Source organism: Pseudoalteromonas sp. CH_XMU1449-3, from assembly GCF_037027245.1.
Taxonomy (GTDB): Bacteria; Pseudomonadota; Gammaproteobacteria; order Enterobacterales; family Alteromonadaceae; genus Pseudoalteromonas; species Pseudoalteromonas shioyasakiensis.
This window is the reverse complement of the sequence record NZ_JAYMDY010000017.1, coordinates 1-57,671: the sequence shown is the minus strand read 5'-3', so window position 1 is coordinate 57,671 and position 57,671 is coordinate 1. Positions and strand designations below refer to the sequence as shown.

General features: G+C 41.3%; 41 protein-coding genes, 1 tRNA gene and 2 pseudogenes (1 of these 44 running past the window's edge). 17 read left to right on the top strand and 27 right to left on the bottom strand.

Annotated elements, in window-relative coordinates:
• From WA256_RS17450 to WA256_RS17425, 7 genes are all read left to right on the top strand, one after another.
• Window positions 1-2,537 carry the 3' portion of a hybrid sensor histidine kinase/response regulator transcription factor gene (locus tag WA256_RS17450; RefSeq protein ID WP_335992730.1) on the top strand. 1,390 nt of this gene lie to the left of the window's left edge, so 2,537 of the gene's 3,927 nt are visible here — the last part of the coding sequence; its start codon lies beyond the left edge, outside the window; it ends in the stop codon at window positions 2,535-2,537.
• Window positions 2,538-2,691: 154 nt separating this feature from the next.
• Window positions 2,692-2,859: a zinc-ribbon domain-containing protein gene (locus WA256_RS21075; protein WP_350338350.1), complete on the top strand. Its 168-nt coding sequence runs from the start codon at window positions 2,692-2,694 to the stop codon at window positions 2,857-2,859.
• A 14-nt stretch (window positions 2,860-2,873) separates the two neighbouring features.
• Window positions 2,874-4,394: a tetratricopeptide repeat protein gene (locus tag WA256_RS17445; protein WP_335992729.1), complete on the top strand. Its 1,521-nt coding sequence runs from the start codon at window positions 2,874-2,876 to the stop codon at window positions 4,392-4,394.
• 582 nt (window positions 4,395-4,976) lie between these two features.
• Window positions 4,977-5,321 (top strand): hypothetical protein, encoded by a 345-nt coding sequence (locus WA256_RS17440; protein WP_335992728.1) that lies wholly within the window; start codon window positions 4,977-4,979, stop codon window positions 5,319-5,321.
• Between the two features lie 191 nt (window positions 5,322-5,512).
• Window positions 5,513-8,419, top strand: a complete 2,907-nt coding sequence (locus WA256_RS17435) for a collagenase (RefSeq protein WP_335992727.1) — start codon at window positions 5,513-5,515, stop codon at window positions 8,417-8,419.
• 119 nt (window positions 8,420-8,538) lie between these two features.
• Complete coding sequence (locus WA256_RS17430) at window positions 8,539-8,976, top strand: DUF6641 family protein (protein ID WP_335992726.1); 438 nt, start codon at window positions 8,539-8,541, stop codon at window positions 8,974-8,976.
• Window positions 8,977-8,978: 2 nt separating this feature from the next.
• The gene (locus WA256_RS17425; protein ID WP_335992725.1) at window positions 8,979-9,407 is read left to right on the top strand and encodes a JAB domain-containing protein; all 429 of its coding nucleotides are present in this window, start codon (window positions 8,979-8,981) and stop codon (window positions 9,405-9,407) included.
• Window positions 9,408-9,630: 223 nt separating this feature from the next.
• Here WA256_RS17425 and WA256_RS17420 read toward each other — a convergent pair.
• Window positions 9,631-9,707, bottom strand: a tRNA-Ile gene (locus WA256_RS17420).
• A gap of 365 nt (window positions 9,708-10,072) precedes the next feature.
• On the opposite strand from WA256_RS17420, the gene hemN reads away from it, so the two are divergent.
• Window positions 10,073-11,446: an oxygen-independent coproporphyrinogen III oxidase gene (gene hemN / locus WA256_RS17415; RefSeq protein ID WP_063529036.1), complete on the top strand. Its 1,374-nt coding sequence runs from the start codon at window positions 10,073-10,075 to the stop codon at window positions 11,444-11,446.
• A gap of 62 nt (window positions 11,447-11,508) precedes the next feature.
• Here hemN and WA256_RS17410 read toward each other — a convergent pair whose 3' ends face one another.
• From WA256_RS17410 to WA256_RS17400, 3 genes are all read right to left on the bottom strand, one after another.
• A complete protein-coding gene (locus tag WA256_RS17410) occupies window positions 11,509-12,024 on the bottom strand; it encodes a DUF2489 domain-containing protein (protein ID WP_054561152.1) in 516 nt (171 codons plus the stop codon).
• The gene (gene yihI / locus WA256_RS17405) at window positions 12,021-12,620 is read right to left on the bottom strand and encodes a Der GTPase-activating protein YihI (protein ID WP_063529037.1); all 600 of its coding nucleotides are present in this window, start codon (window positions 12,618-12,620) and stop codon (window positions 12,021-12,023) included. Before yihI ends, WA256_RS17410 begins: the two co-directional genes overlap by 4 nt.
• Window positions 12,621-13,371: 751 nt before the next feature.
• Window positions 13,372-14,004, bottom strand: coding sequence for a c-type cytochrome (locus WA256_RS17400; protein WP_054561153.1), 633 nt, complete (start codon window positions 14,002-14,004; stop codon window positions 13,372-13,374).
• A gap of 283 nt (window positions 14,005-14,287) precedes the next feature.
• On the opposite strand from WA256_RS17400, the gene yihA reads away from it, so the two are divergent.
• Window positions 14,288-14,935 carry a ribosome biogenesis GTP-binding protein YihA/YsxC gene (yihA, locus tag WA256_RS17395; protein ID WP_054561154.1) on the top strand — a complete coding sequence of 216 codons (648 nt, stop codon included), beginning with the start codon at window positions 14,288-14,290 and terminating at the stop codon, window positions 14,933-14,935.
• 4 nt (window positions 14,936-14,939) lie between these two features.
• Here yihA and WA256_RS17390 read toward each other — a convergent pair whose 3' ends face one another.
• Window positions 14,940-15,458 carry a DUF1285 domain-containing protein gene (locus tag WA256_RS17390; protein WP_335992724.1) on the bottom strand — a complete coding sequence of 173 codons (519 nt, stop codon included), beginning with the start codon at window positions 15,456-15,458 and terminating at the stop codon, window positions 14,940-14,942.
• Window positions 15,458-16,045, bottom strand: a complete 588-nt coding sequence (locus tag WA256_RS17385) for a YceI family protein (protein WP_335992723.1) — start codon at window positions 16,043-16,045, stop codon at window positions 15,458-15,460. The genes WA256_RS17390 and WA256_RS17385 overlap by 1 nt, the downstream gene beginning before the upstream one ends.
• A 424-nt stretch (window positions 16,046-16,469) precedes the next feature.
• On the opposite strand from WA256_RS17385, the gene WA256_RS17380 reads away from it, so the two are divergent.
• Complete coding sequence (locus WA256_RS17380) at window positions 16,470-17,390, top strand: lipase family alpha/beta hydrolase (RefSeq protein WP_130166163.1); 921 nt, start codon at window positions 16,470-16,472, stop codon at window positions 17,388-17,390.
• Between the two features lie 161 nt (window positions 17,391-17,551).
• On the opposite strand, the gene polA is transcribed toward WA256_RS17380, so the two are convergent.
• Window positions 17,552-20,287 carry a DNA polymerase I gene (gene polA, locus WA256_RS17375; RefSeq protein ID WP_062566574.1) on the bottom strand — a complete coding sequence of 912 codons (2,736 nt, stop codon included), beginning with the start codon at window positions 20,285-20,287 and terminating at the stop codon, window positions 17,552-17,554.
• Between the two features lie 511 nt (window positions 20,288-20,798).
• Between polA and elbB the strand changes: the two genes are divergently transcribed.
• The 3 genes from elbB (at window position 20,799) to WA256_RS17360 (ending at window position 24,790) form a co-directional block, all read left to right on the top strand.
• Window positions 20,799-21,449, top strand: coding sequence for an isoprenoid biosynthesis glyoxalase ElbB (gene elbB, locus WA256_RS17370; protein WP_130166161.1), 651 nt, complete (start codon window positions 20,799-20,801; stop codon window positions 21,447-21,449).
• Between the two features lie 182 nt (window positions 21,450-21,631).
• Window positions 21,632-22,024: a c-type cytochrome gene (locus WA256_RS17365; protein ID WP_054554118.1), complete on the top strand. Its 393-nt coding sequence runs from the start codon at window positions 21,632-21,634 to the stop codon at window positions 22,022-22,024.
• Window positions 22,025-22,225: 201 nt separating this feature from the next.
• The gene (locus WA256_RS17360; RefSeq protein ID WP_063527901.1) at window positions 22,226-24,790 is read left to right on the top strand and encodes a bifunctional diguanylate cyclase/phosphodiesterase; all 2,565 of its coding nucleotides are present in this window, start codon (window positions 22,226-22,228) and stop codon (window positions 24,788-24,790) included.
• Here the strand turns inward: WA256_RS17360 and rep are convergent.
• Window positions 24,780-26,792 carry a DNA helicase Rep gene (gene rep, locus WA256_RS17355; protein ID WP_335992722.1) on the bottom strand — a complete coding sequence of 671 codons (2,013 nt, stop codon included), beginning with the start codon at window positions 26,790-26,792 and terminating at the stop codon, window positions 24,780-24,782. The two genes, WA256_RS17360 and rep, sit on opposite strands and share 11 nt — an antisense overlap.
• A 111-nt stretch (window positions 26,793-26,903) precedes the next feature.
• On the opposite strand from rep, the gene ubiK reads away from it, so the two are divergent.
• Window positions 26,904-27,167 carry a ubiquinone biosynthesis accessory factor UbiK gene (ubiK, locus tag WA256_RS17350; RefSeq protein WP_054561163.1) on the top strand — a complete coding sequence of 88 codons (264 nt, stop codon included), beginning with the start codon at window positions 26,904-26,906 and terminating at the stop codon, window positions 27,165-27,167.
• 51 nt (window positions 27,168-27,218) lie between these two features.
• Here the strand turns inward: ubiK and can are convergent, their stop codons facing one another.
• The 7 genes from can to ilvG form a co-directional block, all read right to left on the bottom strand.
• Window positions 27,219-27,881: a carbonate dehydratase gene (gene can, locus WA256_RS17345; RefSeq protein WP_054561164.1), complete on the bottom strand. Its 663-nt coding sequence runs from the start codon at window positions 27,879-27,881 to the stop codon at window positions 27,219-27,221.
• A gap of 18 nt (window positions 27,882-27,899) precedes the next feature.
• Entirely contained in the window at window positions 27,900-29,078 is a 1,179-nt protein-coding gene (locus WA256_RS17340; protein WP_130166158.1) for a methyltransferase, read from the bottom strand.
• Window positions 29,079-29,127: 49 nt separating this feature from the next.
• Entirely contained in the window at window positions 29,128-30,123 is a 996-nt protein-coding gene (locus WA256_RS17335) for an ABC transporter substrate-binding protein (protein ID WP_335992752.1), read from the bottom strand.
• A 140-nt stretch (window positions 30,124-30,263) separates the two neighbouring features.
• Window positions 30,264-31,814 carry a threonine ammonia-lyase, biosynthetic gene (ilvA, locus tag WA256_RS17330; protein ID WP_054561166.1) on the bottom strand — a complete coding sequence of 517 codons (1,551 nt, stop codon included), beginning with the start codon at window positions 31,812-31,814 and terminating at the stop codon, window positions 30,264-30,266.
• A gap of 2 nt (window positions 31,815-31,816) precedes the next feature.
• Window positions 31,817-33,673 (bottom strand): dihydroxy-acid dehydratase, encoded by a 1,857-nt coding sequence (gene ilvD, locus WA256_RS17325; RefSeq protein ID WP_063530350.1) that lies wholly within the window; start codon window positions 33,671-33,673, stop codon window positions 31,817-31,819.
• A 104-nt stretch (window positions 33,674-33,777) separates the two neighbouring features.
• A complete protein-coding gene (gene ilvM, locus WA256_RS17320) occupies window positions 33,778-34,023 on the bottom strand; it encodes an acetolactate synthase 2 small subunit (protein ID WP_054554110.1) in 246 nt (81 codons plus the stop codon).
• The gene (ilvG, locus tag WA256_RS17315; protein ID WP_058585968.1) at window positions 34,020-35,669 is read right to left on the bottom strand and encodes an acetolactate synthase 2 catalytic subunit; all 1,650 of its coding nucleotides are present in this window, start codon (window positions 35,667-35,669) and stop codon (window positions 34,020-34,022) included. Before ilvG ends, ilvM begins: the two co-directional genes overlap by 4 nt.
• A 535-nt stretch (window positions 35,670-36,204) precedes the next feature.
• Between ilvG and WA256_RS17310 the strand changes: the two genes are divergently transcribed.
• Window positions 36,205-37,083: a TraB/GumN family protein gene (locus WA256_RS17310; protein ID WP_062566582.1), complete on the top strand. Its 879-nt coding sequence runs from the start codon at window positions 36,205-36,207 to the stop codon at window positions 37,081-37,083.
• Window positions 37,084-37,108: 25 nt separating this feature from the next.
• Here WA256_RS17310 and modF read toward each other — a convergent pair whose 3' ends face one another.
• Window positions 37,109-38,566, bottom strand: a complete 1,458-nt coding sequence (gene modF / locus WA256_RS17305; RefSeq protein ID WP_442961447.1) for a molybdate ABC transporter ATP-binding protein ModF — start codon at window positions 38,564-38,566, stop codon at window positions 37,109-37,111.
• Window positions 38,567-38,695: 129 nt separating this feature from the next.
• On the opposite strand from modF, the gene WA256_RS17300 reads away from it, so the two are divergent.
• Window positions 38,696-39,319 carry a hypothetical protein gene (locus tag WA256_RS17300; RefSeq protein ID WP_062566584.1) on the top strand — a complete coding sequence of 208 codons (624 nt, stop codon included), beginning with the start codon at window positions 38,696-38,698 and terminating at the stop codon, window positions 39,317-39,319.
• 13 nt (window positions 39,320-39,332) lie between these two features.
• On the opposite strand, the gene WA256_RS17295 is transcribed toward WA256_RS17300, so the two are convergent.
• The 5 genes from WA256_RS17295 to WA256_RS17275 form a co-directional block, all read right to left on the bottom strand.
• Entirely contained in the window at window positions 39,333-41,084 is a 1,752-nt protein-coding gene (locus WA256_RS17295; RefSeq protein WP_335992720.1) for a response regulator, read from the bottom strand.
• Window positions 41,085-41,176: 92 nt separating this feature from the next.
• Window positions 41,177-43,513 (bottom strand): fatty acid cis/trans isomerase, encoded by a 2,337-nt coding sequence (locus tag WA256_RS17290; protein ID WP_335992719.1) that lies wholly within the window; start codon window positions 43,511-43,513, stop codon window positions 41,177-41,179.
• Complete coding sequence (locus WA256_RS17285) at window positions 43,510-43,890, bottom strand: hypothetical protein (protein WP_055198464.1); 381 nt, start codon at window positions 43,888-43,890, stop codon at window positions 43,510-43,512. The genes WA256_RS17290 and WA256_RS17285 overlap by 4 nt, the downstream gene beginning before the upstream one ends.
• 138 nt (window positions 43,891-44,028) lie before the next feature.
• Window positions 44,029-44,694, bottom strand: a complete 666-nt coding sequence (locus tag WA256_RS17280; protein ID WP_335992718.1) for an SDR family oxidoreductase — start codon at window positions 44,692-44,694, stop codon at window positions 44,029-44,031.
• A 115-nt stretch (window positions 44,695-44,809) separates the two neighbouring features.
• The gene (locus tag WA256_RS17275) at window positions 44,810-45,604 is read right to left on the bottom strand and encodes a VOC family protein (protein WP_335992717.1); all 795 of its coding nucleotides are present in this window, start codon (window positions 45,602-45,604) and stop codon (window positions 44,810-44,812) included.
• A gap of 231 nt (window positions 45,605-45,835) precedes the next feature.
• On the opposite strand from WA256_RS17275, the gene WA256_RS17270 reads away from it, so the two are divergent.
• Complete coding sequence (locus WA256_RS17270; RefSeq protein ID WP_442961449.1) at window positions 45,836-47,902, top strand: TonB-dependent receptor; 2,067 nt, start codon at window positions 45,836-45,838, stop codon at window positions 47,900-47,902.
• Window positions 47,903-47,967: 65 nt separating this feature from the next.
• On the opposite strand, the gene WA256_RS17265 is transcribed toward WA256_RS17270, so the two are convergent.
• The 6 genes and pseudogenes from WA256_RS17265 to tuf all read right to left on the bottom strand — a co-directional run.
• Entirely contained in the window at window positions 47,968-48,684 is a 717-nt protein-coding gene (locus WA256_RS17265; RefSeq protein WP_252949353.1) for a hypothetical protein, read from the bottom strand.
• A 74-nt stretch (window positions 48,685-48,758) separates the two neighbouring features.
• Window positions 48,759-50,555 (bottom strand): alkaline phosphatase, encoded by a 1,797-nt coding sequence (locus WA256_RS17260; protein WP_062566591.1) that lies wholly within the window; start codon window positions 50,553-50,555, stop codon window positions 48,759-48,761.
• Window positions 50,556-50,566: 11 nt separating this feature from the next.
• Window positions 50,567-52,156 (bottom strand): alkaline phosphatase, encoded by a 1,590-nt coding sequence (locus WA256_RS17255; RefSeq protein ID WP_335992715.1) that lies wholly within the window; start codon window positions 52,154-52,156, stop codon window positions 50,567-50,569.
• A gap of 301 nt (window positions 52,157-52,457) precedes the next feature.
• Entirely contained in the window at window positions 52,458-56,102 is a 3,645-nt protein-coding gene (locus tag WA256_RS17250; protein ID WP_062566593.1) for an Ig-like domain-containing protein, read from the bottom strand.
• Window positions 56,103-57,279: 1,177 nt separating this feature from the next.
• Window positions 57,280-57,366 (bottom strand): annotated as a pseudogene (locus WA256_RS17245) (elongation factor Tu); the annotation flags it as partial.
• A gap of 121 nt (window positions 57,367-57,487) precedes the next feature.
• Window positions 57,488-57,671: pseudogene (gene tuf, locus WA256_RS17240) on the bottom strand (elongation factor Tu); the annotation flags it as partial.

Here is a 57,671-nt window from a genome sequence, read left to right as displayed (position 1 = left end):
GTGGTGGATTAACAACGCTGGTGGATGAATATCAGGGTTATTTTAAACAAGTGGGTGTTAGTGGCAGTGCACGGGGTATCAAAGCAAACTCCAATATTTATGCACTTGCAGAATACCAGAGTAACCAACTTTGGATTGGTACGATGGACGGAGTAAATCGTTATGATATTGAAAGTGATGTAATTCACCACTACCCACTACAATTAAACGATAACCAACCCCAAGTTACTGTGTACTATCTGTATGTCGATGGTGCAGAGCTATACCTTGGCACCAGCAGCGGAGTTTATCAATATCAACCATCTTCAGATACGTTTAAGCACTATCCGTTACCGCTAAAAAGTCACTACATACAGGCTATAACAAAGGAGTCGCAAAACATCTTTTGGTTATCGACGTTTAATGGTCTGTATCGTTGGAATAAATCAACGAATCAACTAAAAGCATTCTTTAAACGCGATGGGTTACAAAGTAGTGAGTTTAATACCAAAGGTGTTGCAACAGGCGTCGATGGAAGCCTTTATTTTTCAGGTGTTGATGGTGTTTCAAAAATTATTCCCGAGCGATTAAAACAAGGTGATTCTGCCGCTAGTTTGAGATGGATTTCACCCGATAGCAAAGCATTAGTTAGCGCTCCCCTTAGTTTAGAGTTCATGGCGTCAACAGACACGGTTGCACTTGAGTACTTCGTTGATGATTTCTTTCAACCCGAACAACGCCAATTTAGGTATCGTTTAAATGAAGGTAAGTGGATTAATAATGGTAATGCTAGCAGTATTCAACTCAGTGGTTTAGCAAAAGGCTTGTATCGCATTGAACTCCAATATTCACACGATGGAATAGAATGGAATAATGCACAAAGTGACGTAAACATCTTGGTAAGCCCACCTTATTATCAGTCAGATATTGCACTAACCTTATATTTCTTACTATTGATATTCACAGGTTATGGTTATTATCGGTATCGAACAAGCTTTCTATTAAGGCAAAAAGCGCAACTTCAGAAAACAGTAGATGAAAAAACGGCTGAGTTAGCTTCTACGTTGGATCAAAAAAATCAGCTGTTTGCCAATATATCTCACGAGCTTAGAACTCCTATTACTTTAATTAATGCACCAATTGAACAATTAGCTCAACAACCTAATTTAACTGAGCAGCAGCAAAAGCTTATTCATTTGGCTAAGAATAATGGCAAGCGATTATTTGGCTTGGTTGAGCGGATATTGCACCTTAGTAAAGTTGAACAAAAAGAAAAGCAAGTTGAGCCTATTAATATTGATGACTTACTTATACGTTATGTGATTGCCTTTGAGCCTTTAATGCAGCAAAAAAAGATTGAATTACATCAACACCTTAATAGCAATGCAATCATAGAAGCAGATAAAGAAGATCTGGTTTCGATACTTGAAAATCTACTTTCTAACGCACTGAAATACACAAGTGCTGAAGGTTGGGTAAAACTCGATTCAACGTTGGTCGATGGTAAATATCAGCTCGTTATTGAGAATCAACACTCAGGATTAGCAAATGAGCAAACAAAAAAAATATTCGATCGATTCGAACGATTAGGTCAACCCGATTCTGAACAAGGGTTTGGTTTGGGTTTATCGCTGGTACGAGATATATGTAGCCAAAACGGTTGGAAGATAACCTGCTCAAGTAAAACAGGTTCAGTCGCTTTTAGTTTAACCATTAATGATTTTTGTATAGAAAGCAACCAAGAGTCTCCAGCTCAAAGGCAAATAATAGAGCTTGGTGCTGGTAAAGCAACATCTAGCAATCAAGAACAACAATCACTGCTGATTGTCGAAGACAATGATGAACTACGAGGTTTCTTGGTCGATTTACTATCAAGCGATTATAAAACATTCAATGCAGCTAATGGTTCAAAAGGGTTAGAGCTCGCCATTGAACACATTCCAGATTTGATAATCTCAGATGTCATGATGCCAGAAATGGATGGTTTCTCGTTAGTTAAAGCCCTTGCTGAGCATGATAATACCAGTCATATTCCTGCCATTTTATTAACAGCCAAAGCGGATGAAGAAAGCGAATTAAAAGGGCTCGAATTGGGGGCGGTGGACTACATAGCAAAACCTTTTGAAGCTCGGCAATTGCTCCTAAAAGTTAAAAATACACTGGAGCGCCAAAAGCTAAGATTTAAAACTCAGCAAAATCTAGATGACCCTATTGAAAGCATTGTTAGCGAACGCGATCAAAAATTCATTGAGCGTTTAAATCAGCTAGTCGAGAAGAACTATGCTGACAGTGAGTTCTGTGTTGAAAAGCTAGTTGATTCGTTTGCCATGAGTGAAAGGCAGTTACAACGAAAGCTAAAGGCACTATTCAACCAAACGCCAGCCGAGTACATTCGAAATTACCGATTGCTAAAAGCAAAGGAATTGTTAATTGAAGGCAAATCTATTTCGCTGACTTCTGATTTAGTTGGCTTTAATTCTTCCAGTTATTTTAGCCGAAGTTTTAAAACGGCTTTCGGGCAGTCGCCAAAAGAGTTTATAACTCAGTCACCTAAGTAAAATACATAGCTGATATTGTAAAAAAGTCGGCTATGTACACCTATCTGTCGGATTCGTTCACCTCCAATTGATTGAATTTACTTACCTTTATTGTTGTTTCCTTTTCACTAGAGTGAAGGGAGGCTTAATTAAAAATACAATCAAAGGATATGTAATGAGTTTAGGTTATTGCCCCGAATGTAATGCTGAAATTTCTTCCAGAGCAACACGATGCCCTAAGTGTGGTTATGCAGGAGAGCCAAATATTTTATCCAGATTATTTACTATTGCCGCTTTTTGCCTTGGTGCATACGGAATAGTTAATTGGTTAATGTTGCAATAGAAGGAATAAAGAAAATGTCAAAGACTTTAAAAATTGTGTTAGGCGTAATATTTACTTTTACTGCAATCATTTACTTAGTAAACATTGGGGCTAAATCTTTTGAGGATGCAAATTCAATAGGTAGATTAATCAGCCACCTAGTTATTGGTGTTTTAGTTGGTGGCTTGATTGTATTGGGCTTACTACAAGCAGAGTCACAACAGCATATAGCAGCTAACAGGTGGGTGACTTTAAAACTTAATGATCATTTTAATGCGATATTTATTACAGGTATCGTTTCAATACTGGCTGTAGTCATTTCAAAGTCAGCGCATGAAGTAACAAAGTCCTCTTGGTATTTAGCAAACGAAATATCAAACAGTGGAGTAGCAATATGTGATGAATATGAATCATCGGCTCAAGTCGAAAAATCTAATGATAAATTAATAAAGTTAGCTAGAGCGCATCTTTCTAGCCAAGAGATATTTCTAATGGCTTGTGAAAATGCGCTATACGAGAACGAATTTAACGAAATATATTCCTTAAAAAGAGCTTTAACCGATATCGAGCTAGGAAATATAAAAAGGGGTTTTGCTGTTATAGTGCGACTCACAGAACAAACCAATCAAGAAAAACTCCTTAAAAAGTTAGTTTCTTATAATTACTTAACTGAAGCGGAAGAAGTAGCTGAGCTTTTTGACGATGCAAAGATAAAAGCGAGCATGCTTAATTTAGTCGCAGAAAAATACTTTAAGAATAGTGATTATGTTCAAGCTGAGCGGCTATTTTCATCGTTACGATCTGATAATTATTACTATGGTTTTCGTGGCCTACGAAGGGTTTATGACAAGGTTGGTAAACCTGAAAAGTCTGTGAAGCTCTATCTTCAATTATTAGAAATGGAAGAGAATTCAAATTTAGATGCGTCTAATACATCAGCTTGGTTGGCTTACTATTATGACAATGGTTTAGGGGTTGCTCAAAATTTAGAACTTGCCAGAAGTTACTATGAAAATGGAGTTTCGAGTTTATCTGAAAGTGGAAAAATGCGATTAGCTGAAATGTACTATGACGGGATCGGTGGTTCGGTAAACAAAGAGAAAGCATTTGAACTCGGCTATCAGACAGATGAAATGAAACTCGCTTCCAAAATAAAGAAGTTTAAAAAAAGAAACGTTGAAAGTTTAGATAAACCTAACAGTGATTACTACGAATATAGTGAAGATAAAAAGTTAAGAGTGCTTTATGAGCTTTTCAAACGTAACACTGGCGCATTAAACCTATGCTCAAATGTAAATTACGAACGTATTGGAATAATGAAAGAAATAACATCTGATCCCTACCAAAATGGTGGTAATTGGACAACTTACGTATCTGCCATTAGTTATGATTGTTATTCACCGCAACTCGGCGATCAAGACATGGACTGGATTTTTACAGCAACCTGTGACTCAAGAAGTAATACCTGTACATGTATACAAGGTAAGGGAGTGGAATACGCAACTAGCGTAATTGAAAATGCTCGTTCTTGTACTCGAGAAAATATAACTCTTTAAAACTTATGGTTAATTTTTATTATATAGTTTTAATTTCTTTTTCTTTGTTATTAGGTTGTAGTTCTCAGCCAATACCTCAAAGCAAATGTGGTTTATCTAGAGACCTTTATTCATCAGTAAGCCGATACCATCGTGGTCCCATAAATGGTGGTTACGATGAAAACCATGACGGAAAAGTCGATCATATCGAAGCATTCTCTAGCTGGGACTTTTCTCAGCTAGAACGTGTTTTACATTCAGGTGTTGAGCATAAAGAGTACTTTTGGGTAAACATTGATACATGCTATCAATTTCACGTAACGGCTAGCGATTTTTATGAAAACAAAACGATGCCTGTACTGTATCAAACTTGCCGTGACTTTTCCTATGCGGTTTATTCTCCCAATAAAGAATTAATTGGCAAAGATACTGGAACGGGATGCCGGCACTTCACTAATCAGAAATGGGAAATTATGTAATTTGTCGGATGTGTGAACTCTCTTGTCGGCTCCGTACAAATGCTCCAAGTGATTTCATTTAATACTTCAATGAAATAAAATATCGGCTAAATACAGCTATAAGCAATTGATTCATTGGAGTAACATGAAAACAACAACTACAGCAGGTGGAAGGTCTAAATTTAATTATACAGGCTCATTAGCAGATGAATTTAAGCTGATGTTTCCATCAAAGCCAATATTAATAAAATCAGAAATTATCAATAGTTTGCTTTCAGCTTTTAAGGGGCAAAGTGTCCTAGGTGGGTTTCACGCGACTAAATCACCTGAAGGGAGTGTTGGTCACTATATTTCAACCTATCAATCCAACACTATGAAAAGTAGCCTAAGCCCAGTATATGGAAGCCATATTATTGGCATTTTAAGAGATTTAGAGTTAGTTAGCGTAAGCAAAGAAAAATACAGTATTGTTGTTAAATTTTCGGACTAACGAGCAGCTTAAATTCCCGCTTGAAATTCTACTCAACGGCACTCCAGCCATGTAATTCGTCGGTAATGTACAAGTAATTGTCGGTAGAGTGAACACTTAAAGTCATTTTATTTCATATGGTTAAGCCTATGTTTTCTTTCTTGCCAACTGGTTAGAAGCTAACTGGGTATTAACCTTAAAAGGAAATAAAAATGATAAGATGTACGCACTCATTATCAGCTATTGCAATAGCACTAACCTCTGTATTATCGCTCAATGCTAACGCTACAGGTGTGCATGGTTACTTTCACGGCAATGAAGGTATTGCACACATAAAAAATGAGCTTTCCGTTCCACTCCTTCCTGCACCATTCACATCAAGAGCACCACAAAAGCTAGCTTTCGCGAAAGCGCAATTAAAAACAATTTTGATGAACTCTGCATCAAGTGATCAAATTATTCCTGAAACTTGTGAGCCAAGTGAATTTGCTTCTTACTCGGGTAATGATTTTGTTGAATACGTATCTAATGCATATTTAAAACATGAAGTGTCTGCTGGTTACGATTGTTTTCGTTCAATAGCGGTTACCTTTGATGAAGCGGCTACAGTTTTCAGTACGGAAAATGTCAACAATGTGGCTAATGCTATTGTTTCGGAATTGTCAGAAGAGTCATATGTACCTGAGCGTATTTTCGGTAAGGTGTTCTTTTTGCGTGTTATGTATTTATATGCAGCCAACAACGACCTAATTCTTTCGACTGACGACTCAAACATCAAAGCAGCCTTCGATGATGTATTTGCTAACTTTGACGGTAATACAGCAGACCGTACTCACCAACTGGTTATCGCTGAAACAATAAATCTTGCTGGTGGCTATTATGGCTACTTAAAATTTAAGGGCTTAAATGGTGGTGATGAAAGAGCTGCTAAGTGGATCGATTTACTTCCAATTATGAAAAGCCGGTTAGACCTCATTCGACCACTTTTCACCGCTCCTAATGAACAAGATGAATATGGTATATATCATGCAGCAAATACCATAATTAACGAGTTCAATCGCATGACTCGTTATTACATCGGAGAAGCAACATATGATGATGTCGAAATGCCAAGTATATTGGCGCAATACATTTACAACATAAATGTAGATGACCCAGTACCTTCTAACGCAATACACGCACTACTTGCTATGGCAGAGATTGGTATTACTAATGAGATTGTTGCAGCCGTTCAAGAAGTACTGGATGCAACGGGTAAGTTTAGTCAGCCACATGTCGCATTATTGCGTTCAATATCAAATTCTGGCTTGGATTGCACAGTGTTTGAGCGTGACTCCCTTCTGTGCGTTACGGATGAATTAATAGAAGAAATGCGAGACTTTGCGTTACCGTCAGAGTTTACTTTTGGTGATATTACCTTCAAGACCAAATTGTCTGAAGAACGTGCTCGCCACATATATAACTCCCTGCAAGCCACTCGTTCATTGTTTTTCCGTAATACTGGCATCACTGACGCGATACAAGATGATCCCAATGAAAAATCCACTTTTGTGATTTATGGCTCGCCAGAAGATTATCAAACCTTCCAAGGTTACTTATATGGCTTAGATAGCAACAATGGTGGTATCTACATTGAACAAGACGGTACTTTATATACCTTTGATCGACCTGATACTGAAATGTTTGTTCTTGAGGAACTAGCCCGCCATGAATACGTACATTATTTAATCTCACGCTATTTAGTTAAAGGTATGTGGGGTGAGACTCAAATGTATGAAAATGATCGCTTCGTGTGGTTTGATGAAGGAATGGCAAATTACTTAGCTGGTGCAAAACAATATGGTGGAACTGATCCTCTTGCAACAATGATCGAAATGAAAATCTGGCACAGTGAACGTTCTATTTCTGAGATTACAGCCACTTCATACAGCGACGATTGGATGTACCCATACAGTGCATTGTTGTTCAATTATTTGGATGAAACTGGAAGTGAATCAATAGTTGATATGGCTTCGGCTGTTGCGGCAGATGATGTTTTTGAATTTGATTCAATAGTTGCTTCATTGAGTAATTTAGACAGTGGTTTTCAAACATACGTTAGTGGGTTAACAGCTGATGGATGGCAAGCTCCTTGGTATGAATACAAAACAGATGCATTATTGGAGGCTGATGGTGTAGTTGATATTCAAACTGTATTAACTGCATCAATGGGAGCTACAACCAGTTGCTCGGAATTAGACGCGTCTAATTTTAAATGCACATTTATTATTGAAGCTAATGGTGCCAAAGCCAAGCAAATCAGCATTGTTAATTCTGTGCTAGATACAGGCATTGAAGGTGCTTTATCTAATGGTTTGAATAACTTTGAAACTATGACTTGTCACCCGACTAAATTTAATATTGAAAACGTTGATGCTGAATGTATTGGGTTATTGCGTCCAGATAATATTGACTATGATGATGGTGTAACTGACACCGACGGTGATGGTTATCCTGATGAACAAGATGCATTTCCTAATGATCCTACCGAATGGGCAGATACTGATGGTGACGGTCATGGGGACAATAGCGATGCATTTCCGAGTGATCCGACAGAGTGGGTAGATTCAGATTCTGACGGCACTGGCGATAATGCCGATGCATTCCCTAATGATGCAAGTGAAACCACAGATACCGATGGTGATGGCTACGGTGACAATAGCGATGTATTTCCGAATGATCCAACAGAGTGGATAGATTCAGATTCTGACGGCACAGGAGATAATGCTGATGCGTTCCCGAATGATGCAAGTGAAACCACAGATACTGATGGTGATGGCTACGGGGACAATTCAGATGTATTTCCAAATGATTCAACTGAATGGTTAGATACTGATGGTGACGGCACAGGAGATAATGCTGATGCATTCCCGAATGATGCAAGTGAAACCACAGATACCGATGGTGATGGCTACGGTGATAATTCTGACGCTTACCCAAATGATGCCTCAAAGTGGCAGAAAGAAACAACTCAACCTGTTGCAGATACACCGAAAAGCAGCAGTGGTGGTAGCTTTGGCTTTATTTCCGCACTTCTTATGATTGGTATGGCGATCTTAAGAAGAAATAAACATTCTTAGTTTCCATTAGTTAAATACCTATGCCAGCAATATGCTGGCATTTTTTTAAATTTCCCGTTGCTAATATTTGGAAAATGACTGGATGGTTATAGGGTCTTAAATAACCAACAGGTGAAGTAATGAGTCAATCAACACTAGCAAAATTGAAATGTACTGCCCGTCCGACTATTCCAGCTATCGAGCCTATTCAAGTTAAACGCGAAAAACTGATTGCCCGATTAAACGAACAACGTGCTATGGCTGCTTGCTTATTGGAAAATGAGGTGTATACCGCTTATAAAGAGGTTTGGATAACCGATGGTATTACCGGAGAGAAGAAACGAGTAAAGCAACCTAAGAAGCTAAGACAGTGGTTCTATCAAGTGAATGATACTTGGTTCTTTGAAATAAAGTATGGCAACAAGTCATTGGAATTACAAAAAGGCAAAGTTGCGATTGAAGTGGGTAAGCAAGAAAATTTACTGACAACAATCGACACCTTAATTCACGCTGTTGAAATAGGAGAGTTAGATGTTCAGCTAAAAGCCGTTACTGGACCAAGAAAAGCAAAGGTCTAAGTGTGGCTATATTACGTGAAATAAGCTGTGTCTATACCTTTAGGGAAGTAGATGATGACATTTTGAATGTAACACTTGATAGTCCAGAGAAGGTTTATCAAGTGTTTAAGCATTTGAAACATGAAACCAAAGAGCGTTTTATCGTGGTGAACTTGAACAGCCAGCATCAAATTATCCATTATGAAGTTATAGCGATTGGCACGGTAAATCAGATATCACTTCGTCCGGCTGAAGTATTGAGAACAGCCATTTTAATTAACGCACCAGCTATTATTCTAATTCATAACCATCCATCAGGTGATCCAAAACCAAGTCAGCAAGATTTTCATTTTACCGAACAAATTAAACAAGCCGCAAAGATGTTCAGTATCGATGTGCTTGACCATGTTGTTATTGGATATGAGCGTTTTGATAGAGCTGTCAGAGATTAAGCCCTGTTAAAATCAGGGTTTCAACCAAATTCATAGTTACCAAAAAATTACACGAATTTCGTTACTAGGGGCGATCCCCAATCAAACGTGGCTACTTTTTAAAATGAAATTTAGGGAAAATAGAGGTGGTCCTAGTTGACCTTGGTCGGGATTGGCGACTAATCTGGTAAAACAGAAAATAGTGAGAAGTTATTCACCATCTAGCCCACGTATTTAGTGGAGATGGTGGCCCCACCCTGACTTGAACAGGGGACCTGCCGATTATGAGTCGGATGCTCTAACCAACTGAGCTATGGGGCCACATTTTTAAAGCTTGGACTTGCTTTTCTACTCTTACCACTTAAGCCCGCTCATTATGAGTCGTGTGCTCTAACCAACTGAGCTAAGGGGCCATTGTATTAGCGAAAGCTAAATTTTTTGATGCGTTTAGCAGGTTTAACTGACTAAAGCGGGATGCAGTATAAAAAGTTTTTGTAACCTTGTCACTAGCAAAACCCTTTATTTTAACAATCACTAAATCAACTGCTCAAATAGTAAACTCTTTGTTTTTACAACGACCTTAAAGCATGCCGATTAGTTTCTAGCCTCCGACATTGTTCTAGATCAAATAGCTAAATCACTAAACTCGTTAAAATAGCCGCTCAATCAATTGCGGAGTGCTGACTGTGATAAATTTACCAAGCTGGGATCAATCTCTGATCAACAAGTACAATATTTCTGGGCCTCGATATACATCTTACCCAACAGCATTGTCTTTAGCTGATGGTTATAACCAACAAGATATGATTAACGCGATTGCGGCGTCGAAAAGCCGTTCTTTATCTTTGTATATCCATATCCCTTTTTGCAGTCAGCTTTGTTATTACTGTGGTTGTAATAAGGTGATCACTCGTCATCAATCTAAAGCCGATTTATACCTAGATAATTTAGCGCTTGAAATTGCTGAGCAAGCAACGCTTTTTGCCGATTATAACGTTGAACAACTGCATTTAGGGGGTGGTACGCCAACATTCTTATCGGCAGAGCAAATGAGCCGCTTAATGGCATTGGTTGAGCAGCATTTTAATTTTGCTGATGATGCCGAGCGCGGTATTGAGATTGACCCTCGTTCTTTAGCTGATGGCATGCTAGTACACCTACGTCAGCTTGGCTTCAATCGTGTCTCATTTGGTATTCAAGACTTTAATGATGATGTGCAACTGGCAGTTAATCGCCCGCAAAGCGTGCAATCTGTAAAAGGTTTAATTAGTGAGGCTCGTGAACTTGGCTTTAAATCTATTAATGCCGATATGATTTACGGTTTGCCACTGCAAACACCTGAGAGCTTTAAAGAGACGATTGCACAGCTGATTGAGCTAAACCCTGATCGCGTGTCGGTATTTAACTATGCTCACTTACCAGATAGATTCGCTGCACAGCGTAAAATTAAAGACGCTGACTTACCGTCTGCGGGCGATAAGCTCACTATGTTCAAAAATACCCTTGAGCAGATGTTAGCGGCGGGTTATCAGTTTATTGGTATGGACCACTTTGCCCGTAAAGACAATGAACTAGCAATTGCACAAAACGCAGGTCAATTACACCGTAATTTCCAAGGTTACACAACGCATGGCCAATGTGACTTATTAGGTTTGGGTGTGTCATCGATTTCGCAAATAGGCAATGCCATTTTACAAAACGAAAAAGAGTTGAAGCACTATTACAAAGCTGTGCAAGAAGGCTATGGCAGTGCAATCTGTAAAGGTGTTGCTTTAACTGATGACGATACGTTACGTGCCGCAGTGATCAAACAATTGATCTGCCAGTTTGAGCTGGATATTCCAGCAATCGAAAAACAGTTTAATATTAACTTTGCCAGCTACTTCTGCGAGGCACTACAGGCACTCGACCCATTACTAGCTGATGGCTTGGTGTCTGTTAGCCAAGATAAGATCACAGTAACAGCTCGCGGTAATTTATTTATTCGTATTATTTGTATGTGCTTTGATGCGCACCTACAACAACAAATCAAGCAAACTCGTTTCTCACGAGTTATCTAGCCCAACAAAAAGCAGAGCCTAGGCTCTGCTTTTTATTTTGTTTAATTCAAAGATACGTCAACTTAATTAAATACTACGTTTTCGCTGCCTGGAGCGGCTTTAAACTCTTCAATTATACGTGCGCAATCCGCTTTGATTTCATCGCTATGCTGCTCTTCAGCACGCCAGCGAGCGGTGTCCATTTTAAAAATCTCTTTTTTAGAGTATTTCTTACGGGCATCGTGCGTTGGCATATCTTTTACAACTTCGTACATTTTAAATATGCCTGGGTAACGCTCACTTAGCTCAAACTCTTCTGCAAAGCTGTATTGAGAGATCAGCACCCAAATACGTAAGCAGCCTTCTGAGAACTCACATTGCTCTTCATTCATTGCACGGGCAATTAAATGAATGCTATCGGCTAGCTTTGCATTACGCTTTGCTTTTGATGCCGCAAGCTTTTGCTCATGCTCAGCTTGCTTCTTGGCGATAAGCTTATTTTGCTCTTTTAGTTTATACAGAAGTTGCCCTGCATAAAACGCAAGCCCTGCGATAATTGCCGCACCAATTACAATGGCAATAATCAAGGTTGTGCTCATCGCTCATCCTCATCTTCGTCATCAAACCATTCATTGGCTAAGTCATCAGATAAGTACTTATCGAAGTCAGATTCACCTTCATCGTATGAATCATCTTCAAAGTCATCTTCGTACTCGTCTTCATCTTCAATGCCTAATAACTCACACAGTGCTTGGTGGCGAGCAATACGGCTATTGAAGTACTTAGCATCTTTACCTGTTAATAACTCACCGCGCTCATGACGCTCAACCAGCTTAAGTAGACGCTCGTCATTCTCTAGTGCTTCTAACTCTTGCTCTGGCGTTAGTTCAGGCTCAGCCACTTTCTTAAGCTCAACCATAGGTTTTAAGTTGCGCTTCATTTCAACTTTCGGCTCAGCCTTAGGCGCAACTAAAGAAACCGGCTTTTTACTACCAACACGCTTATCTTTCGGTTGATTGTTTGCAGCAGTGTTTTCTGCATTTTGTGCATCAGGTGCATTTCGAGACCCAGGTTTAGCACCTTTGGTCTTTTTAACTCGCTGCTCTTTTAACGCGCGCATCTCTCTAAGCTTTTCTTTGCTTAGACGTACAGGACCATTCGATGGAATTTTACGCGACTTTTTCTTTCTACTCATATCTTGATCATCTCACTTAAGAGGTTGTGCACAACGCCTTTGTGGCATTGTAATGCTGGCATAACCAGAAGAATTCGATGTGCGGATGTGGTTGGTCAACTTGACGAACTGCGCACTTTTCATACTTTTAGTACAAACGGTGGCTATTGTAACAGGACAAATAAAAAGGCGGTAGAGAAAACATCTCTACCGCCTACTAATCTGAGCGCCAATTATCTGGACACTTCTCCCTTCGACTTTTTAGTCTTTATTATTTTTATTATTATTGTTTATCCATTTTGTTATTGTTTTAACCTTCCGTGTAGCATTCCATTTTGTTTTTATTATTAAACTTCCATGAGCTTTTATTATTCTCGGTCAATCCTGACGCTTTTTTGTTATTTCCTTTAGGACACCTAACCAGTGTCAACCCCTAAAGACTTGCCTCAGTCACTTTCCTTATTACATTGTCCATGTTGTTTTTGCTGTCTCAGCGACAGTGGTTAATTTACTCATTAATAATTTTGTTACAACTGATTTATATAATTTTTCTTACAGATAAGATATTGCAACAAGCTCAACTTATTTAATAACAAAGAGTTATGTATAAAATTGAAATAAAAATAAGATTTAGCTTACAGCTCGATATGGACAATGTCTCACAAAGGCGTAGGAGATTTCGACATGGTTTAAATACAAAAAAAGCAGCTTGCGCTGCTTTTTTCACACTAATCACATATTACTGCGGAGTATTACTACCCGCAATCAGACTTTAGTGTAAGCCACCTAAGTATTTTGAAAGTACTTCGATGTCTTTGTCTGTTAGCTTTTTAGCGATGTCTTGCATCATACCGTTTAAGTCGTTATTACGCGTACCATCACGGAATTTTTCAAGTTGTGACTTGATGTATTCTGGATGTTGGAACGAAACTTTCGGGAATTTAGCTAGTGATGTACCGTTACCACGAGGACCGTGACACGCAGCACATGCAGGAATACCACGCTCTGCATCACCGGCTTTATAAAGCTGCTGACCTACTTCTACTACATCTTTAGGTGTTGTACCTTCAGACATATTTAAAGAAGAGAAGTAAGCTGCTAGGTCTTTCATGTCTTGATCGCTAAGCGGCATAGCCATACCACTCATTACTGGATCCATACGACCTTCTTTGCCGCCAGATGTCATACCTAATTTAAACTCTTGTAATTGTTTATAGATATAATCTGCGTGTTGGCCTGCAATTTTAGGGTAGATATTAACCGGTGCATTACCGTCTGGGCCGTGACAAGCCGCACACGTTGCCGATTTCTCTTTACCTGCGTTTACATCGCCATCAAATGCTGTTGCGTTGCTTGCTGACAACGTACCAAGCAATATAGTTAAAGATAGTGCTATTTTTTTCATGGTGAATTCTCTGTTTCCGACCCTGTATCATCTACAATATGGATGTTGTGATTTCTATATTCTACACGATAATAAATTCTCTGGCACGTTTTCTGCCCACATTAAGCTCATAATTTATAGGGATTTGACTTAGATTAAGTTTATACCTAGTAATTTTCCTAATTTAAAGCCAATTTAGCACGCTTAAATACGCTTTTGAATGCTGCTTTAATAGTATAAAATACGTGCCTTAAGTGGAAATTAGCCACTGTTTGTTATTTTTTATAAAAGACTAGGAGAGCCTGTGCTCAAATCTCGTATCAAATACAATACTGCGTCCTTTGTTACCAGCGCACCTGATATCTCACGCTTACCTGCTGATACGGGGATTGAAGTCGCGTTTGCTGGTCGCTCTAATGCGGGTAAATCAAGTGCTTTAAACACGTTAACAGATCAAAAGTTAGCGCGTACTTCTAAAACACCCGGTCGTACTCAGCTGATCAATACCTTTGAACTTGATGCCGATAAACGCCTTATCGACTTACCGGGCTATGGTTTTGCTAAAGTTCCTATCGAAATGAAGAAGAAATGGCAAAAATCGCTAGGTGAATACTTACAAAAACGTCAAAGCTTAAAAGGTATCGTTGTTTTGATGGATATTCGCCACCCGTTAAAAGATTTAGACCGTGACTTAATCGACTGGGCCGTGGGCAGCGAAATTCCAGTGCTGGCACTATTAACTAAAGCCGACAAGCTAAAACAGGGCGCGCGTAAAGCTCAAGTTTTACAAGTTCGTCGTGAGTTAAGTAGTTTAGATGGTGATATTACAGTACATGCCTTCTCTTCACTAAAAGGCACAGGCTTACCTGAAGTTGCTAAAAAGCTTGATGAGTGGTTCTTAGGGCCCATTGAAGCGCAAGCACCTGAGTCTGACGAACAACCAGAAGCTTAATCGCTTAGGCCAAGTAATAACGCTTGGCTAATGATTCTATATAGTAGCCCTGCTCGTCTGAGCAGGCTATTTCGGCCCACTGATAATAAACATTTCTCGATACCCTCGCAGCCAAGCCATGTGCTAATTGAAGATAAGGCACACTGACGCCTTCAAATTCTCTCAGTAATAGTGGTTGCTTTGCTGATACCAACCAAGCGCGCTGTAAATTATCAACACAACAAAGCGCACGGCCTTGCTCTGTATCTTCAAAACGCCAATCAACAATAATAAAAGGCACATCTTCGACCGTGATAGCCATTTTCTCGACGGGTGTTTTTAAAAAATAACTATCTGCTTCTTTGCAAAGCACAGAGGCAAAGAGTTTAACCATTGCCTCGCGCTTTATTTCACTGCCAGCATAAAACCACCGCCCTTGCGCATCAATCAATATAGGCACTTGCCCACAGTTTTGTGGCTGCCATTGATCAAAAGGTTTATCGGGTGCCTGAAGAGCGGCTTCTAAGTCAGCAAGTGATTGCATTATTTTTCTTTATCTAGCATCAAAGAAAATGTCACAGGAACAGCTGTCGCAATAGATGGTAAACCCGCAAGTTTTTGTAACTCACTAATACCTTCTGTTACTTTGAAATCACTTGCATTAATAATCACCGGCGTAAACGATGAAACAGTAACATCGCCTTTCGGTGACATATTGGCAAGTACATCAATTGTTAGCTCTTTCTTGTTGCCATGGAAGTCTAATTCAGCTTTCAAACCTTTAAGCACATGTTGTCCTGGCTTTAGCGTTAACAGCGCTTTGCTTAAATCAGCAGTTAACACTGCATTAGGGAATTTAGCTGTCTCAAATAACAACTTGGTCATGCGCTCATTGCGGATAGGGATCAGAGTTTCAACCGATGTCAGATCGATCATCAACTTAAATTGACCTTGCTCGTTAAGTGTACCCGACACGTTTTTGAAATGATGCGCTTCTGCAACTGAATTCTTTTTGATAGACACAAAGCTCACATTGCTTTGCTCATTATTAACTTGCCAGTTTGCGCTGGCTAAAGGGGCAACTAAAATACTCGATAATGAAAAGGCAGCAATTGCCAAAGATTTAAACATAACGCATTCCTTCGAAAGTAAATAAGAATCACTTTGATGGTATCACTTGCGTTAATTTGTGCAATGAATTGTATGATAAGAGAAAGAAAAAGCGACTCACTCAACAAGGAGTGAGCCGTTATAGCAAACTGGGGAGAAGCTATCAATACGTTGCATCCTTTCAGATGCATCATCAACAGGATGTCCTACAGGATGAGGACGGCGCGGACTTTAGCAAATACCGGATTAAAAATAAATTGCATAACCGCAGAAACAACACAAATTGATAAACATATAACGAAACACTAAAACCATCTTTTCTTGTTTACTTAAAGTTAACATTACAGCGAGCCGTAATTTAGGGTAAAGTGAATCAACAGCACGCAAAAATCAGGCTTTTTTAAGGCTTGTTAGTGATAAAAATTGCAGTAGAAGAGTAAAAGGTATGAAAAAAATCCCCTTAATTTTATTTGCTACCTTACTTTTTTTAATGACCCCCTACTGCCATGCAAAAAAAACAACGACACAATATCCGGTAATTTTAGTTCATGGGCTAATGGGATTCGATAACCTACTCGGCCTAGATTATTTTTATAATGTTGCTACAAGTCTCAATCAAGATGGTACCTTGGTGTTCACGCCAGCGGTCTCGGCTATTAATAGCTCTGAAGTACGGGGCGAACAATTACTCACTCGCGTAAAAGCAATTTTAGCACTGACTGGCGCAAAAAAAGTAAATTTGATTGGCCACAGCCAAGGTGCGCAAACAGTGCGCTATGTTGCTTCAGTCAGGCCAGATTTAATTGCCTCAGTAACCAGTATTGGTGGTGCAAACTATGGCAGTGGCATTATTGATCTAATTAATCAAAAACTACCTGCAAATTCTCAAGCAGAACATACCGCGCGGTTCGTATTTGATGCATTTGGTGAGGTCATTTCACTGCTCTCAGGCCACAGCCAATTACCGCAAGATACACTCGGTGTTTTAAGTAGCTTAAGTACACAGGGCGCTGACGTATTTAATCAAAAATACCCTGAAGGTTTACCAGAAAATAAGTGCGATCAAGGTCAGTTAGTTGCCGAAAATGGGGTGTACTATTTTTCGTGGAGTGGTACAGCAGCACTCACCAATATACTTGATCCAACCGACTTGCCCATGCTGCTCGGTTCATTACTTATTTTAGGCAAAGATGATGGCCTTGTATCGCGCTGCAGCAGCCATTTAGGTCATGTCATCAAAGATGATTATGAAATGAACCACTTAGATGAGATTAATCAATTTATTGGTTTACACAATTTTCGTGAAGTTGACCCTATTGAGCTTTATCGTCAACACGTAAAGCGGTTGCAGGAGTTGGGGTTATAAACAAGTTAGCAAGTTAGCAAGTTAGCAAGTTAGCAAGTTAGCAAGTTAGCAAGCCTAAATGACTTAGCTAACGCGTCAAGCAACTCGCTAATTTTACTCTTTCCCCTAGTAACTCGCTAACTTTTAACCTAATAGCTGACAGCTCTCACCTATTGCGACTATTAGTGCGCCTGTTGCCAGTTGTCACCGCTGTCGGCTTCAACAATCAGAGGCACATCAAGAGTAGCGGCTTCTGACATTAGCTTACAAATTTCAGCTTTATAGTCGTCAACACACTCTTCTTTAATTTCGAACACTAATTCATCGTGCACCTGCATTAGCAGCTTCACTGAACCTTCAGCTTGCTCGTTCACCCACTGATGAACTTTAAGCATCGCTTTTTTGATGATATCAGCAGCAGTACCTTGCATTGGTGCGTTGATCGCAGCACGTTCAGCGGCTTTACGACGAGCACCGTTACGGGCATTGATTTCTGGTAAATGTAAGCGGCGACCAAAAATTGTTTCTACATAACCTTTATCAGCTGCTTTTTCACGGGTTGTTTCCATGTACTCAAGTACGCCAGGGAAACGCTCGAAATATTTATCAATATAATGCTGTGCTTCATGGCGTGGTACATCTAACTGACGTGATAAACCAAACGCCGACATACCATAAATTAAACCGAAGTTAACCGCTTTCGCTTTACGACGCATATCGCTGGTAACCTCTTCAAGGCTAACCCCAAAGACTTCTGCAGCGGTTGCGCTGTGTACATCTAAACCATTCGCAAACGCAGTTAATAGGCCTTTATCTTGTGATAAATGCGCCATGATACGTAATTCAATTTGGCTGTAATCGGCAGCCACAATTTTATGGCCAGGTGCAGCAATAAAGGCTTCACGAATACGGCGCCCCTCTTCTGAACGAATTGGAATATTCTGTAAGTTAGGATCCGTTGAGCTTAAACGCCCTGTTGCTGTTACAGCTTGATGGTAAGAGGTATGCACTCGCTTAGTGCGCTCATCAACCATTAGCGGAAGTTTATCTGTGTAGGTTGATTTAAGTTTAGATAAACCACGGTGCTCAATAATCACTTTTGGTAATGGATAATCATGAGCAAGTTCTTGCAATACTTCTTCTGCTGTCGAAGGTGCACCCTTAGGTGTTTTCTTGATAACAGGCAGCTCAAGTTTTTCAAACAAAATAGCTTGCAGTTGCTTAGGTGAGCCTAAGTTAAATTTTTCGCCTGCAATATCATAAGCTTCTTGCTCAAGCTCTAACAGGCGCTCGCCTAAACGTTGGCTATGAGCTGCCAGCATGTTGCTATCAATTGCAACACCAGTACGCTCAATATCAGAAAGCACTGTGACAAGTGGTAACTCAATATCTTCGAATACTGACTTCAACTGGCTATCGGCATCAATTTTTGGCCATAACACTTGGTGAAGACGTAGCGTTATATCGGCATCTTCAGCAGCATAAGGCGCCGCTTTTTCTAGCTCAATTTGATTAAACGTTAACTGCTTTTTACCTTTACCGGCAATATCTTCAAAGCTGATATTTTTGTGGCCTAGGTATTTCAGTGCCAGTGAATCCATATCATGGCGGCTACCTACACTATTAAATACATACGACTCCAACATAGTGTCGTATTTAATACCCTTTAACTCGAAGCCAGCATTCGCTAACACGCTTTTATCGTACTTAAGGTTTTGCCCCACTTTCGCTTTGTTTTCGTCAGCTAAGATTGGGCCAATTTTTGCCATTACGGTTTCTAAGCTTAATTGTTCTGGCGCATCAGGGTAATCGTGAGCAACCGGAAGGTAAGCCGCTTCACCGGCTTTAACCGCAAAGCTCATACCAACCAATTGCGCTTGCATATAATCAAGGCTGGTTGTTTCAGTATCAAAAGCAAATAATTCAGCGTCATTTAACTGCGCTACTAAGGTATCTAGCTGCTCTTCAGTTAAAATAGTTTCGTAGTGTGCATCAGCAACTTTTGGTAGTTCGTTAGCTTCAGTTGGCACATCTAAATGCGTATCAGCGTCTTTAGGGTTATCAAGTAGTTCAGCTAACCAACGGCGGAACTCACATTCACCATAAAGTGCAATCAATTCGTCACGATTAGGCTCTTGCAGCTTAAAAGTTTCAAGATCTGACTCAACCTCAACATCACACTTAATTGTTGCTAATTCATAACTAAGTGGCAGATGATCAAGTGCTGCAGCAAGTTTTTCACCAATCTTGCCTTTAATTTCACCTGCATGATCAATGACACCTTGCAATGATCCATATTTTTGTAACCATTTCACTGCTGTTTTTGGACCACAGCCATCAACACCTGGGATGTTATCGACCTTGTCACCCATTAAAGCAAGGTAATCAATGATCAACTCCGGACCAACACCAAACTTCTCAACCACGGTTTCTGGATCTGAAATGCTATCTGTCATGGTATTGATCAGCGTAACATGCTCATTAACAAGCTGCGCCATATCTTTATCGCCAGTTGAGATCAGTACATGACGCTGCTGCTCTGACGCTATGCGCGCAAAGGTACCAATAACATCGTCAGCCTCAACACCTTCAATACTAATCAGCGGGAAACCCATTGCTTTAATAATGTTATGTAGTGGTGCGATCTGTGTGCGTAAGTCATCCGGCATTGGCGGACGATTCGCTTTGTATTCACTGTACATATCATTTCTGAAGGTTTTACCCTTGGCATCAAATACCACCACCATATGCGACGGATCATATTGCTTGATCAAACTCTTAAGCATATTAACTACGCCATAGATTGCGCCTGTCGCTTCACCTTTTGAGTTAGTAAGGTGCGGTGGCGAATGGTATGCACGGAATAAATAAGAAGAACCATCTACAAGAATAAGTGGGTTTTCAGGGATCTGAGCCATGGTGAAATTGGATCCTAATTGAATAACATTAAATTGTTTGTAAGCATGCCATAAGGCCATGAAGAAAACGACTGTGAATTATTAACCAATAAAGGTTTATGACAGAGCAAGCTGTGGATAACTTTGTAGATAACAGACAGAGCTAATTCTCCCGAAATGAAAAAACATTTGGGAAAATTTTATAAGTTCATGTTTTGATTTAAAAAAGATATTACGGCGTTCTTTTTTTATTATTTTTGTCCGATGTGGAAAACGGTTTTAGTAGCGATAACCTTTTGCTTATTCGATACCGAATTAACATCCCTTTTCATAACCGGAGGAGTATTCTAGCATAATGGATCAAAGATCATAGCGATCCTTTATACTTTTTTTTTCGTTAGTAATTTATAAAAAGGCATAAACAGCTATTCATCATGCTTTGCGAGTTATCAAGCGACGAAAATTTTTTATTTTGTCGCCATGCTCGTATCCTTGTTAAACTAAAGCTAGTCGCATTAAGGAGAGTTCAAAAATGAAAAAAGTTGCTGTAATTTTAGCTGGTTGCGGTGTTTACGACGGCGCAGAAATCAATGAAGCCGTATTAACCTTATTACATATCGCAAAAGCAGGCGCGAGCTATCAATGCTTCGCACCCGATATCGACCAAATGCACACCATTAATCACCTAACCGGTGAAGAAATGACACCTAACCGTAATGTGTTAGTTGAAGCTGCGCGTATTGCCCGTGGTGAAATTAAAGCGCTGACTGAGCTAAATGTAGATGAATTCGATGCCTTGATCGTACCAGGTGGCTTTGGGGCCGCGAAAAACCTATCTGACTTTGCTGTTAAAGGCGCAGATGCCCAAGTTCAAGGTGATGTACTGACAACTGCGAAGGCCTTTGTCGATGCCAACAAAGCAGCGGGTTATATATGTATTGCTCCTGCCATGCTGCCACTTATTTATGGTAAAGGTGTAAAAACAACCATTGGTAACGATGCAGACACCGCTGCAGCAATCGAGCAACTTGGCGGAGCGCACCAAAGCTGTGCTGTGGATGATATCGTTGTCGATCCTCAGCATAAAGTGGTCACAACCCCAGCCTATATGTTGGCCCAAAGCATTTTAGATGCTGATGCGGGTATCGAAAAATTGGTTAACAAAGTATTAGAGCTTGCTTAAACATCAAGCTAAGAGCCAGTATTTAATGCTGGCTTTTCTTGCGCTAACGCAAAAAAATGACGGTTTTTCTCAAGAAAAAGCCTTTTAGATCATTTTATAAATTGTGGCTTAGCGTTATAATCGTTCTAATTTCCGTCAGATATCGTGATTGATCACGTTCAAATCGAAGTGAGCAAGGCAAAATGAAAAAACTATCAGCTGCATTATTACTGCTAGCAACAACGGCATATGCACAAGCGTATGACAACTCTTTGACTGAAGATGCAATTAAAAAGCGTCTAGCGCCAATTGGTTCTGTATATCTAGAAGGTGATAAAGCTGCGGTCGCTGCTGAACCTACAGGTCCTCGTTCAGGTGAACAAGTTTACCAAGCAGCATGTTTTGCTTGTCATGGCACTGGCGCACTAGGTGCACCTAAATCAGCTGATGATTGGGCTCCTCGTATTGCTAAAGGCATGGACACTCTACTTGACCATGCAATCAACGGTTTCAACGCGATGCCTCCTAAAGGTACGTGTATGGACTGTTCTGATGAAGAGATCAGCGCTGCTATCGATTTCATGACTAGCAAGTAACAGTTCAAAAACTAATACTAAGGGCTTAATTTTATTAAGCCCTTTTTTTGTGCCTGCTTTTAGCCGCTAGACTAATGCTGTAGCCAAATACGCCCCATCATAAATTACTATTTTGTTAACATCTGTTACTTGACGATCTAATAAAAAAGTGGAACTATAAAGGACGAAATTTAAACAACAATAAGATCTGGTTCTAAATCATTGGAAGATTCAGCAACACACATTGATAAGCTAGAAAGAAAAAATGCTCGCTTAAAATCGCTTTTACAAAAGTATAAGCAATCACATCACTTGCAACATGCTCTTTTACAATTATCAGAGCAAGCAAGCACTGTTGCCGAATTAACCCTACTCTACCCTGCTATCCACAACATTCTGCAAGACTATATCCCAAGTAAAAACTTCTTCGTTGTGTTGCATAACCCGGTTTACGATAACCTTGAGCTATCTTATTTCGCCGATGAAAAAGATGGTCTTTCAGTACCATTAAAATATGAGCAGTACTTTAAAGAAGGCCTCACGGGTTACGTATTTAAACAAGGTAAAACCTGTTACTTTACCAAACAACAAACAGAGCAAGCGGTTGAACAAGGCTTACTTAAGTGCTTTGGTACGCCAGCTGAGCATTGGGTTGGAGTGCCCGTCTATCGCGATAAAGTCATTATTGGAGTCATGGTCGCGCAAAGCTATGACAATAAACAAGGCTATTCGGAGCAGCAAATTGAGTTGCTCGAAGCGATGTCATTATATTTAGCGACAGCGATTGAACGAGTTAAAAAACGTGAGCTGCTCGAATCTGAAGTAAAAATTCGCACCCGTGCACTGACACAAAGTAACCAAGCACTGAACGACGAAATTCAACAACGTAAAAGTGCGCTAGAACGTCAACAGATCTTATTTAAAATATCAGAGCTGGCAACACAAAGTAAAAACCTCGACGATGTATATCTGCATGTACATAACATTATCAAAACCATTACCTATGCAGATAACTTATACATCGCATTGTATGACCAAAAGTCACATTGGTTAAGTTTCCCTTACTGCGTCGATGAGTTTAACGATAATGGTAAACCACGGCCATTTGCTAAAGGCTACAGTGAACTGGTGCTCAGCACTGAAAAGTGCCAAGTCATAGACAGTGAAAGAGCAAAGGAGCTTATCAAGCTAGGCGTTATAGAAAGACCCGTTAATGTACCACCTGAGCGCACTGCGACTAGTTGGTTAGGTGCTCCGCTGAAAACCTCGCAAGGCGTTATAGGCCTCATTGTTTGCCAAGCTTACAATAATAAGCATGAATTTAGTCAGGATGATTGTGAGCTAATCACCTTTGTATCGCATCAAATTGCTAATGTTATTCAAACTCACCTAGCAAACCAAGAGTTAAAGCTTAGTCACCAAAAGCTTGAGCACCGGGTCACTGAAAAAACCAAAGAACTTCGCCAAGCCAATATGCACCTGCAAATGCAAATTGAAGAGCGTAAAAAAATAGAACAACAGCTGTATCACGATGCACACCATGACTCACTAACCAGTTTACCGAATCGCAGTTTATTCTTAACTCAGCTTGAAAAAACATTACAGCACTACCAGCGCTACCCAGAGCAACAGTTTGCAGTGCTATTTATTGACCTTGATAAATTTAAAGACATTAACGATCACCTTGGTCACCAAGCTGGCGATCAATTTTTAATTGGTGTTGCCGAGTCTTTCTCGCATTGTATACGTGAGCACGATTTGCTTGCACGTTTAGGTGGTGATGAGTTTGTGATATTGCTCACTCACTTAACAGAGCAACAGCAAGCCCAAGATGTCGCCAAACGTATCATCGAAATTATGAGAAAACCTTTCTGTATGAAGGGTCAGTGCATTCAAAGTGGTGCCAGTATTGGTATTACTTACTCAAAACCAAGCTACAAGCACACCGATGAAATTATACGTGATGCGGATGCAGCCATGTATTACGCGAAAAATGCAGGCCGTAATCGCTTTGAATGCTTCCATCCGCTGCTTAATGCCAGCAATGTACAACATGATGCTGACAATATGCATCACTTAGATGATTTGCCAATGCACTTTAGAAGTGCCGAAATCATTACCTTGGATGAACAAACTCGCGCAGAGTCTTTACTCGAAGCATTTGGTGAACACCCAGTACTTGGTAGCACCAGCTTTGAAGTACTTAAGAAGTTTGCGACCGATAGAGTACAGCACTTTGAGGTTGAACTTAATTTACTCAAACAAGCCTTCAGCTTAGTAAGTGACAGTAATCTAGAAAAAGTATTGTTCCCTTGCTCTGGTTTAGTGCTTGAACGTATTAATTTTCAAGCACTGTGTAAGTTATTAAAAGCCCATGATGCGAATAGAATGTGTTTACTATTCAACGAACAAGAAATTCGTTACGCATCAGCGGTACAAATTGAAAATTTAAAAAATTTGGTCGCTCAAGGGTTTTCGATTGGTTTGAATGAATTTGCCAAAGATCGCTGTGAGTTAAACTTACTGACTGAGTTCCAATTCGATTACTTATTATTAAGTTCAACGTTCAGTAAGCGAGTACTGCAGCAAGAAAACTATCACTTACAACTGCAAGGTGTACTGGCGATTACTAAGCTGCAAAATATCCAAGTAATCGCGAAAGGCCCGTCGATTTTTAACTACCGCACCTTACTCGATAAGCACGGATTGTCATTGTTTATTGGTAAGCAACATGCGCTGGCACCCTTCGAACACGAAGCACCGAGCGCACAATTTATTACTTCTTAAGCATTGCTCTTAGATTAGCTACACGAGCTTGGCCTTTTTCCATGCGCTCAGCCTGTGAAGACGGTGGCTTTTTCGCTTCAAAGGCTAAATCATCTTGTGGTAACTCTTGCACAAAGCGACTGAGCTCAGTATCTGAAGTTTCACCAAATTGACGACGTAACTTAGCATAGGTCATTACCAGCTCTTGCTGTGCACGCGTAATACCTACATAAGCAAGACGACGCTCTTCTTCAACGTTATCTTCATCGATACTTACTTGGTGCGGTAATAAACCCTCTTCCATGCCAACCATGAACACATAAGGATACTCCAAACCTTTTGAAGCATGCAGTGTCAGTAATTGTACCGCGTCAGATTCGTCTTCTTCTTCGTTGCGTTCAAGCATATCGCGCAGGGTCAGTTTACTAACCACTTCAGCAAGGTTCAGCGGCGGGTTGTCTGCGTCCCCTGTTAGCATGTCGGTGATCCAACGATAAAGCTCTGAAACGTTTTTCATACGCATTTCAGCGGCTTTTGCACTCGGTGATGACTCATAAAGGTATGCTTCGTAGTTAATTTGCCTAACTAACTCTTTCACAGCCTCAAGGGTATCGCCCCGTACCGCATTATCAGAAAGCTCAACCACCCAGCGGGCAAAACCAGCTAAAGCATTAAAACCACGGCCCTTTAATCTGTGCGCAAGCTCAGGCTCAAAACAGGCAGCAAATAAGCTGATATGCTTTTCATTAGCAAGGGTGCCTAGTTTTTCAAGTGTGACCGTACCAATCTCACGGCGTGGCGTATTTACAATTCGTAAAAAGGCATTGTCGTCATCTTGGTTCACCAACAGGCGTAAATACGCCATGATATCTTTAATTTCTGAACGCGAGAAAAATGACATGCCGCCGCTGATTTTATAGGGAATGCGGTTGCTCATAAGTGCTTTTTCAAACACGCGCGCTTGGTGATTACCACGATATAAAATCGCGTAATCTTTGTAGCTGGTGCGTTTCATGAATTTATGAGAAATAATCTCTGCCACCACTCGCTCAGATTCATGCTCTTCATCACGACAACCAATCACTTTGATAGGCTCACCATAGCCAAGCTCACTGAATAGCTTTTTATCAAATTCATGGGGGTTATTAGCAATCAAAATATTCGCCGCTTTTAGAATTCGCCCTGCGCTTCGGTAGTTTTGTTCAAGCTTAATTAAACGTAAGCCCGGAAAATCTTTACTCAATAGCACAAGGTTTTGAGGCTTAGCACCACGCCATGAGTAAATTGATTGGTCGTCATCGCCTACCACGGTAAAACGAGCTCGCTCACCCACCAGTAGCTTAACCAGCTGATACTGGCTGGTATTAGTATCTTGATACTCATCCACCAGCAAGTAACGAAAACGCTGCTGCCAACGCTCACGCGCAGTGGCATTTTGGCCCAGCAACAAAGTAGGGATCATGATCAGATCATCAAAATCTAGGGCGTTGTAAGCACGTAATTGATTTTGATAACGCGCATATAGCTGAGCAAACAAGGCTTTTTGCGGCTCACGGGCTTCGCGAACGGCAAGCTCTGGTAGAATCAACTCGTTCTTCCAACTTCCTATTTGCATCTTCAGTAGGTTGAGTAGATCTTTGTCTTTTTTAAGTTCTTCTTCGGTCAGCTCAGCTAATAACTGGTTGGTATCTTGATCATCAAACAACGAAAAACCGGGTTTAAAACCTAACGTCGTTAACTCTTTTTTGATTATCTCAAGCCCAAGGGTGTGAAACGTTGAAACCCATAAGCCTTTCGACTCTTGTTTACCCAGTGTTTGCGTTACACGCTCGCGCATTTCTTTTGCGGCTTTATTGGTAAAGGTTACCGCTGCAATATTGCGCGCTTGATACTCACACTTTTGCACCAAGTAAGCGATTTTATTAGTAATAACACGCGTTTTACCAGATCCCGCACCGGCTAATACCAGACACGGTCCACTGATATACTTTACCGCTTCATCTTGTTTTGGGTTGAGTTTCATAAGCCCCTAAAGAAATTATCCAAAGACAGGACGGGCAATTTTACCGTAATCACTACACTACGCCTAGCCAATAAGGTAAGATTGTTTTTTTACGTGACTCAAGGGACGAAGATGATCAACCCAGCAAAACTTGAAGAAATCGCTAAGCAAATTACTGATAACATGCCGCAAGGCGTGAAAAACCTTGCCGAAACAGTTGAAGGCAAAACAAAGCAAGCTATTCAAAACAAACTTGCTGAGATGGACTTTGTAAGCCGTGATGAGTTTGATATTCAAAGCCAAGTACTTATTCGTACTCGTGAAAAACTCACTGAGCTTGAAGAAAAAGTTGCATTACTCGAGCAGCAACTTGCTAGCAAACAAGACGAACAATAAAAAAGGAGAGCGAATTAGCTCTCCTTTTTTCTACCTAGCTAGTTTTAGGTTTTAGCTTTTTTCTGCCACACGTTCAAATACGCGCTTAACGGCAATACCGTAGGTATCACTAGCTTCTTCTGCACAGGTCACTACCGACTCTAGATCATTAAGATGACCATTCGCTAAGCCATACACCCAACCATGAATTGTTAACTCTTGGCCTTTCGCCCAAGCATCTTGCACAATGTTAGTACGGCAAACGTTACGTACTTGTTCGATAACGTTTAGTTCAATTAAGCTATTTAAACGCTCTTGCTCAGGTAATGCATTGAGTTGTTCGATGTGTTTTTCTTTTACATCACCTACGTGGCGTAGCCAGTTATCAATTAAGCCAAAACGTGCTTCGTTTAATACTGCTTGAACACCACCACAGCCATAGTGACCAACGACCATGATGTGCTTCACTTTCAGTACTTCAACAGCGTATTGCATTACCGAAAGACAGTTATGGTCGGTATGCACAACAACATTTGCCACGTTACGGTGAACAAATAGCTCACCCGGTAATAAGTCTACGATTTCGTTTGCAGGTACACGCGAGTCAGAACAACCGATCCACAGATACTCTGGATTTTGCTGCATTGATAGAATTTTGAAAAACTCAGGATCATTTTCACTCGTACGCGCTGCCCAACGTTTATTATTCTCGAATAAATTTTTTAACTTTCTCATTGCGCCTCTTTACGGTATTTAATAATTAGCTTGGATCAAGATATTCCTTGGTGTCAGCTGCTTTTCGCAAAACGTACTAACTGTTACTTGATACCCTTGTTGTTGCAAATATAAAGCACGATCGAGCACGAGCCAAACTTCAATTGCCCTTCTGAACACATGTCGGACGAGTTCAACTCGCTCAGTTACCCTTTTGCGCTTTTTACCTATCTCTAAAAATTTATTGTAATCAATGCCTTCTGGTAAATATAATGATTTTTTCTCAGCTGCCCACAAACAAAATGAGCTAAACGAATCAGAGAAGATCGCTTTGTTCACTGATGGCACACTCACATAGTGCATTTCACCGGTCAGTGATTTTCGTAACGCGTCAAATCCAAGACGCCATTCAACCTCTGTTTTTCTTACCTTATCAACTCGGCTCGGTGCTGTTACCGTTTCTTGCAGCGCCAGTTTTAAATCGCGATGAGTAAGCGCTAGTTGGCTTTGCTTGGCAGTCTCGCTCATTGCTTGATAGGCGTTATCTGTGAATAAATGATAACAGCACGGTGAAAAACTGATTTGTTGGGTTTTCGCTTTGCTTGCTTGCTGCATAAATGTTTGATGCAAACGACCACAAGCATGTAAAGCAACAGCATGCTGCTGGCTTTCAAAAAAGCCATCAGTGTCATCGGTTAATACATCAGCTTGTGTAAACTGCATCGCCAATTGCTGTTGCTTAGCACTGTGTTGACCTTGGTCGCACAAGTGTTGTTGTAGCTCAATGCTATGTACTCGTGGTGCTCCATTGAATGCCAACATGCGACCTAAATGCCCTTTACCAGCACACCATTCTAAAACAGGCTGGTTTAATGGCTGCTGACTGATCGCCGCGACAAAGTCTTGTAGTTGCTCAAACTTACGGCCTTTAATGCCATTACTTATCCAAAACGGAAATTCATTTCGGGCAGCACTTATCGCTGGCAACTCACACAATTCAGCCAGCTTTTCGATGTGTTCGATTTCATCAGTAAAATAACGATATAAAGCCTGCTGATCGGCATCAAGTTCACTCACTTGTTGGTCATCAAGCGCCCATAATAAGTTGGCTAATTCAGGCCAAGGAAGATCATCAAAATCAAATGCGGTACATTGCCAGTATTGGCGGGTTGAAAATAGCAGTGCATCTAAGGCAGCAAAGTGCTCGGCAAGTGTCATAACTACTTAGCGACAAGAAATAAAAAGCAGTATAACAGATTTATCTTATTTAACGTCGGTTACTACTGATCAAACGAATGTACAATGGCACACATGCAATACTTAGAATGATGGCTAGGATCAGCATCCAAGATAGCTCAAAACCTTCTGTTTGCTGTTGATCATACATAAAGCCATCAAAGGCCTGATCAAACTCATCCTGATCTAAGCCATATAAATCTGCAATCAAGCGCCACTTTGCCATCGACATATTGCCTAAATTAATCCCCGGTGGTTGAATGTAGCTTGCTAACACATGGGCTTCATAGGCCAGCTCTTGTACGCTTTTATGGGTGGCATAATGCTGCTTGGTTACATCGATGCTTTCTTCTAAGTGTAATAAGGCATACCGCCACCCTTTTAAGCTGGCACGATAAAAGCGCTCAACAACCTCTGGCTTGTTCGCTAAAAACTGCTCTGAGGTATATAAAATATCGCCATACACATTCAAACCAAACTTTTGCGGGCAAATGAGTCGGTGACCGACTCCTTGTAGTGTCATTGTATAAGGCTCATTGGTGACATACACTTGCACCGCGTCTAAATCACCGGCAAGCCACTCTTTAATACCGCCTTCATGGCTAGCTGCCATCAAGCTTTCTAGGCTCAATCCAGCGCGCTGTAACATCACCAGTAACTCAGCATTTTCTATTGAACCGATTTTACTTAGCTTCTTACCAGCAAAGTCTCTTGGCTGAAAAATATCTGAGTTATTTTTTACCATCCAGCAGTAAGGCGAAAACTGCAATATGGCTCCTAGGGCGACAACCGGAGCGCCTTGCTGACGCTTTTGTAATATTCCTGAGTGAGTAATGGCAAAGTCGGCTTTACCGCTTAGTACTTTAGGGAAGGTATCTGGATGGTTTGGATCAGCAGGAATAATAGAGACATCTAGGCCTGCCTCCTTATAAAAGCCTTTTTCTGCAGCCATATAATAGCCTGCAAATTGAAACTGGTGAGTCCATTTTAACTGTAAGCTAACTTTATCAGCACACTGTGCGCTCATAGCTAGTATTAAACAGATTACCCCTAGTAGGCTTTTTATACCTTGCACGCATCATCCTTGCTTGAAACCGTGCATTAACTATAGGAAAAATAGAGAAAAAAACAAGGCTGCTAATTAGCAGCCTTATTCAGGTTTTATAACTAATTAGCCACTTTCACTGCGCTCAACTCCTGACCTTGGCTGGTTAGGAACTGGGTGAAACATGGATTGTTTGTTTCATCTTGAACGTTGTATCCCAAACGGTTCAAATGCTCATTGAATACCTCATAATCACTCGGTTCAATAGCAAAGGCCGCCAGCACATTACCAATAGCTCCACCATGGTTACGGTAATGGAATAAAGTAATATTCCAATTACTACCAAGGGTATCTAAGAATCGCGCCAGTGCACCTGGGTATTCAGGAAACTCAAAGCGCAGTAAACGCTCATGAAGCTGAGCTGGCGCTTTACCACCCACCATATAACGAATATGCAATTTAGCCAGCTCGTTATCTGATAGATCGCAAAATGTGTAGTCATTTTCTGTCAGTGCCGCTTTTAACTCATCGAGCTCTTGCTGCCCTTGTCTTAAGGCAATACCAACAAAAATTTGTGCTTCGCCAGGGCCTGCATAACGGTAATTAAACTCGGTGATAGCCCTGCCACCTAATGAGTTACAAAACTGCTTAAAGCTACCCTTTTCTTCTTTAATAGTCACAGCAAGCAGTGCTTCGTTCTTTTCACCGAGAGCCGTTCGTTCAGCAACATAACGTAAGCGGTCAAAGTTTAAGTTTGCACCCGATAAAATCGCAGCTACGTTTAAGCCTTTAACACCATTTTGTTGGCACCACTTTTTAAGGCCCGCTGTTGATAGCGCCCCTGAAGGCTCCGCTATCGCACGAGTTGAAACAAAGATATCTTGCATTGCGGCGCAGATTTCGTCGCCCGTTACAGTGACCACTTCATCACAAAACTTTTGCGCTAAACGAAATGTTTCCGTGCCAATAACTTTTACGGCTACACCATCTGCAAAGCTGCCAACACGGTCAAGTTCAACGGGCTTGCCTGCTTCAAGTGCTGCTTTTAAGCAGGCACTCTCGTCAGCTTCAACACCAATGACTTTAATATCAGGGCGTAACGACTTAATGTACACCGCCATACCTGCCAGTAAGCCACCACCGCCAACAGGAATAAAAACAGCATCAAGGTCGTTCAATTGCTGCATTAATTCACGGGCAACGGTACCTTGGCCAACAATCACATCAGGATCATCAAACGGTGGCACAAACACCCCGTTACGCTGCTCTGTCAGCTCTAAAGCATGGGCTTTTGCCGCATCAAAATGATGGCCGTGCAATACCACTTCACCACCGAGTGAGCGTACTGCATTCACTTTAATTTCTGGTGTTGTGACTGGCATCACAATCGTAGCTTTATGGCCTAAAAATGAGGCACTGAGTGCAACGCCTTGCGCATGGTTGCCCGCTGAGGCTGTGATTACATCAGAACCTTTTGGCAACTTGCTCAGTTTATGAAAAGCACCACGAAGCTTAAATGAATAAACCGGTTGTTGGTCTTCACGCTTTAGCCACACATGGTTGCCTAGCCGTGCACTAAGATCAGCCATTTCGCTGACCTCAGTGACTTTTGCAAGGGGCTCCATGTTCGCTTGGATGATAGCGCGAAAATAATCGAGCTCTTGAGAAACCATAATTAACTAAGCTCCTCAAGTTTTGCTAAATCGCGAACAGCTCCTTTGTCTGCACTGGTTGCAAGTAATGCATAGGCTTTAAGTGCAGATGAAACATAGCGGTCACGATCAAGTGGTTTATAAGCATCTTTACCGCGTGCAAGTTGCTTTTGTTTACGTGCTTCAAGCTCTTCATCTGACAACGCCAAAGTGATTTCACGGGTTGCGATATCAATGATTATTTTATCGCCATTTTCAACATAAGCGATTGCACCACCGCTTGCTGCTTCTGGTGAAACGTGACCAATTGATAAACCTGATGTACCACCCGAGAAACGACCATCGGTGATAAGCGCACACTTTTCACCTAAGCCCATTGATTTTAAGTAACTCGTTGGATACAGCATTTCTTGCATGCCTGGGCCGCCTTTTGGTCCTTCGTAACGAATCACAACAACGTCACCGGCTTTCACTTCGCCGTTAAGAATGCCCTCTACCGAATCATCTTGTGATTCATAAACAACCGCAGGGCCTTCAAAGTGCAGCATTTCTTCAACTACACCGGCACTTTTAACAATACAGCCATCAAGGGCTAAGTTACCTGAAAGTACAGCTAAGCCACCATCTTGACGAAAGGCATTTTCAACACTGCGAATACAGCCGTTTTCACGGTCGTTATCAAGTTCTGGCCAGCGGCACTCTTGGCTCATTGCTTTTGTAGTGCGGATACCCGCAGGGCCTGCTTTATAGAATTTTTGCGCTACTTCATTATTAGGATCGGTGGCATCCCATTTAGCCACCATTTCAGCCATAGTGTGACCTGCTACGTGATCAACGGATAAATCAACTAGGCCTGCTTTACCTAACTCACGAATAATTGCCATCATGCCACCAGCACGGTGCACATCTTCAATATGATATTTATTGGTTGCAGGCGCCACCTTACAAAGGAAAGGAGTTTTGCGAGAAAGTTCATCGATGTGCGACATATCAAAATCAACACCCGCTTCTTGCGCTGCAGCTAATAAGTGTAAAACCGTATTTGATGAACCACCCATAGCAATATCAACTACCATTGCATTCATAAAGGCAGTGCGATTAGCAATAGCACGTGGTAATACTGCTGCATTATCTTTTTGATAATACTCACGGCATAAATCAACAATGCGCGCACCCGCTTCAACGTAAAGCTGTTTACGGTCTTTATGCGTAGCTAGTGTGGTACCGTTACCCGGCAGTGCTAAACCAATCGCTTCTAATAAGCAGTTCATTGAGTTGGCAGTAAACATGCCCGAACATGAACCACAAGTAGGACACGCAGAGCGCTCTACTTTTTCAGAGTCTTCATCGCTTACTGTGGTATCAGCGCCTTTTACCATGGCATCAACTAAATCAAGTTTAATGTCGATATCAGCTAGGCGTGTTTTACCCGCTTCCATTGGACCACCTGATACGAAAATAACAGGAATATTTAAACGCAGTGCTGCTAGCATCATCCCCGGGGTGATTTTGTCGCAGTTAGAAATACAGATCATGGCATCGGCACAGTGTGCATTAACCATGTATTCCACAGAGTCAGCAATTAAGTCACGCGATGGTAGTGAATAAAGCATGCCGCCGTGACCCATCGCGATACCATCGTCGATCGCAATAGTATTAAATTCTTTTGGTACACCACCGGCTTCGGTGATAGTTTCAGCCATTAGCTCACTAAGTTGGTTAAGGTGAACATGACCCGGTACAAACTGAGTATATGAGTTAACAACAGCGATAATTGGCTTACCGAAGTCTTTATCTGTCATCCCTGTTGCACGCCATAAAGCACGCGCCCCTGCACGTTTGCGACCTTCTGTTGTTGTTGCACTTCTTAATTTAGCCATAATTACCTCAGTTGTTGCAGTGGCATGCCACTGACTTCCTCATTCCTAATTTATTTCTCACTAAAGCATCAATCTGATTGCTCTAGTTACCTGTTGATTTTTTACTAGATTGCTTGTTGTTGAAATTGGTTTTCAACATTGACGTGTTTTACATCAACCAATTTATTCAATTGTGATGTTAGTAGATAAATTGGCTTATCGCTGTCTACCGTCATAGTAACGTGGAACGCTTCATCAGCCATTTCTAAATTCATGGTTGTTAGGTCAAAGCCGCGATGACGCGCAACGCGTAAAAAGCGCTCTACAGCGACACTTTGATTCTTTAGTGCAATCGTTAGGGTGTGTTTCATTTTACTGTCTCCGTCATCATTTCATCATTGGCAGCACCGGGTGGTACAAGCGGCCATACATTTTCTTTATCATCTATACAGGCATGCAGAATGTATGGGCCTTCACTATTTACTAACGCATCAACTGCAGCATCGACTTCATCTGCTTTAGTGATGGTTTGACCTGGAATGCCAAACACCGCTGCTAACTGCACAAAATCAGGATTATCTGAAAGGTTTGTTTCAGAATAACGACCTTCAAAAAATAGCTGCTGCCATTGACGTACCATGCCTAAGCGCTGGTTATCTAGGATTAGAATTTTAACTGGCAGATTGTTACGGCGAATTGTTGCCAGTTCTTGAATGTTCATCATGATTGAGCCATCACCCGACACTGTGATCACAAAGTCATTTGGACGAGCAACTTGAGCGCCGATAGCGGCCGGTAAACCAAAGCCCATGGTACCCGCACCACCACTACTTAAGTGATTACTTGGGTGGCTAAACTTCATGTGTTGTGCCACCCACATTTGGTGCTGACCCACATCACAGCACACAACACCCGTTGATGGCATTTTTTGGCTTAGCTGGTTTAATAAATAAGGGGCAAATACTTTCTCGCCCGGATAGTCATAACGCCATGCATGTTCTTTCATCATGCTTTCGATGTGCGTTAACCACTCATCAGGCGTTACAAAACAATCAAGTTGCGGTAATGAGGTTTTTAAATCTGCGACTAATGATGCTTTTGCAGGCTTACGCTTACCAACCTCTGCCGCGTCGATATCAAGGTGTATCACTTTTGCTTTTGCGGCAAACTTGCTTAAATTGCCAGTAACACGGTCGTCAAAACGAGCACCGATACAAACCAAAACATCACACTCTTGCACTGCTAAGTTAGCCGCTTTACCACCATGCATACCTAGCATGCCAAGGTCATATTCATAATCAGGTAATACGCTGCCTAGCGCTTTTAATGTTGATACTGCTGGCATGTGAGTTTTTTCTAAAAACTGCATAAGCTCGTTTTGTGCATCCGCAGCCTGTACGCCACCACCGATATACGCCACAGGGCGCTGCGCTTCACTTAAGATTTGGTTAGCTATCGCAACTTGGTTTGCGTCTAATTTAGGTAAATGATCTTCGGCGGCTAACCAAGGGTGGAATGGTACTTGCGCCATTTGGATGTCTTTTGGGATATCAACTAATACAGGGCCTGGTCGGCCGCTTTGCGCTAGGTGGATGGCTTCTTGTAGTATTTCGGCTAAGTCTTCAGCTCTTTCAACCATGTAACTGTGTTTAGTACATGATAACGACATACCTAACACATCCACTTCCTGAAAGGCGTCGGAGCCTATCGCTGCGGTAGGTACTTGCCCTGTGATTGCAAGTAACGGCACTGAATCCATCATCGCATCAGCAAGGGCTGTTATTAAGTTAGTCGCACCAGGGCCTGATGTTGCAAAGCACACACCTAACTTGCCTGTGCTGCGGGCAAAACCTACAGCTGCAAAACCCGCTCCTTGTTCATGACGCGTCAAATAATGTTTGACTGGCGCACCGTACAAAGCGTCGTAAATAGGCATGATGGCACCACCTGGGTATCCAAAAACATCCTTAACGCCATGTTTGGCTAATAAATCGATTGTTAACTCTGCGCCTGTCATCGTAAATCCTCATTCCTCAGTGACATTGTGTATTTGCTGCGACTCAAACCTTAAAACGAAAAAGCCCCCCGGACTGTTAAGTGCGGGGGGCTTTTTAAATGCTTCACTTTTCTCTAAGCACTAACCAGCCCCCGCGGTAATAATAATCACCACGACGTTAATTAGAATTAGAGAAATTTTGTTTGTAAGCATTTATCTGTAACCAAATTCTGTTCATTTGTAGCGGAAATCTAGCCATCCCGCTGTCTTTTTCTATTAGTACCGCGCTGGGGCTTGTAAGTCAACATAAAAATCAATTCAAAAAACAGGCTAAAAAGCAAAATTAAAGGAATAAATATTCAACAATTTCACATATAAAGATTTATATTTCACTATTTATTAAAAATTGAAATTTCATACCTCGTTATTTGCCATTATATGATTGATTAATTTTTAGCAATTAGATGTGATTTTTCTGCATAAAGCCGATTTAATTTAACGCCTCAAAGAAAAATTAGTTTAGTATTGAAAAAACCATGTTATGAAAAGGAAAGTTATGAAATTCGTCCAGCGTATAAATGCCCTGTTTTTTATGGTGCTACTGCTTGGTTTTAGCCAATATACACTTGCAGAGCCGGGGTTATGGAAAGTAGAAAAAAACGGCGTTGCTTCTTATTTATTCGGTACCGTGCATGTTGGCGATAACAGCATGAAAGGCTTGCCAAGTAAGGTAACAAAAGCACTAGATAACTCAGATAAAGTCATTGTTGAGGTGGATATCAGCGCCATTTCCCCAATGGAAATGCAGCGTCGCTCATTACCATTTATGATGCTGAAAAATGGCAAAACCTTACAATCAGAATTATCACCAGAAAACTATGCAAAACTGCAAAAGTACTTTGCTGATAAATCAATTGATATTGCAATGTTTAAGAATTTAGCACCATGGGCGGTGATGGTCACCATGATGCAGATGGAGTTCCAAAACGTTGGTTTTTCAGATCAATACGGCATCGACAAGCAAGTACTTGCTTACGCTCAAGAACATAAAATATCTATTGGTGAGCTCGAAACTCTTGAACGCCAAATGGAAATGTTTGAGCACTTAGCAATTATGAATGACAAGATGATCGAAGAAACATTCGAGCAACTTGCAGACGTAGATACCTACTTTTTTGGTCTTATCAAGGCTTGGAAATCGGGTGATATGAAAACACTTACGCAGTTTTACAATGAAAGCTTTGATGACTCTCAATATGGTCAACTAAGCGAGCAAGTGATGTTGATAGACCGTAACAACAATTGGGTTAATCAACTATCGACTCGCATCGGTAAAGAAAAGCTGTTCATTGCAGTGGGCGCTTTGCACTTACCAGAGCAACACGGTTTATTGAAGCAATTAACAGATAAAGGTTTTACCATTACCCGTATCTAAATGATTTCAATCGTTTAAAAGCGCCTTATGGCGCTTTTTTTGTGAAATCAGCCATCTCTAAATAGTTGTTGATACCGGCTATTTTGTCACTCGCGTGGTGATTAACATACACCACGGTGCTGGTGCCTGCAGCACAGATTTTTTCTATTAGTAATAACACGCGTTGCCTATTCGCTTCATCTAGGCCTAAGCAAGGTTCATCAAGGATCAATAAATTAGGGTGTTTAACCATAGCCCGAGCAATCAACAATAAACGCTGATCACCAAAAGACAGCTGGCTAAATGAACTGCTTTGTTTGTCACTTAACCCTAATAACGCTAACCATTGTTTGGCTATGGCAAGTTGCTTATCGGTGGCTTTTTGGTAAAGACCAATGCTGTCATAAAAGCCCGAAACAACCGTATTGAGTGCGGTGATACTCACTCGATAATCCATATGAAGCGCGTTAGAGATATAACCAATGTGCTGTTTAATTTGCCAAATACTCTCACCGCTTCCGCGTTGGTAGCCAAACACCTTGATATCGTTGTTGTAACACTGCGGGTTATCACCCGTGATAAGGTTCAGCAAACAGGTTTTACCTGAGCCATTTTTACCTGTTAACTGCCAATGTTCGCCTTGGTTAATTTGCCAGTTGAGTTTTTCAAAAATAGCCTCGCCGCCATAACTTACCGATGCGTTGTTTAATCTTACCAGCATAGAATCAGTGAGCGGAGGTGCTTGATGGTCAATATCTGCCTCAGGTATTTGTAACTGAGTATGCGTGAGATGCAATAGCTTGAGTAAATCATCGCGCTGCTCGGCTGTAGGCTTTGCTAATTGCTCTGTGACATGACCCTCTTTAACGTAGGCGTAATGATCAACAAAGTCTGGGATCTCAGTTAAGCGATTGAGCACAAAAATAAGGGTCGTTGTTTTGCTAAGCTCTGCGAGTAGCTGATTAAGCCCAGCCATTGCCGTGACATCTAAGCCATCAAAAGGCTCATCAAGCACAAGTAAATCTGGTCGACCTATTATGGCTTGGATCAGCATCAGTTTGCGGGTTTCACCGGTCGATAAATCGCGAAATGCCTTGCTAAGTTTGTCACTAAAATCAAATAGGCTTATTAACTGCTGTAGCAAATCACTATCAAGCTGTTGCTCGTCTCGACCTGCAATAATCAGCTCATATACCGTACTTGAAGGCGTAACGCCATCAATAATGTCATCTTGATCTTTAGTTAGCTCAGCCGCAAGGAGCTGCTTTTGGCTGTCTGGCGAAACCAATGCTATACGCTCAAAGCTATTCTCATACTGGCCTTTTTCTATTTTCGCAAAACCGGCAATGGCAGCTGCCACCGCCGATTTACCTGCCCCATTCGCACCAAGTAAAACCCATTGCTGCAATGGCGATACATTGATATTGAGATCATCTAAATAATAAACGTCATTGCCCTGCCCCTTTAGGCTAGCTTTAACATTAACCAACTGCACTTGTTGCACTTTGAACCCTCATTCTAAGTTACCGTTAGCTTGACGTTACCGTATTCGATAAAAAATTAAAAATCGTTTAAACCTTTTTTGAACACAGCTGCGACTAAGGTATAAAAGGTCATTAACAGGAAACAGACAATGAAAAAATTACTTTGTGTAGCAGCTATAGGCTTAGCTCTAACAACAACATACGCAATGGCAAAAGACTCACGTGAACTAAATCACAACTTTGCTGTGAGTGGCGCAAGCCAGCTTGATATTGATTTTCCGGTGGGCAGCTTAGAAGTCGAAAGCTATGACGGCAGCGAAGTCGTCGTTACGGTTCGTATTGAACCAAAAAATGACAATAGCTGGTTCAGCTCTGATGTCGATTTATCAGATATTGAATTAAGCCACTCGCAAAGTGCCAGCTCACTTAGCTTAAAATTAGATAACGATGACATTCAACAAAACTGGCATGTAAAAATGCCTAAATCGATGGCAATTGATGTTGAACTTGGTGTTGGCGATATTGAAATTAACGACGCAAGTAATTCAGTTGAGATTGAGCTTGGTGTGGGCGCGGTAAGAATTGATAGCGCGCTTGATGACTACAAACGTATCGAGCTTGATACCGGTGTGGGCGATACTAAAATTCGCGGCTTAAAAAATGACGGTAACACTAGCCGTAAAGTGGTTAGCTCGCATTCAAGCTATCGTGGCAATGGCCAATACGATATCGAAGTCGAAGTGGGTGTTGGCGACATTAAAGTAACGAACTAATTTAACGCTTTGGTTATCCCTGTGAGCTCTCAGCAAATAAAATGCTGAGAGCTTTTTGCACTGAATCTAGCGTGATCGGTTTATATACGTGCAAGTTTGCTCCAAGCTCATATACTCGTTGCAAATCTTCATTCGATGTATTGGCGGTCACCACCAAAATTGGCACCTGTTGCCCCTGCTCATTACGAATAATATCAATCGCTTTAAAGCCATCCATAACTGGCATATTTAAATCCATAAAAATTAAATCGTAGTGTTTATCTGACGCTTTATCTGTGGCAATTAAACCATTTTCCGCCACATCAAAGCTGTAATTTAAATGGCTAACCATGCGCCCTAAAATGGTGGCGTTTAGCGGGTTATCTTCAACAATTAAACAATGTAAAGCTTTCGGCAGCGGCGCTGGCATTGCTGATTTAGGCGTGCTTTCTAGTTCTAAATTAATTAACACTTTCACACCTTGTGGCTCAGCATTAAGAAATTGGATTTCTCCTTTTAATGCTTTCACAATGTGCATAACCCTAAGCAGTCCCGTTTTTAAGCCTTGAAAATGTTGCTCTGAGTCATTTTCGTAGCTAAGTAAATCTGTCGGCGGCTTTTCAAAGCCTTTACCGTTATCTTGTATTTCCATTACAAAGTGCTGCTCACCTTGGCATGCAGCGGTTACGGCAATACGGCCTTGGCTTGGAGTAAATTTAACGGCATTGTTAATGATTTCAGCAACGATTTGCGTCAACCTTGCATGGTCAGTGCTCACCTCTTTATTGAGTGACTCAGCTAAGTTCACGCTCAAGGTAATACCTTTATCGTTACAGGCATATTCATAGGGTGAGATAGCTTGCTTTAATGTTGATAACAAATTGCTGCTAGTAAAACTTAACTGCCATTCACCCGAGGTTAGCTGCTGTAAATCCATTAATTCGTCTAGCATGGCCACCAGCCTATTAACGCAATAAAGCGCCTGCTGTTTAGTCAGCTGCTGACTGTCGCTGATATCAAGCGCTTCGATGGATGCGGTTAAACCTTGCAATGGTGTTCTAAATTCATGACTAGTACGGGCAATAAAGCGCTCTTTATTTTTATTAACACGCTCAGCAAACTCTTTTTGTTCTTTGTACTTAGCAATATTTTTAGTGACCAGTTTCTCCATAGGTTTAAAAATGAAAAATAGCTCAATTGCTAATAACGTCATGGCGAGCAACCAGAACAATAACTCTAGCACCGCCAAAAACGTGACTTTCTGAACTGATTTTTGCTCGAGTAACTTAACCGCTTGGTCTAGCTTTGTGAGCAGTGCTTCAAGCTGATTGCTAACAAATGTTGAGCGGTCCACATAGGCAAAATCATCGGTATTGTTTAATAGCTGCTGCGCTTTACTCACATAGCGCTTTACATGTTCATCTAACGCGGTCGGCGGCGAGAAATAATGGGCCTCAAGCGCCTCATTTAAATGAATATAGTGACCTTGCTCATCTTGCTGAATTAAAAATTGATGCCCTGCAATAAATTGCTCAACCGCTTGTTGCAATAGCCTTCGGTGTTGCTGTTGAAAATGATCGGATTCATGATAAATGAGTGCATTGCCATACAAGGCAATTTTTTGTGACAGCATGCGTTGCTTGCCGGCAATGTTGATAACTTTGGCGTCACCCTTTTGGATATACAAAAGGCTCTGTATCAAGATAGCTGATACAGAGATCAATATGGCAATCGCCAATAACCCCCAGCGATATCGTTTTCGGATATCTGTGACTAGCTGCAACATGCTTTACTCATTATTTTTTAAAATAATTGTAGTTCATAGAATACAAGAAAGCCCACTTGAAGTGGGCTTTAAACATGATAGTTAACAGAAATTTATCGATTTTCGAGTCGGTTATAGTCAAATAACCCAAATTCAACGCCGCGATACTCTTTCGCTACACGGTGTAAAATATCGCTGTATTGCCAAAACTGTGGATGTGTTCGGCGAATAGCGAACTCACTTTTCAGATCTCTGTAAGCTGCTTCATCTGTTGCTTTAGCAAGCCCAGCTGCAAAAGCTGCAATTTGCTGGTCATTGTGTAAGTACCAAATGGCTTCTGGGTAATCACCTATGAACCCAGGCACAATCGTTACTGTATCTTCGTCATAAGCTCGTTGCCCTTCTTCATTCAATAAGCTCGAAATATTGTAATGAGCATTATGATGGATCAGGGTATAGGCCCTGTGCTTATCATCGCCATCTTTGACTAACACAAACGAAATTTGCGGTAGCAAGTTCACTGCTTTAACCGGAAGATCGTTAATTTTTGCAAGCGGCTCAGGTACTTTCGTATAGTCGTAACGAGTGCTTAAAATTGGCTTAAGCTTCTCTTTTAGCATGTTGAATAACTCTGACTGCGGATCCATTGTTTTGTATTCAATGCCCGTAGGTTGGCTAAATGACAATTCATCTTCAAAGAAACTCGTCAAGCTAGGTGGTGATTTACGATACCACTGAGCTTTAATTTCTTTGCGCTTAGCTTCTGGTAATAATGCAAGGTAGTTTGCTTCACCTTCTAAGCGTAAAAAGTCCATATACAAACGAGTTAATAGCTGATGACCAATGTTGCCATACACATCAAAACCCGCCACCAGCAAGTAATGAATACGTTCAAATAGTGCGTAGTCGAGTATCCAGGCGGTTTTTGGTTGCTGGCCTATCCAGCCTTTTACAACTGTTGCGCTATCAAAGTGGCGGAACACTGTGAGTGCTGCATTTTGGTTATGGCCATCACCCTGCCAAAGTAAATCGGTTGTTAGGTGCTGACCGTTCTCAAACATCTTATTAGCCAGTGCAACTTTGGCTGACAAATATTTGTTTTGGCGTTTTGAATACTTCACCCAACTAGAAATCGGCAAGGCATTGCTTTCTTCTTCAGCTGGTAATGCTAAGGCATCTTCATGTTGTAACAACATTTCACCGACTTTAGGTGTCGCCGCCATTTCAGGCTTCGCAAAACCCACCCAGAACTGGTCGTTAATTACATTTAACGCGATTTGACCACGACAAACCGGCCCTTTAATAAAGCCCATAATAATAAGCTCAGCTTCATCAAGCATAAATTGATAACGTGAGTTTACTGGGATTGCAGCAAAGGCCTTAAATGGGTTTGATGCCACTTCTGGCTTATAGCTTGGCAGTTTATCTACTTGATAATCAGCTTCAATAAATTGCGAATGTAAGCGTGCAAGCTTTTCGTCATTTAATGCTAAAGGTAAATGTGTTTTCGCTAAAATAGTCGAACGATCATGCATTAAACGATAGTAAACACGCTCAACCTTAGGGTCTTCATAAGGGCGACGGGTGCTAATGTGTTTGATCTCTTCACCCGGTGGCGTTGAAGAGCGAACCAGCTTAAAGTAGCTGTGTTTATCGCCATGCTCAGGGAAGTAAATATGCGCTAAATACCAGTGCTCATAAATATAGCGAGCAGCCAACTGATGCTTTAAACCATCTTGATTTAAAAATGCTTCCCAACGTTCGACTTGTTTTAGAACGCCTTCTTCAGGAGGCTCGATATGAGCTAAATAACCGCCCTTCTTAAGCCATTTAGCAAGGTGTTGAAACTCTTCGCTTGAGATCCCCGGCAAACCATAAGGCATACCACTGTGTGGGCTATCTTTAGCGAATGAGTCAAACTCATTCATTGTGGTACATGTTTGCTCACGGTCGAGTGAAAAATCAAACTCATCGCCTAAAATAGCTTGCTTAGGCAGAGGGCTACTTTGCTTAAGTACTAAGGCATTATAAAGCACGCTACCGGCAAGGTTAGCTTCTTCGGTTTGTGCTCGCTCGTTAAGTACTGGGGTAAAGCCTTTTTCACGCCACTGGGCGGTACTTGTCGCATCGAACAATAAACGGCTTGGCTCTTGGGCTAGTAAGCGAGTGCCGTCATAAACACGCTCTTTACTTAAGCCGCGGTCAATACCTTCCACAGAAGATAACTTAAGCTGACATGGTGCGTCATAACAGCCATGGCAAACCACACAACGAGTGTCTAGTACCGGCTTTACATCACTTAAAAACTCGGCACCTTCAAGTGTTGATGCAGCAACAACGCGCTCTCTAGGTTGCTCTTCACCAAACAGTTCATCGTAATGAGCGGCACCTAAATAAGCACAACCACTTAATAAAATAAGACCAAATACGGTAGTGAGGAGTTTTCTCATCCTTCCTCCTCGATATCTTCAACGTCATCACCTAAATCGAAGGTTGGCATCATATCGACTTGCGGCGATACAAAGGTTTGGTCGTTGTCGCAACTAAGCATCGCGCTCAATAGTGGCCCACGAACGAGTGTCAGCTGCGCATCATGCTCACCATCAATCAATGCTTGATAGTCATCATTTAACGCTTCAAGACGGTATTCATTAATGGCAATTGCGACACTGCTATCAACAGCTGGGTTTTGGCAAAGCTGCGCGAGTAACTCTTCGCTTAGCGTTACATGTAATAGTAAATCTGGAGATTCGATATCGCGGCTGTGAAGGTTCTCATCAAAATAAAAAAGAGGAAGGGTTAAATCGCTATTTTGCTCTAATTCCATGTGCTGCTCTCTACATCAAAATGACTTTTAATTGTACGAGTATAGCAAACTATAAGTTCAATAATTAGCGAAACTTATCAGCCGTTAGCAGCTTTTTAGCTGCTAACTAACCGAATTATAAAAACAGTGAACAATGCATCACCAAGGTAGCGTTTCGCCGTTTGAATGCCAAAACCCACCTGTGTTGCTAAGGTTTAATTCGTCAATCCGCTTGATGAGCCGCTCTGCGGCAGTTTCAGGGCTGATATCGCCGGCAAAATTAACCATTTGCGTTTGTACAAAGCCCGGATGAAATAACCCTACGGCAATTTTTTTATCTTTTAGTTCATGGGCTAAACTAACACTGGCGGCATTAAGCGCCGCTTTTGACATACGATAACCAATGTAACCACCCGAGCCATTATCAGCAATTGAGCCCATGCGCGATGTGATCATCGCCACTTTGGCATCAATACCTAAGCTTTGCTGTAATGCATAAGTAATACGAATAGGTGCAATACTGTTCACGCTAATTTGCTTTTCGATGGCTGCAAAGTCCATGTCAGCTAATGTTTCGTTATGAAAAATACCGGCGTTGTTAACTAAAATATCAATTTTGTCGCCGTGTAAGTAATTGGCAAGGGTTGCAACATCATCGGCGTTAGATACATCAATGTCGCTAATAATTTTCACATCGAGTGCTTGAAGCTCCTCACTTGGCGTGCGAACCACTGCGGTAACACGGTAACCTTGGGCTGAATACTGTTTACAAAAATTAAGACCAATACCTTTATTGGCCCCCGTAACCACCACATGCTTAGTCATCAATCTGCTCCTTAGTAGGCTTTTCTATACCCAAACCACCTCAAAGTGCGAGTTTGTACATTTTGAGGAGGCTTAGATATATATACCTTGGGACAGATTGGCAAAAACCAAGGGCTTAAGTTAATTCATCAATGGTTGATTTAAGTATAGAAAATACGGCCCCTTGTGGATCGGTAATCACACTAAAGCGCCCAACATCTGGAATGTCTGTTGCTGGCACACAAATAGCGCCATTAAGCTGCGTTGCTTTAGCGACTGCCTGATCGCAATCTGCTACCGCAAAATACAGCATCCAATGGGGTGGAATATCATCGGGCCATTCATTGGTCATCTCAAGCATGCCCGCAATCGGTTGCTCATCGATGGTAAATAAGGTGTAGTCCATGCCCTCCATGGGTTTCACCTCAAACTGCCATCCGAATAACTGACAATAAAAGTCGCGACTTTTTTGCATGTTTTTCGATACAAGCTCAAACCAGTAAGGCAGGTTAAGCTCTTGTACTCGTTTTGCCCCGATATGCTCACCGGCTTGCCATAAGGCAAATGTTGCACCGCCTGGTTCTTGCAGCATCACCATGCGACCTGCCGTCATAACATCATGTGGCCCTGCCAATACAGTTGCACCTAGTGATTTTGCCAGCTCTGTGCTTTGGTCAACATCATCAACAGCAATATATAATAACCAATGGGTTGGCATCTCGCTCATACTTGCTGGCAGTTGATACATAGCGGCAATATCATCACCTTGCTTTTGCAGCATGGTGTAATACATATCTTCGCCTATTGGCTGGTCATCAAAACCCCAGTCAAAAAGTTGCGTATAAAATTGCTTCGCAGCTTGCCAGTCTTTCGCGCATAACTCGGCCCAGCAGAAAGTACCTGCTGGGTGTTTTGTATTTATTTTTGTCATGGCTGTTCCTCCTTCATTAACGGTAATCAACAAGCTGCTTTTTTGCCAATTATTTTTAAAATTTATTTAATTCACGTTTAGAAAAATTAAATAATCATAATCAATAACTTAGGTTTAAACCCTGCTAAAACAGAGAATTGCAGTTATGGCACTATATTGATTGTCACAACATATGCATGTATAAATGCGAACAATTTTTAATAACAATTGTATAGCGATTTAACTATGACAATGAAATTTGCGCTTCCTTTTTTACTTACTCCTATCGCTGCGTTTGCAAATCAGGCCCAAGATATTGAACGTATTACCGTTTCTACAACTCGTAGTACGGCACCTGTTAGTACTGTACCTGCAACTATCAGTGTTATTACTAGTGAAGACATTGCTGAGCAACTTGCTCACACTCAAGATCTATCGCAAATTTTAGGTAATTTATTACCGAGCTTTTCACCTAGTCGTCAAAAAATGACCAGTGCAGGTGAAACACTCCGTGGCCGTGAGCCGCTATACATGATTGATGGTGTTCCTCAGTCAAACCCGCTTCGTAACGGTTCTCGTGATGGGAATACGATTGACCCTGCAATGATCGAACGCATCGAAGTGATCAGTGGCGCAAATGCAATTCAAGGCATGGGCGCAAGTGGCGGTATTATTAATATCATCACAAAATCAGCTGGCGATTTTAATCACCAAATGAGCGCGGGGTTTAGCACTCCAACAGACGGTGGCAGCGACAGCCAAAGCTATAAAGCCAGCTACTTATTCAGCCAACAACTAGATGATATTAGCTTCATTGGTGGTGTATCGGCTCGTAGTACGGGAATGTATCGCGATGGTAACGGTGACTTTGTTGGTTTAGATGGCACACAAGGTGACACGCAAGATTCAACCAGTCTAGACTTATTTTTAAAAGTGAAATATCAGCTTGATAACGAGCAAAGCATTCAAGCAATGCTGAATCACTACAAAATTGAAGGTAATGGTGACTTTGTAGCTGTAAATGGTGATCCAGCAACAGGCCTTGCAACCTCTGCTGAAAAAGGCGATGTAGAAGGCGACACGCCACGTAACCGTGTAACAACCTTTACCCTAGATTATAACCACAGCAATGTGGCTGGCGGTAACCTTGCTATTCAATTGTTTACGCAAGATTTTGCAGCCATGTATGGTGGTGGCACATTTGCTACGTTCCAAGATCCAGCCTATGGTGAGACTATTTTCGATCAGTCTCAAAATAAATCACAAAAGTTTGGTAGCCGCGTTACTTACAATAAAGATAACCTGTTAAACAGCCAGTTTGATATTGCGACCGGTATTGATTTACTTTCTGACGAAACATACCAAGAGCTTGCGCAAACAGGTCGCCATTGGGTGCCAAAAACCAAGTTTAATAACATCGCGCCATTCGCTCAACTACGTTATGACGGCTTAGAGGATTGGACGTTCAATGCCGGTGTTCGTTACGAGTACGGCAAATTAAAAGTGGATGATTTTACTACCCTAGCATCTTACAACAGCAGCTTTGTAGAAGGCGGTGAGCCAAGCTTTAATGAATTATTAGAGAACTTAGGTGTTGTCTATCAAGTTACTGATGAACTTCGTCTATATGCAAGCTACAGTGAAGGCTTTAGCATGGCTGATGTTGGTCGTGTGCTGCGTGGCATTAATCAAGCAGGTTTATCGGTTGAGAGTTTCTTAAACCTAGAGCCAGTTATTTCTGATAACCGCGAATTAGGTTTTGAATATGCCAACGATAGCTTCAATATTAAAGCCAGCTACTTTGAGTCTGACTCAGACTTAGGTTCACGTTTACAAGCTGATGCTGATGGTATTTACAGCGTGCAACGTGAGCGTACTGAGATCTCAGGTTTTGAAGCAAATGCTCAATATTACCTAACTAACAGCACAACATTTGGTGCAAGTTACGCTGATACAGAAGGTCAATATGATGGTGATGGCGACAATAAAGTAGAGAGCGATTTAGGCGGCAGCAATATATCACCTACACGCTTAAACCTTTACTGGCAGCAACAGTGGCCAGCGAATCTTTCTAGCCGCGTACAAGCTAACAAAATATTTGACCGCGACTTTAATACTGGTGAAGAGTTTGACGGCTACACAACCGTTGACTTATCGGTGCAATATCAAAGTGTTGAGTACGGTGCATTTAGCCTAGGTATCGATAACCTGCTAGATAAGTATTACATCACTTACTACGGTCAAACACGCCCAGCTGCAACACGCTATTTTGCGGGCACAGGTCGTACCGTAAACCTAAATTGGAACTATGCATTTTAGGTTTAAGCTAAGTAATTAAACAATAAAAAAGGCACCTTGGTGCCTTTTTTTGTGGTTGGTACTAATTAGTGATGATGCCCATGCTCACCTTTGAGCTGATTACCTTGCGCATCATAAAAACCGCTCGCGCCATGCTCAACAAACCCTAAGTTGATCATTTTAGCTAAAAACGGATCGCTTTCATTATCACCGATATCTGCGTAATCGGTCGTTTGATAGTTATCCCATTTCGCAAATTCTGCCTGAATCTTTTGCTGGTTGTGATGACTGGCTGTTAAAGCAATTTCACGGCTATAAGTTGGTGTTGAAATACGAATTGCTTTGAGTAACTTTTGATTGGCAAGCCAGCTTAGCTCTATTTTGCTCTCACCCTGCTGTTGTGTGTAATACTCTGTTAACTCACAGCCTTCACCCGTGCTTTTTTGGTGCGTCATTGAGGCTAAAAACTTATCGCTTACTAGCTGATATTTGCTACTCCAATCTTGTTCACCTTGCACTTCCGATGGTTGATACTCAATACCACGCTGGGCATGCTGAAAATAACGAATTGGGCGAATTTGTTGATTGCGCAACTGTTGCCATAATTCAATAAACTGTGGATTCTGCTTAGCCACCTGGTGAGGCGTACGCCAAAGGGTAAAGGTGTTTTCAGTATGCTGCTTATTAGCAACTATATCTGTTGTGACCGTATAGTCTGCTTGCGTAAAACCGGTGTTCATATCGCATTGCCCTGCAACAGCTAGTGGGCTAAGTAATGAGGCAAGTAAGATGGCTGCTTTCACGGGATTCTCTTTTTTGTCTTGGTTTACTTTATAACTAATTGAGTAAGGGAGGCTTAGAGCCTCCCAAACACTCATTATTGTGCTAATTTAGCATCGGCTTGTTTAACAAGGTCAGCGGCATAATCCATAACATGGAAAATAAGGCTTTGCTCATTAGTGCCTGTTACTAAATGTGCACCTGGGCCTACTGCATACACACCCACATCTTCTGCTGCGTGTGTTTCAGAGCCTAGTGGTACGACGGCCTCTTGGTGGAAACCAGGTGTTGTTGTGTCAACATCAGTTAAATCAACACGACCCGTTACCGGCGCAAAGTTATAACCTGCATCAGCATCAGTCTCATCACCTAAGTCGCGGAAACCGCCACCATTGGTATAACCAACCGTTGTGTATGGCATGTTATCTGCTGCAAGTGATGGTTCATCACTACCCACAGGTACCACTTTACCTAAGATTGGGTTACCGCGTTTTGGGTAGCCTGCAATGGTAAATACGTGGCTGTGGTCAGCTGTTACTATGATTAACGTGTCTTCGATGCTGGTTTTATCAAGAGCAACTTGGACTGCTTTTGAAAGCTCAACTGTATCGCTTAGTGCATTGTAAGCATTACCAGCGTGGTGACCGTGGTCAATACGGCCAGCTTCAACTGTTAGCATGAAACCATTGGCGTTGTTATCTAACACATCAATTGCTTTTGCTGTCATTTCAGCAAGTGAAGGCTCGCCCGCTACATCGTTTGCACGATCTGCTTCGTATTGCATATGTGATTCATTAAATAAACCAAATACGCGCTCTGTTGACTCTGCATCGATTGCATCAAAACCTGCTTGGTCCATCACATATTGACCTGCTGGGTATTTAGCTTTCCATTCAGCAGTTAGGTCGCGACCATCTGTACGGTCACCTTCGACTGAGCTCACAGCATCAGCAGAGTTAAAAGCTGCGTCTTTCGGTAAGAAATGACGACGACCACCGCCCATAACAACTTCTAAACCATCAACATCGAGGCCTTCGTAGCGTGCTTCTAGGTTTGCTTCAAAGTTAACTAATTGCGATGCAATATCTTCACAGCCAGCGGTAACTGCCGCTTCTGGCATATCTGATACGTCTTCCCAGTTACGGTCGGCCGATTTTGCATACGTTGCTGCAGGTGTTGCGTGAGTGATACGTGCTGTCGAAACAATACCTGTCGACTTACCGGCAATCTCAGCAAGCTCAGTGGCTGTCACTAGCTCATTACCTGCAACCGTTGCACAGTTACCACGCTCAATGTCTTCATCAACACCGATAACGCCAGCATCCGTTTTTACGCCCGATGCCATTGCTGTCATCGTCCCCGCAGAATCAGGTGTTTGCGCATCAACGTTATAGGTTTTAGCAAACCCTGAGAAAGGTAGTGTTTCAAAGCTTAGTTGGTGCTCTTCACCTAACTTACCTTCAAGCTGACCGGCCATGATACGTGCTGCCGTCACGGTTGAAATACCCATGCCGTCACCAACAAACAGAATCACGTTTTTCGCTTTACCAGACTCTTTTACAACGGCAGCAATGTTTTCTTCGCTAGTAGCGACTTTAACTTGTGCTGACTTGAACCATTCATTATCGGTCAACGGCGCTAATTGCGATGCCGTTAACGACGTTGCTGGTGCATTACATGCAACGGTTGTATCCGTTACTTCTGCTGATTCTAGCTCACCGTTATCGTTACTATCTTCACCTGTTAGTGTTTCTGTACCACCGTTTACACACTGCTCAGAACCAACAGCTAATGTGTTTTCAACGGTTAATGTTTTTGGTGAGTTGTCATCGTCATCAGAACAACCCGCTAATGCCACTACTACAGCAAGAGAAATTAAATTTAGTTTTTTCATCGTCGTCGCCATTATTCTTCAATTAGTTCTAGAGCTTGGTTAATGATGTGGAAAATTACGTTTTGCTCCACAACGCCTTGTGCTAGTTGCGCACCTGGACCTTTTGCATGAAGTGAAATATCTTCACCCGCATGAGTCTCAGAACCTAATGGCACGGTAGCTTCTTGGTGATAACCAGGCATCGTCGTATCAACACCCGTTAAATCAACACGACCTGCAAATGCCGCTTCGCTATATGATGCATCTGCATCAGTTTCATCACCTAAATCGCGAAAACCTAAACCATTTGCATAACCGACTGTGGTGTACGGCATACCATCTGCCGCAAGGCTTGGCTCTTCGCTACCAATTGCCACAACTTGACCTAAGATTGGATTACCGCGCTTTGGATAACCCGCGATAGTAAATACGTGGCTGTGGTCAGCAGTAACAAGAATAAGTGTTTCTTCTGGGTTGGTGTTCTCTACTGCTGTTTGCACTGCTTTGGCAAATTCAACGGTATCGTTTAACGCGTTATAAGCATTGCCCGCATGGTGGCCATGGTCGATACGACCAGACTCAACGGTTAAGAAAAAGCCTTTTTCATTGCTCTTTAAGATGTCGATCGCTTTACCTGTCATTTCAGATAATGACGGCTCACCCACGACATCGTTAGCGCGATCTGCTTCGTATTGCATGTGTGATTCATTAAACAGTGCAAATACACGTTTGCTGTCAGCATTTAGCGTATCAAAGCCAGCTTGGTCCATGACATACTTGCCATCAGGGTACATTTCTTGCCATTCAGCAGTTAGGTCACGCTCATCAGTACGGTCGCCTTCAACTTCACTAACTGCATCAGCTGAATTGAACGTTGCATCTTTCGGTAAGAAGTGACGACGTCCACCGCCCATCACAACTTCAAGACCATCTACGTCAGTGCCTACGAAGCGTGCTTCTAGGTTCTTCTCAAAATTAACAAGTTGTGAGGCAATATCTTCACAACCGGCTTCCACAGCATCAGCTGGCATATCTGATACGTCTTCCCAGTTACGGTCAGCTGATTTTGCATAGGTCGCAGCTGGCGTTGCGTGAGTAATACGCGCTGTTGAGATAATACCTGTTGCTAGGCCTTTGATTTCTGCTAGTTCTGTAGCGGTAATTAACTCATTACCGGCAACGGTTGCACACTTGCCACGCTCGATGTTTTCGTTAACACCAATAACACCTACATCGGTTTTAACGCCTGAAATAATTGCTGTCATTGTGCCTGCAGAGTCAGGTGTTTGCGCATCAACGTTGTAGGTTTTGATTTGCGCAGAGTAAGGGAATTCTTCAAAGCTTAGTAAGCCTTCTTCGCCTGACTTGCCTTCCATTTGTCCCGCCATGATACGAGATGCAGTCAGCGTTGAGATACCCATACCATCGCCAACAAATAAAATGACATTTTTAGCTTTAAACGTTTGCTCAGCCTGAGCCGCCGCCTCTTTTTCTGTTAATTTTGTTTCAGCGGCACTATACCAATCATTTTGTTTTTGACTGTCTGGTAACACACCTGCATTGGCCGTCGCTGACAACGCCAGCGTTAAACCAATTGCAGTAGCAATTTTATTAATTTTCATCGTTACGTTCCGTTAGTACGTTATTTTAAGAATTTGAGTGCTAACTAAACTGCACTTGGATAATTAGCGCAGCCATACTAAGAAGGCATTGTTACTAAAAAAGTGAGTTTTCATGACGAAATGATGAAACCCAAAAAAGTAGCTCAAGAAGGTAAGTAATTAGTTTTAGAGGAAATAATAGGGTTAGTGGTTTAAGAGTAATTCAAGCTTCCTTTTAAATAACTTCAATGTAATCAACATGAATAAAAAGCCCTTGAGCATATTACTCAAAGGCTTATAGTTGCATTGTTATTTAATTTACTTACTTTTTGCGACGTCTTAGCAAGCTAAATGGCGCTAGAAGTAAAGTTAGCCAAAATAAACTACCACCGCTGCTTGAAGATGATTTTTCAACTTCAGGTTTGCTACCTTCACCGTTTACAGTCACAGTAACGGTTGTTGAAACTTGTTCTGAGCCATCAGATACAGCATAGCTAAATGTTTCTGTCGCTGAGCTGCCAGCATATAAATCAGCAAACTTCCCAGCTGGGTCATATGTGAATGTACCATCCCCATTATCAGTAACAGTTCCTTTAATACCTTCCACATCTAACGAGACCACAGATAGAGCATCGCCATCTTCATCACTATCATTCCCTAAAGCATCTATGAGTACTGTTGATGATTTAGATGTTGAAACCTCGTCAGCTTCAGCTGAAGGTATAGTATTGATACCCGTAATAATCACAGAAACCTGAGCCATAGACTCTGAACCCACTTCATCAGCTATCGTATAAGTCAATGCATCTGTTACTTGTTCACCTTTTGTCAATGAATCAAATTGACCATTTGTAGAATATGTCCAAGTACCATCATTATTATCTGTTAATTCACCTGTTAGAGTATCCAAGTAATCAATTAATGTTATTGAATGACCATCAGCATCACTATCATTTTGTAATGGTGAAATATTTACAGTTCCATTTTCGTCAACATAAACAATATCGGCTTCAGCTGTTGGAGGCGTGTTGATAGATACAGATATGGTTACCTGCCCCTCAACAAATGCACCATTATTATCAGTCACAATATACTTAAAGGAATCGGAAATAACTGTTCCAGGAACTTCATCATCAAACGCGGTTGATGCATCGTATGTAATCTGACCATCAACTAAACTTACAACACCCAAGGTTCCATTATTTTGTACACTATCAATTGATAGAGTATCACCATCTAAATCTGTATCATTTTCTAAAACATTGATAACTGTTGTTTGACCTGACCAAATTGATGCAACATCTTCAGCTGCTACAGGTGCGTTATTTGGAGGCGTATCAGTATTTAGTGGAGCACCCGCACTAATTTGGTATCCACCAGTAGTTGCGGTCGTATCTTCATGCTGCACTACGGCGTAGAGAGTTGACTCTAAGTCCGTAGTAGCAACTTTATAGAACACATAGCCTGTTTTAGAAGGGTTTGTATCTAACGTAATATCTTGATCAATTACAGTTATGCCATCTGACTTATATAATGTAAGGCTAGGTTTCATCCCCAAGCTTAAGTCAGATACACGAACAACAAACTCACTTGTGGTATCAATGTTTTCGATTTGATAAAAGTCTAGGTCTCCCTGAGAGTCAACCATCCCCTCGATTCCAGCATTACTTGGAGTAAGATCATCACTCAGATAATAACTGTCATTACTATCACTGTATGGGACATCACTGACTACTAGTGAAGTTTTAGCTATACGAACAAAATTCTCATCGATACTTGGCAACGTCTCAGTTTCTGGTACTGAGCCATCAATAGTTGGCGTTAATAACCCTGTTGTGGTGTACACTGCATTGCTGTCATTATTGTCTACATGCACTTCAACTTGATAAATACCATTTTGATTATAAGGTGCAATTACTGAGTAAATTCCGTCCCCTGAAACAGCATCTCCACCAATGCCATTATCAAACATTTCAAGTTCGCTTTTAACTTGGTTTGGATCTGTAATAGTTGCCTTAACATTAGCGCCTGTAATTAGTTTATCTTTGGTGATTGCCGTAGTCAGGATCATAGGGGCTGGATAAGTAACTGCGTTCCCATCAACTCCTTCAACGTTGACAGAGTATGTACCTGATAAGCTTGGTTCAGCACTCACATTTACCGCAGCAGTAAGGCTAGTACTTTGATTTAGATTCGTTAATTGTAACTGCCACTGCCCTGCACCATGTGCAGATAGTTTCTGGTTAGAAATATTAGCACTACATGATTGAGTGCTAGCAGTATCTATACAGTTGAAATCTATATCGGTAACGAGTGTACCAGCACCATCAAATAGCGCTAACTCAAGATCTGCAAGATCTGCATTGTGATTTACAAAAACATTTATGTTATCTAGTCCAGAATCAACATAAATTGGCTGACTGGCGCTTTGAGTACTATCAATTGAGTATGTTGTAGATGCAAGGTTCTGATTATCTGTCGCAATCGCATTAGCTTGCAAGAAAGCATCAACAATTTCAGCCAATGATGTTGGTGAAGAAAAGTACTTACCACCAGTAGCATTAGCTAAAGTGAGAAGTGGGCCAGTTGGTGATGCACTACCATAGCCAAAACTGAAAATTGGCATATTGGCTTGTTGATAATTACTGATAACCGACGCCTGTGACAAGCGAGAATCATTGTCATCACCGTCGGCTAGGACAAAAACAACACCTGGAGCACCGCTTGCTTGAGTTTGTTGATATTGTTCTAAGTTATCAAGCGCTAATTGTGAACCATCGTAAAGGGCTGTTGACCCTCCAGCTCTGATTGAATCAATTGCTGCTTTTAGTTCAGTTTTTACTGAAACATCTGGGCTTTCAATTTTAGTTACAGGAAAATCTTGTATCACATTATAGTAGCTAGAGAAGCTAACTAACCCCATTGATGTAGTGCCTTCTGCTGTAGCATCAACAAGAATTTTAGCTGCTTGTTTGGCATTATTGATTGCCGCACCGCCCATACTACCTGAACGGTCAATAACCACTTGCATATCAATATCACCTTCAACCCAAACTACATCAAGCTGATCTCGGCATGATGCTTGAGCTGAAGGTAGTTCAATCTTTACTGGTGTTACATCATCTGGAGCATTGTTAGCCAGAGTAAGAAAGCGAGTACGCTCTGGTTGAGCCGTTTTTCTTCCTAACTTAGGATCATCTTTGGCATCTTGTAATAGCACTTCCCATGCACTTTTTCCGTATACTCGACCTTGAGCTGTTCTATCAACATTACCAATATTTGTTGCAGTAGAGTGATTAAGCCAAAGCATATCACCTTGTAGAGCTTTCCACTGATTACTCATAATAGAGTTAGTAGCTAAATCAGTTTTTATAGGGCTATTTGCATCTGCGCTTTCAGCTACGCCTTGATACTCGTCAAAAAGGCCATAAGCATAGTGCCCCCATTCATGGGCAAGTGTATAACCAGCACCTTTAGGATCTTGAAGCATATCATGGTCTTTGCCAGCACCTGCACCGTTCGGGAAAACATCACCAAACCAAATATGCATGCCATTCGCACCAAAACCTGACGCATTAGCTCTAGGCCATTCTCTTGACCCCCAAATAATATCTGATTTAGAGCGATGTTTATTTTCTCTAAATACACTCACTGTGCCAAGCTTATGCTCACCATTTGTTTGCTCACAAATAGCATCTGCGAAATTTTTAAAAATTTCTTCATAGGCATTCTGCTCTGCACCTTCTGGATTATTGTATAAAGACACTGTTATATCAAAAATTGCAGTTGACGAATCAGTACTGACAGCTGAAAGGCTTTGCATACTGTTAGCTGCAAATACTTTCTTTTGCTGATGCTGATCGACGGTACTGACTCTAGATAACCAACTATTGGCAGCAATTGTTGATGTTGAGGCAAGTGCAGCGGCAACGCATAAAGCAGTTTGCGTAAGTTTATTTTTATACACTAATAATTCCTTTTTATATTAACAACTTAAATTTCACCTACTGTTTTAAAGCTACTATTCGATTTAATAACTAAAAATATTGGGCGATAACTCCTTACTTAAATGTGGTCTATATTTTAAAAGTTTTCGACCACTACAGAAGGAAGTGCCTGTTACAGGAAAGGAATTAACATTAATTAGATTGATATATACATAGTTATTCATACCGATTGTTGGCAAATAATTAACACAACAATCCCCACCGAGGTGTGAATTTTATGTATGTCTTCAGTATTTCAGAGCTTTTGAAGATAGAAAGAGAAAACCTACTGCTACTTATGAGCAATTTAGATCAAACCATCAAAGTACAAGCTATAAAGATACTGAGCATCTAAAGGGGAATTAAAAATATACTGCAAATAGCAAAGCTATTTTTTGACAAGTAGCACTTAAGCTAGTCATTAGCCATCCCTGATAAAACCATTCCATTTACATGACGGCAGTGATTCTAACAAAATCCATTAACAAAATACTACTATAAGATTGATTTTCGATTTCCTGTTTAGGAACAATACATTAAGCGAGATTTACCCAACTCTTATAATATTTAACTGACATCTAACTGATACTTGAGCAATTTAAGCTAATTTCACATAAAGAATCTAACATCCCCAATACAGAAACTATATTAACAATAAAAATTTAGTGAAATATTCACATTAAAATGACGTTATTAATGAATAAAACGATAAAACAATAGCGTAATGGTGATTTTTATACAGTGGTTAACGAGGGTAAAGTTCAAAGGGTCTAGGTAAAGCCATTAGGAGGCATGGTTTATGGTAATGGGGGTCATAAAAGAAAAGGTTTACATGGTTGTGTTGGGTTTCGCTGCGCTCAAACCAACCTACCCGAAGAATGAACAGGACGAATGCTGAGTGAGATACCACACAAACCAACCCCACCAATCTAATCTGACGTCTTAAAGCTAATAACTCTATTTACGTTGGGTTTCGCTGCGTTCAAACTAACCTACCCGAAGAATGAACAGGCCGAATGCTGAGCGAGACACCACACTAAACAACCCCACCGATCGAATCTGACGTCTGAAAGCTGACAGCTGATAGCTTTTCTACAGACATTAAAAAAGGCCGCCTGGGCGACCTTTTTATAAGCTGTGAAGCTCTATCTGTTGATATTACTCAACGATAGTTGCAACAACACCAGCACCAACTGTACGGCCACCTTCACGGATAGCGAAGCGTAAACCTTCGTCCATTGGGAGTTTAAAGGCGGCAGATTAGCCTTTCACTCTAAGCTACTAAAAGCTTCCAGCTTTCTTACAGGCATTAAAAAAGGTCGCCTAGGCGACCTTTTTATAAGCAGTGAAGCTCTATCTGTTGATATTACTCAACGATAGTTGCAACAACACCAGCACCAACTGTACGGCCACCTTCACGGATAGCGAAGCGTAAACCTTCGTCCATCGCGATTGGGCAGATTAGTTCTACAGTCATCTTGATGTTATCACCAGGCATTACCATTTCAACGCCGTCTGGTAACTGTACGTCACCTGTTACGTCAGTTGTA

What these genes read in the sequence shown, in the direction of transcription:
- ilvD (WP_063530350.1), bottom strand. Translation starts at nt 33,673, where the DNA reads ATGGCTAAATTAAGAAGTGCAACAACAACAGAAGGTCGCAAACGTGCA.
- WA256_RS17255 (WP_335992715.1), bottom strand. Translation starts at nt 52,156, where the DNA reads ATGAAAATTAATAAAATTGCTACTGCAATTGGTTTAACGCTGGCGTTG.
- WA256_RS17435 (WP_335992727.1), top strand. Translation starts at nt 5,513, where the DNA reads ATGATAAGATGTACGCACTCATTATCAGCTATTGCAATAGCACTAACC.
- WA256_RS17300 (WP_062566584.1), top strand. Translation starts at nt 38,696, where the DNA reads ATGAAAAAATTACTTTGTGTAGCAGCTATAGGCTTAGCTCTAACAACA.
- WA256_RS17335 (WP_335992752.1), bottom strand. Translation starts at nt 30,123, where the DNA reads ATGAGCGCACAGTGTGCTGATAAAGTTAGCTTACAGTTAAAATGGACT.
- WA256_RS17270 (WP_442961449.1), top strand. Translation starts at nt 45,836, where the DNA reads ATGAAATTTGCGCTTCCTTTTTTACTTACTCCTATCGCTGCGTTTGCA.
- WA256_RS17340 (WP_130166158.1), bottom strand. Translation starts at nt 29,078, where the DNA reads ATGACACTTGCCGAGCACTTTGCTGCCTTAGATGCACTGCTATTTTCA.
- WA256_RS21075 (WP_350338350.1), top strand. Translation starts at nt 2,692, where the DNA reads ATGAGTTTAGGTTATTGCCCCGAATGTAATGCTGAAATTTCTTCCAGA.
- ilvG (WP_058585968.1), bottom strand. Translation starts at nt 35,669, where the DNA reads ATGACAGGCGCAGAGTTAACAATCGATTTATTAGCCAAACATGGCGTT.
- WA256_RS17410 (WP_054561152.1), bottom strand. Translation starts at nt 12,024, where the DNA reads ATGAGCACAACCTTGATTATTGCCATTGTAATTGGTGCGGCAATTATC.
- WA256_RS17390 (WP_335992724.1), bottom strand. Translation starts at nt 15,458, where the DNA reads ATGCAATCACTTGCTGACTTAGAAGCCGCTCTTCAGGCACCCGATAAA.
- WA256_RS17285 (WP_055198464.1), bottom strand. Translation starts at nt 43,890, where the DNA reads ATGGAATTAGAGCAAAATAGCGATTTAACCCTTCCTCTTTTTTATTTT.
- elbB (WP_130166161.1), top strand. Translation starts at nt 20,799, where the DNA reads ATGAAAAAAGTTGCTGTAATTTTAGCTGGTTGCGGTGTTTACGACGGC.
- WA256_RS17440 (WP_335992728.1), top strand. Translation starts at nt 4,977, where the DNA reads ATGAAAACAACAACTACAGCAGGTGGAAGGTCTAAATTTAATTATACA.
- WA256_RS17400 (WP_054561153.1), bottom strand. Translation starts at nt 14,004, where the DNA reads ATGAAAAAAATAGCACTATCTTTAACTATATTGCTTGGTACGTTGTCA.
- WA256_RS17280 (WP_335992718.1), bottom strand. Translation starts at nt 44,694, where the DNA reads ATGACTAAGCATGTGGTGGTTACGGGGGCCAATAAAGGTATTGGTCTT.
- WA256_RS17380 (WP_130166163.1), top strand. Translation starts at nt 16,470, where the DNA reads ATGAAAAAAATCCCCTTAATTTTATTTGCTACCTTACTTTTTTTAATG.
- WA256_RS17295 (WP_335992720.1), bottom strand. Translation starts at nt 41,084, where the DNA reads ATGTTGCAGCTAGTCACAGATATCCGAAAACGATATCGCTGGGGGTTA.
- WA256_RS17445 (WP_335992729.1), top strand. Translation starts at nt 2,874, where the DNA reads ATGTCAAAGACTTTAAAAATTGTGTTAGGCGTAATATTTACTTTTACT.
- WA256_RS17260 (WP_062566591.1), bottom strand. Translation starts at nt 50,555, where the DNA reads ATGAAAAAACTAAATTTAATTTCTCTTGCTGTAGTAGTGGCATTAGCG.
- ubiK (WP_054561163.1), top strand. Translation starts at nt 26,904, where the DNA reads ATGATCAACCCAGCAAAACTTGAAGAAATCGCTAAGCAAATTACTGAT.
- WA256_RS17430 (WP_335992726.1), top strand. Translation starts at nt 8,539, where the DNA reads ATGAGTCAATCAACACTAGCAAAATTGAAATGTACTGCCCGTCCGACT.
- ilvA (WP_054561166.1), bottom strand. Translation starts at nt 31,814, where the DNA reads ATGGTTTCTCAAGAGCTCGATTATTTTCGCGCTATCATCCAAGCGAAC.
- polA (WP_062566574.1), bottom strand. Translation starts at nt 20,287, where the DNA reads ATGGCTCAGATCCCTGAAAACCCACTTATTCTTGTAGATGGTTCTTCT.
- can (WP_054561164.1), bottom strand. Translation starts at nt 27,881, where the DNA reads ATGAGAAAGTTAAAAAATTTATTCGAGAATAATAAACGTTGGGCAGCG.
- WA256_RS17275 (WP_335992717.1), bottom strand. Translation starts at nt 45,604, where the DNA reads ATGACAAAAATAAATACAAAACACCCAGCAGGTACTTTCTGCTGGGCC.
- WA256_RS17310 (WP_062566582.1), top strand. Translation starts at nt 36,205, where the DNA reads ATGAAATTCGTCCAGCGTATAAATGCCCTGTTTTTTATGGTGCTACTG.
- WA256_RS17385 (WP_335992723.1), bottom strand. Translation starts at nt 16,045, where the DNA reads ATGTTTAAATCTTTGGCAATTGCTGCCTTTTCATTATCGAGTATTTTA.
- WA256_RS17290 (WP_335992719.1), bottom strand. Translation starts at nt 43,513, where the DNA reads ATGAGAAAACTCCTCACTACCGTATTTGGTCTTATTTTATTAAGTGGT.
- ilvM (WP_054554110.1), bottom strand. Translation starts at nt 34,023, where the DNA reads ATGAAACACACCCTAACGATTGCACTAAAGAATCAAAGTGTCGCTGTA.
- rep (WP_335992722.1), bottom strand. Translation starts at nt 26,792, where the DNA reads ATGAAACTCAACCCAAAACAAGATGAAGCGGTAAAGTATATCAGTGGA.
- WA256_RS17365 (WP_054554118.1), top strand. Translation starts at nt 21,632, where the DNA reads ATGAAAAAACTATCAGCTGCATTATTACTGCTAGCAACAACGGCATAT.
- yihI (WP_063529037.1), bottom strand. Translation starts at nt 12,620, where the DNA reads ATGAGTAGAAAGAAAAAGTCGCGTAAAATTCCATCGAATGGTCCTGTA.